This is a genomic window from Vibrio sp. JCM 18905 (assembly GCF_055393305.1).
In genome coordinates, this window is record NZ_AP043880.1 from 1324737 (window position 1) to 1382407 (window position 57671).

At 43.3% G+C, this 57671-nt stretch carries 49 protein-coding genes, 4 tRNA genes, 2 pseudogenes and 1 other annotated feature (2 of these 56 cut by a window edge); of the genes and pseudogenes, 24 read left to right on the top strand and 31 right to left on the bottom strand.

What is annotated here, in order from left to right; all coding sequences use genetic code 11:
* The 5 genes from ACZ5ZC_RS22800 to ACZ5ZC_RS22820 form a co-directional block, all read right to left on the bottom strand.
* Positions 1 to 518: the 5' portion of a septation protein A gene (locus ACZ5ZC_RS22800; protein ID WP_005392849.1), read on the bottom strand. Its footprint begins 46 nt before the window's first position; the window shows 518 of its 564 coding nt (coding positions 1-518); the start codon lies at positions 516 to 518; its stop codon lies off the left edge, out of view.
* Between the two features lie 203 nt (positions 519 to 721).
* Entirely contained in the window at positions 722 to 964 is a 243-nt protein-coding gene (locus tag ACZ5ZC_RS22805) for a hypothetical protein (RefSeq protein ID WP_005392851.1), read from the bottom strand.
* 111 nt (positions 965 to 1075) lie between these two features.
* Positions 1076 to 3616 (bottom strand): quorum-sensing autoinducer 1 sensor kinase/phosphatase LuxN, encoded by a 2541-nt coding sequence (luxN, locus tag ACZ5ZC_RS22810; protein WP_464932318.1) that lies wholly within the window; start codon positions 3614 to 3616, stop codon positions 1076 to 1078.
* Positions 3609 to 4793: an acyl-homoserine-lactone synthase gene (locus ACZ5ZC_RS22815; RefSeq protein WP_464932319.1), complete on the bottom strand. Its 1185-nt coding sequence runs from the start codon at positions 4791 to 4793 to the stop codon at positions 3609 to 3611. Before ACZ5ZC_RS22815 ends, luxN begins: the two co-directional genes overlap by 8 nt.
* A 155-nt stretch (positions 4794 to 4948) precedes the next feature.
* Positions 4949 to 6208 (bottom strand): dicarboxylate/amino acid:cation symporter, encoded by a 1260-nt coding sequence (locus tag ACZ5ZC_RS22820; protein WP_012841620.1) that lies wholly within the window; start codon positions 6206 to 6208, stop codon positions 4949 to 4951.
* A 545-nt stretch (positions 6209 to 6753) separates the two neighbouring features.
* Here ACZ5ZC_RS22820 and ACZ5ZC_RS22825 point away from each other — a divergent pair.
* Positions 6754 to 8295, top strand: a complete 1542-nt coding sequence (locus ACZ5ZC_RS22825; protein ID WP_464932320.1) for a long-chain-fatty-acid--CoA ligase — start codon at positions 6754 to 6756, stop codon at positions 8293 to 8295.
* Between the two features lie 125 nt (positions 8296 to 8420).
* Here the strand turns inward: ACZ5ZC_RS22825 and ACZ5ZC_RS22830 are convergent, their stop codons facing one another.
* The 8 genes from ACZ5ZC_RS22830 to trpL2 form a co-directional block, all read right to left on the bottom strand.
* A complete protein-coding gene (locus tag ACZ5ZC_RS22830) occupies positions 8421 to 9116 on the bottom strand; it encodes a Crp/Fnr family transcriptional regulator (protein ID WP_006743300.1) in 696 nt (231 codons plus the stop codon).
* A 201-nt stretch (positions 9117 to 9317) separates the two neighbouring features.
* The gene (gene trpA, locus ACZ5ZC_RS22835) at positions 9318 to 10124 is read right to left on the bottom strand and encodes a tryptophan synthase subunit alpha (protein WP_134647450.1); all 807 of its coding nucleotides are present in this window, start codon (positions 10122 to 10124) and stop codon (positions 9318 to 9320) included.
* Positions 10124 to 11314 carry a tryptophan synthase subunit beta gene (gene trpB / locus ACZ5ZC_RS22840; RefSeq protein WP_464932321.1) on the bottom strand — a complete coding sequence of 397 codons (1191 nt, stop codon included), beginning with the start codon at positions 11312 to 11314 and terminating at the stop codon, positions 10124 to 10126. The genes trpA and trpB overlap by 1 nt, the downstream gene beginning before the upstream one ends.
* 64 nt (positions 11315 to 11378) lie before the next feature.
* Complete coding sequence (trpCF, locus tag ACZ5ZC_RS22845) at positions 11379 to 12818, bottom strand: bifunctional indole-3-glycerol-phosphate synthase TrpC/phosphoribosylanthranilate isomerase TrpF (RefSeq protein WP_054867693.1); 1440 nt, start codon at positions 12816 to 12818, stop codon at positions 11379 to 11381.
* Positions 12819 to 12831: 13 nt separating this feature from the next.
* Positions 12832 to 13842 carry an anthranilate phosphoribosyltransferase gene (gene trpD, locus ACZ5ZC_RS22850; protein WP_054867694.1) on the bottom strand — a complete coding sequence of 337 codons (1011 nt, stop codon included), beginning with the start codon at positions 13840 to 13842 and terminating at the stop codon, positions 12832 to 12834.
* A gap of 37 nt (positions 13843 to 13879) precedes the next feature.
* The gene (locus ACZ5ZC_RS22855; protein ID WP_054867695.1) at positions 13880 to 14488 is read right to left on the bottom strand and encodes an aminodeoxychorismate/anthranilate synthase component II; all 609 of its coding nucleotides are present in this window, start codon (positions 14486 to 14488) and stop codon (positions 13880 to 13882) included.
* Between the two features lie 5 nt (positions 14489 to 14493).
* Positions 14494 to 16071 (bottom strand): anthranilate synthase component 1, encoded by a 1578-nt coding sequence (locus tag ACZ5ZC_RS22860; RefSeq protein WP_464932322.1) that lies wholly within the window; start codon positions 16069 to 16071, stop codon positions 14494 to 14496.
* Positions 16072 to 16197: 126 nt separating this feature from the next.
* Positions 16198 to 16301: a sequence feature (Trp leader region), on the bottom strand.
* Positions 16248 to 16373 carry a tryptophan operon leader peptide gene (gene trpL2 / locus ACZ5ZC_RS22865; RefSeq protein ID WP_005376787.1) on the bottom strand — a complete coding sequence of 42 codons (126 nt, stop codon included), beginning with the start codon at positions 16371 to 16373 and terminating at the stop codon, positions 16248 to 16250. (Overlaps the previous feature by 54 nt.)
* A 95-nt stretch (positions 16374 to 16468) precedes the next feature.
* On the opposite strand from trpL2, the gene rnm reads away from it, so the two are divergent.
* Positions 16469 to 17326 (top strand): RNase RNM, encoded by an 858-nt coding sequence (rnm, locus tag ACZ5ZC_RS22870; protein WP_464932323.1) that lies wholly within the window; start codon positions 16469 to 16471, stop codon positions 17324 to 17326.
* A gap of 78 nt (positions 17327 to 17404) precedes the next feature.
* Positions 17405 to 18025 (top strand): L-threonylcarbamoyladenylate synthase, encoded by a 621-nt coding sequence (locus tag ACZ5ZC_RS22875; protein WP_005376791.1) that lies wholly within the window; start codon positions 17405 to 17407, stop codon positions 18023 to 18025.
* A gap of 93 nt (positions 18026 to 18118) precedes the next feature.
* On the opposite strand, the gene ACZ5ZC_RS22880 is transcribed toward ACZ5ZC_RS22875, so the two are convergent.
* Positions 18119 to 18829, bottom strand: coding sequence for a calcium-binding protein (locus ACZ5ZC_RS22880; protein ID WP_464932324.1), 711 nt, complete (start codon positions 18827 to 18829; stop codon positions 18119 to 18121).
* Positions 18830 to 19394: 565 nt separating this feature from the next.
* Between ACZ5ZC_RS22880 and rluB the strand changes: the two genes are divergently transcribed.
* Positions 19395 to 20333, top strand: a complete 939-nt coding sequence (rluB, locus tag ACZ5ZC_RS22885) for a 23S rRNA pseudouridine(2605) synthase RluB (protein WP_054867698.1) — start codon at positions 19395 to 19397, stop codon at positions 20331 to 20333.
* A 186-nt stretch (positions 20334 to 20519) separates the two neighbouring features.
* On the opposite strand, the gene ACZ5ZC_RS22890 is transcribed toward rluB, so the two are convergent.
* Positions 20520 to 20840 (bottom strand): HI1450 family dsDNA-mimic protein, encoded by a 321-nt coding sequence (locus ACZ5ZC_RS22890; RefSeq protein ID WP_005376800.1) that lies wholly within the window; start codon positions 20838 to 20840, stop codon positions 20520 to 20522.
* A gap of 2 nt (positions 20841 to 20842) precedes the next feature.
* Positions 20843 to 21409: an elongation factor P-like protein EfpL gene (efpL, locus tag ACZ5ZC_RS22895; RefSeq protein WP_005376801.1), complete on the bottom strand. Its 567-nt coding sequence runs from the start codon at positions 21407 to 21409 to the stop codon at positions 20843 to 20845.
* 194 nt (positions 21410 to 21603) lie between these two features.
* On the opposite strand from efpL, the gene ACZ5ZC_RS22900 reads away from it, so the two are divergent.
* Positions 21604 to 22371: a nucleotidyltransferase family protein gene (locus ACZ5ZC_RS22900; protein WP_114323234.1), complete on the top strand. Its 768-nt coding sequence runs from the start codon at positions 21604 to 21606 to the stop codon at positions 22369 to 22371.
* Here the strand turns inward: ACZ5ZC_RS22900 and ACZ5ZC_RS22905 are convergent.
* Positions 22368 to 24731 carry a DNA polymerase II gene (locus ACZ5ZC_RS22905; RefSeq protein WP_464932325.1) on the bottom strand — a complete coding sequence of 788 codons (2364 nt, stop codon included), beginning with the start codon at positions 24729 to 24731 and terminating at the stop codon, positions 22368 to 22370. The two genes, ACZ5ZC_RS22900 and ACZ5ZC_RS22905, sit on opposite strands and share 4 nt — an antisense overlap.
* Positions 24732 to 25158: 427 nt before the next feature.
* On the opposite strand from ACZ5ZC_RS22905, the gene uvrY reads away from it, so the two are divergent.
* The 10 genes from uvrY to nspC all read left to right on the top strand — a co-directional run bounded on the left by uvrY (position 25159) and on the right by nspC (position 35433).
* Positions 25159 to 25803 carry a UvrY/SirA/GacA family response regulator transcription factor gene (gene uvrY / locus ACZ5ZC_RS22910; protein WP_005386783.1) on the top strand — a complete coding sequence of 215 codons (645 nt, stop codon included), beginning with the start codon at positions 25159 to 25161 and terminating at the stop codon, positions 25801 to 25803.
* Position 25804: 1 nt separating this feature from the next.
* A complete protein-coding gene (gene uvrC, locus ACZ5ZC_RS22915) occupies positions 25805 to 27637 on the top strand; it encodes an excinuclease ABC subunit UvrC (protein WP_258430997.1) in 1833 nt (610 codons plus the stop codon).
* A 46-nt stretch (positions 27638 to 27683) separates the two neighbouring features.
* Positions 27684 to 28241 (top strand): CDP-diacylglycerol--glycerol-3-phosphate 3-phosphatidyltransferase, encoded by a 558-nt coding sequence (pgsA, locus tag ACZ5ZC_RS22920; protein ID WP_005394805.1) that lies wholly within the window; start codon positions 27684 to 27686, stop codon positions 28239 to 28241.
* 464 nt (positions 28242 to 28705) lie between these two features.
* A tRNA-Cys gene (locus tag ACZ5ZC_RS22925) sits at positions 28706 to 28779 on the top strand.
* Between the two features lie 37 nt (positions 28780 to 28816).
* Positions 28817 to 28892, top strand: a tRNA-Gly gene (locus ACZ5ZC_RS22930).
* A gap of 77 nt (positions 28893 to 28969) precedes the next feature.
* Positions 28970 to 29056 (top strand) — tRNA-Leu (locus tag ACZ5ZC_RS22935).
* A gap of 13 nt (positions 29057 to 29069) precedes the next feature.
* Positions 29070 to 29145: transfer RNA gene (locus ACZ5ZC_RS22940), tRNA-Gly, on the top strand.
* A gap of 911 nt (positions 29146 to 30056) precedes the next feature.
* The gene (locus tag ACZ5ZC_RS22945) at positions 30057 to 32933 is read left to right on the top strand and encodes a diaminobutyrate--2-oxoglutarate transaminase family protein (protein WP_464932326.1); all 2877 of its coding nucleotides are present in this window, start codon (positions 30057 to 30059) and stop codon (positions 32931 to 32933) included.
* Positions 32934 to 32951: 18 nt separating this feature from the next.
* Positions 32952 to 34196 carry a carboxynorspermidine synthase gene (locus tag ACZ5ZC_RS22950; protein WP_012841628.1) on the top strand — a complete coding sequence of 415 codons (1245 nt, stop codon included), beginning with the start codon at positions 32952 to 32954 and terminating at the stop codon, positions 34194 to 34196.
* 103 nt (positions 34197 to 34299) lie between these two features.
* On the top strand, positions 34300 to 35433 hold the full coding sequence (nspC, locus tag ACZ5ZC_RS22955; protein WP_464932327.1) for a carboxynorspermidine decarboxylase: 1134 nt from the start codon (positions 34300 to 34302) through the stop codon (positions 35431 to 35433).
* 78 nt (positions 35434 to 35511) lie between these two features.
* Here nspC and ACZ5ZC_RS22960 read toward each other — a convergent pair whose 3' ends face one another.
* Positions 35512 to 36024 (bottom strand): glycine cleavage system transcriptional repressor, encoded by a 513-nt coding sequence (locus ACZ5ZC_RS22960; protein ID WP_005394795.1) that lies wholly within the window; start codon positions 36022 to 36024, stop codon positions 35512 to 35514.
* Positions 36025 to 36249: 225 nt separating this feature from the next.
* Positions 36250 to 37152, bottom strand: a complete 903-nt coding sequence (locus ACZ5ZC_RS22965; protein ID WP_054867701.1) for a DUF3943 domain-containing protein — start codon at positions 37150 to 37152, stop codon at positions 36250 to 36252.
* A 193-nt stretch (positions 37153 to 37345) separates the two neighbouring features.
* Here ACZ5ZC_RS22965 and ACZ5ZC_RS22970 point away from each other — a divergent pair, with 193 nt between their 5' ends.
* On the top strand, positions 37346 to 38578 hold the full coding sequence (locus tag ACZ5ZC_RS22970) for a CinA family nicotinamide mononucleotide deamidase-related protein (protein ID WP_053808905.1): 1233 nt from the start codon (positions 37346 to 37348) through the stop codon (positions 38576 to 38578).
* Positions 38579 to 38673: 95 nt separating this feature from the next.
* On the opposite strand, the gene yfaE is transcribed toward ACZ5ZC_RS22970, so the two are convergent.
* The 7 genes and pseudogenes from yfaE to ACZ5ZC_RS23005 all read right to left on the bottom strand — a co-directional run bounded on the left by yfaE (position 38674) and on the right by ACZ5ZC_RS23005 (position 44403).
* Entirely contained in the window at positions 38674 to 38955 is a 282-nt protein-coding gene (yfaE, locus tag ACZ5ZC_RS22975; protein ID WP_005376817.1) for a class I ribonucleotide reductase maintenance protein YfaE, read from the bottom strand.
* A complete protein-coding gene (nrdB, locus tag ACZ5ZC_RS22980; RefSeq protein ID WP_005376818.1) occupies positions 38955 to 40088 on the bottom strand; it encodes a class Ia ribonucleoside-diphosphate reductase subunit beta in 1134 nt (377 codons plus the stop codon). The genes yfaE and nrdB overlap by 1 nt, the downstream gene beginning before the upstream one ends.
* A gap of 553 nt (positions 40089 to 40641) precedes the next feature.
* A pseudogene (locus tag ACZ5ZC_RS22985) lies at positions 40642 to 41010 on the bottom strand (transposase); the annotation flags it as partial.
* Between the two features lie 47 nt (positions 41011 to 41057).
* A pseudogene (locus ACZ5ZC_RS22990) lies at positions 41058 to 41758 on the bottom strand (IS3 family transposase); the annotation flags it as partial.
* A gap of 524 nt (positions 41759 to 42282) precedes the next feature.
* Positions 42283 to 42687, bottom strand: a complete 405-nt coding sequence (locus tag ACZ5ZC_RS22995) for a hypothetical protein (RefSeq protein WP_039453131.1) — start codon at positions 42685 to 42687, stop codon at positions 42283 to 42285.
* Positions 42665 to 43507 (bottom strand): hypothetical protein, encoded by an 843-nt coding sequence (locus ACZ5ZC_RS23000; protein ID WP_039453133.1) that lies wholly within the window; start codon positions 43505 to 43507, stop codon positions 42665 to 42667. The genes ACZ5ZC_RS22995 and ACZ5ZC_RS23000 overlap by 23 nt, the downstream gene beginning before the upstream one ends.
* 686 nt (positions 43508 to 44193) lie before the next feature.
* On the bottom strand, positions 44194 to 44403 hold the full coding sequence (locus tag ACZ5ZC_RS23005; RefSeq protein WP_039453138.1) for a helix-turn-helix domain-containing protein: 210 nt from the start codon (positions 44401 to 44403) through the stop codon (positions 44194 to 44196).
* Between the two features lie 99 nt (positions 44404 to 44502).
* On the opposite strand from ACZ5ZC_RS23005, the gene ACZ5ZC_RS23010 reads away from it, so the two are divergent.
* Genes ACZ5ZC_RS23010 through ACZ5ZC_RS23030 form a run of 5 tightly spaced genes read left to right on the top strand, consistent with a single transcriptional unit; the run spans position 44503 to position 47190 of the window.
* Positions 44503 to 45048, top strand: coding sequence for a hypothetical protein (locus tag ACZ5ZC_RS23010; RefSeq protein ID WP_039453146.1), 546 nt, complete (start codon positions 44503 to 44505; stop codon positions 45046 to 45048).
* Position 45049: 1 nt separating this feature from the next.
* Positions 45050 to 46357: a HipA domain-containing protein gene (locus ACZ5ZC_RS23015; protein ID WP_464932328.1), complete on the top strand. Its 1308-nt coding sequence runs from the start codon at positions 45050 to 45052 to the stop codon at positions 46355 to 46357.
* 60 nt (positions 46358 to 46417) lie between these two features.
* A complete protein-coding gene (locus ACZ5ZC_RS23020) occupies positions 46418 to 46627 on the top strand; it encodes a hypothetical protein (protein ID WP_047725754.1) in 210 nt (69 codons plus the stop codon).
* Positions 46617 to 46814 (top strand): hypothetical protein, encoded by a 198-nt coding sequence (locus tag ACZ5ZC_RS23025; protein ID WP_054867704.1) that lies wholly within the window; start codon positions 46617 to 46619, stop codon positions 46812 to 46814. The genes ACZ5ZC_RS23020 and ACZ5ZC_RS23025 overlap by 11 nt, the downstream gene beginning before the upstream one ends.
* 13 nt (positions 46815 to 46827) lie before the next feature.
* A complete protein-coding gene (locus tag ACZ5ZC_RS23030) occupies positions 46828 to 47190 on the top strand; it encodes an HVO_A0114 family putative DNA-binding protein (RefSeq protein ID WP_054867705.1) in 363 nt (120 codons plus the stop codon).
* A gap of 128 nt (positions 47191 to 47318) precedes the next feature.
* On the opposite strand, the gene ltrA (ACZ5ZC_RS23035) is transcribed toward ACZ5ZC_RS23030, so the two are convergent.
* From ltrA (ACZ5ZC_RS23035) to ACZ5ZC_RS23050, 4 genes are all read right to left on the bottom strand, one after another.
* Positions 47319 to 48791: a group II intron reverse transcriptase/maturase gene (gene ltrA / locus ACZ5ZC_RS23035; protein ID WP_031820039.1), complete on the bottom strand. Its 1473-nt coding sequence runs from the start codon at positions 48789 to 48791 to the stop codon at positions 47319 to 47321.
* A 686-nt stretch (positions 48792 to 49477) separates the two neighbouring features.
* Positions 49478 to 51214 carry an LA2681 family HEPN domain-containing protein gene (locus ACZ5ZC_RS23040; RefSeq protein ID WP_054868497.1) on the bottom strand — a complete coding sequence of 579 codons (1737 nt, stop codon included), beginning with the start codon at positions 51212 to 51214 and terminating at the stop codon, positions 49478 to 49480.
* A gap of 276 nt (positions 51215 to 51490) precedes the next feature.
* Positions 51491 to 52963: a group II intron reverse transcriptase/maturase gene (ltrA, locus tag ACZ5ZC_RS23045; protein ID WP_031848075.1), complete on the bottom strand. Its 1473-nt coding sequence runs from the start codon at positions 52961 to 52963 to the stop codon at positions 51491 to 51493.
* Positions 52964 to 53683: 720 nt separating this feature from the next.
* On the bottom strand, positions 53684 to 54358 hold the full coding sequence (locus ACZ5ZC_RS23050) for a cold-shock protein (RefSeq protein ID WP_054868465.1): 675 nt from the start codon (positions 54356 to 54358) through the stop codon (positions 53684 to 53686).
* 266 nt (positions 54359 to 54624) lie between these two features.
* On the opposite strand from ACZ5ZC_RS23050, the gene ACZ5ZC_RS23055 reads away from it, so the two are divergent.
* From ACZ5ZC_RS23055 to ACZ5ZC_RS23065, 3 genes are read left to right on the top strand one after another with little or no spacing between them, the layout of a single operon-like run.
* Entirely contained in the window at positions 54625 to 54978 is a 354-nt protein-coding gene (locus tag ACZ5ZC_RS23055; RefSeq protein WP_024701203.1) for a hypothetical protein, read from the top strand.
* Entirely contained in the window at positions 54975 to 55928 is a 954-nt protein-coding gene (locus tag ACZ5ZC_RS23060; protein ID WP_464932329.1) for a hypothetical protein, read from the top strand. Before ACZ5ZC_RS23055 ends, ACZ5ZC_RS23060 begins: the two co-directional genes overlap by 4 nt.
* Positions 55918 to 56613 carry a hypothetical protein gene (locus ACZ5ZC_RS23065; RefSeq protein WP_024701201.1) on the top strand — a complete coding sequence of 232 codons (696 nt, stop codon included), beginning with the start codon at positions 55918 to 55920 and terminating at the stop codon, positions 56611 to 56613. The genes ACZ5ZC_RS23060 and ACZ5ZC_RS23065 overlap by 11 nt, the downstream gene beginning before the upstream one ends.
* Before the next feature lie 387 nt (positions 56614 to 57000).
* On the opposite strand, the gene ltrA (ACZ5ZC_RS23070) is transcribed toward ACZ5ZC_RS23065, so the two are convergent.
* Positions 57001 to 57671: the 3' end of a group II intron reverse transcriptase/maturase gene (gene ltrA / locus ACZ5ZC_RS23070; RefSeq protein ID WP_005398564.1), read on the bottom strand. 802 nt of this gene lie beyond the right edge of the window; the window shows 671 of its 1473 coding nt (coding positions 803-1473); its start codon lies beyond the right edge, outside the window; the stop codon is at positions 57001 to 57003.

The following is a 57671-nucleotide window of genomic DNA, read 5'->3' on the forward strand; positions in this document are numbered from 1 at the left end:
GGCATGTGTTTGTAAATGTAGAAGCCAGTCGCAATCATGTAGGCAAATGTCGCAATCAACATTCCGAATACTTTGAAGTTGACCCAAACATCCAGTGGTAGCTCGTAAGCGATATAAATGTTCAGACCAGCAAAGAATGAGAAGAAGCCGACCCAAGCCCAGTTGATCTTCGCCCAAATAGCATCAGGCAGCGAAATTTCTTTGCCCAACATGCCTTTAATGGCCGATTTCCCCATTGCGTGACTCGCTGCTAAACCGATAGCTAGAATCACATAAATGATGGTGACTTTCCATTTTATGAAATTGTCGTCGTGGAAGAAAAGGGTCATGCTGCCAAATATCGTCACGATAACGAACGTAATTAGCTGCATTTTCTCGACTTTTTTATACAGAGCATAGGTGACGACAAGCTGAATTGCCGTTGCGACGATCAGCGCTCCTGTTGCTGCGTAGATGTCGTACATCTTGTACAAAGCGAAGAAGACGATGAGTGGGATAAAATCTAGGATTTGCTTCATGGTGGCAAAATCTACCTAATTAGTGAATTGAAGACAGTCTAACGGAATCTGACAAGATGTGAATACCGTAAAGGTTAGAGGTAAGAGAAGTAATCCCCTGACTGAATGATACAACAAGCAACATTTCGCAAAGATGAAGTAGTAAATCGAAGGCATAAAAATTGCCGCGATAGAGCGGCAATTGAGTTGATAGAATTTAAGATTTAAGCAACACGTTGATATTGAGAAATAAGCGTTTTGACATCTTCTAAATAGCCTTCACGTAACAGATTATCAACGGTTGCTTCAAGCTCTTCGAGAGACATCGTAAAGCAAGTGGATTTGCCGGTCATTAGGCTCAGATACTGATGGTATTCTTCTTCCGTATAGTGGCCTAAGCGATCGAGTAGTAGTGCTTTGATTCCATGATGAATCAAGCCGTAGTATGTGTGTCGATGAAGTAACATGGCGATCTCCTTATCAAGCTCATCCGCTAACCATTTGCAGCTTGCTTGACCCTCTGGATAATTCGATTTACTTCAGTAATGCACATCTAGTGCCAGTTTTATCTTCGCAAATTAGAAAGTGTTGGAAGTAGCAAAACTCTCATGTTGCAACCAGCGCTTGATGACGGTTTGGAGCGCATTTAACGTGGTTGGCTTTTCAAGTCTGTCATCCATGAGTTTCGCAATTAGCTCCAGCTCTTTAGCTCCAGACTCTCCAGATAGTGCGATGATAGGAACGGAAGACGCAATTTGCTTAATTCGTTGGCTTGCGTCAAATCCATTCATCACTGGCATCTGTACATCCATAAGCACCAAATCAATCTTGTGCGACTGAAATAGCTCCACCGCGGAAGCGCCATTATTTGCTTGTAAGCTGTTGACTCCCAGCCTTTTTAAGTACATTTGAACCAAAGTACGCTGCACCTCTTTGTCATCAACAATGAGCACTGTTGGTGCATCGTTACTTACTTGTACGTGTTGGTCTGTGCGAGGTTCAGAATGTGGTGCATTTACTTTCCAGCCATTGAAGTCCGGTGTTCTCAAAGTCTCTGGTTTGGGTGCGTTTGGGACGACCGGGAAATACAAGTAGAACTCAGTAAATTCGCCCAATTCAGACTGGCACTCAATTCGTCCACCAAAAGAGCGCATAACGCGTTGACAGTAGCCCAAGCCAAGGCCGCTGCCGCCACTTTTTTGATACGAGAAGAAGTCGTCAAATATCTTGTGTAAGATACTGCTATCTATGCCAGGGCCACTATCTCTGAAGACCAGAATGTTTTCGTAGGCCCCCGTTTGGCTACGAATCTCAATTTGACTATCGGGATAAGAATCAAAATAGTAGATAGCATTGCGAATCAAATTGAAAATGACAAAGTTAAACAGAGTTTCGTTTAATTTCGCGACAAAATCGTGCTCTTGAGGCAGATTGATCCTTTCAATTATTTGATCGTTTTCAAAGCCATAACGGCTGACCGCTTGATCGACAGCTTTATGTATAGAAGTAATAGTTAAGGGTTCGTGCTCAGGTGAGCTGTCGCTGACTTCTCGTAAAATAATGTCGATAAGTTGGCGACCACGCTGAATCGCTGCTTCTCCTTTATCAATCTCACTCTTTAACGTCTCAAGTGAAGCGTTTGATTCGATATGCTGTTTTAAAGCTTCAAATCGTAATTGCACTTGAGCGAGAGGGTTACGCATTTCATGTGCAATAGAGTTAGCGAGCGCACGGCTTCGGCGTACTTTTCTATCGGCCTCGATGGTGCTCTGGATGCGAACTAATAAGGTTTGCAATGCTGAAATTTCTTCATTAGAAAACAACTTATTATCCATTTTATGTGAAGAAATCAGTAAGTGCGTAACGGACTTTCCACGACCAAAAAGAGGCATTACGAGCGCCGTATTGCTGGATCGCATACGTTCGTAGAGCTTGCGCATTGAGCCTTTAGACGAGGAGGCATAATCAATTTCTTCAGACAGTTCATCAAGCACGAGAACAGACTTGCTTGACGGCAGATAATCTTCATAAAACGTTTCGGTGTAACTGCTGGTAACGAGCTGCAATTTATTATTTGGTATATTCAGTAACACTGCTAACTGGCGCATTGCATCATCTATTGAGCGTTTAAATTCCTCTTCTAATCCAAGAATTTGTTGAACGGGTGTATGTCGTTTCCCATAAATAAAATAGGACGCGAAACGACTGACGCGTTTGTAAAGCAAGTGCCAAGTGATACCGATGAGTGCGCATAAAGGCACCGCTACAAGCCATTGGTTATCTTCCGAGATAGGAATAAATATTGCGCCCAGCGGGAGGACGAAAATGGCACAGACAAACAGCGCGCTAACGGTTAAGTATGTGAGGTATTTAGCGCTATAAAAGCGAGAGGTAAGCAGGGCATAGCCTACAAACAACATTTCACTAATTGAAAGTGCTGGTGGTAACCAGGTTAAGGAAAAGTCACCAAGGAAGTAAGTCATTCCAAGGTGTATCACTGCAGTTGATAACATGAAGACCAAAATGCCGGCGATCATATAGTTACTTTTTGCCAGCGTGAGTTTGCTGCTGTTCGCTCGCATGGTAATCAAGTTCAGCAGGGTTAATACCACAAATGTCAGCAAACTAATAAAGAAATATGAGGTGTGGGGACCAAACTCGATCACGAACTGGCTTGGACCGCTAATGGTGACATTTTCGACAGTAAGGTTTGGCACTAAGTTGATGTAAAGTGAGTACGTTGCTAGTGCCACAAAGATGATTTTTTGCCAGGCTTTGACCGCAGTTTTTTTGATATCAGCTGCTAGCTGGCAAGAAAAATAGAACGCGAATGCAAAGGCAAAGAATGACGCCAAGTTCGCCAACTTAGCCATAAAAATACCGCCAGCGGAGCCCAACTCCGGCAATAAGTCGGTATGGAAGTATGCGTTGCTGCTGATCCAAACGATGATGCAACTAGAATAAGCAATGTACGGCGCATGATGCGAGCCTAAAATCGTTTCACTCTTCTGTTTTAGGCGATAGCAGTAATATAACAACCAAGCGAACACCACCAGTACAGTGGCGTATAGCGTCATTGCTTTTGGATAAAAAAGGCCGTGAAGATGAATATCAAGCATGTTCATTCACCTTTTCATCAATTCTTTTTGTTCGTACGCGGTGTTTGTAGTCGCGAAACTGTATGTCTTGAAATGCTTCAACCATCATACCTAAATTCCAGAAACCGCGGTATGTCTTGGTACCGTCACCGTTAATGTCGCGGTATCCTGAGTGAAAGTAGGCCTCTAAATCAATAGATTGATAGAAATTTAACATAAATATTTGTTCAATAATGGTAAAGCTGAGCTTATAGCCTGCTTTATATAGCTCACTCATCAATGCTTTTTGTGCCAAATACAAAAAGTACAGTTTTTGTTGGATGTTGCCACCCACTGTCAGACGCAGCACTTCGCAAACCGCTTCAGTGTTTTTCAAGTGAGATTGGAACTGCGCATCAAATTCAATCAGAGTCCGTTGGCGAGTTAGATCGTTACCTCCAAAAAGGCCTAATTGATTAAGAGTAATGTAGCCATAATCAGGAAGGCAAAACTGCCATTGCTCACTACTAAATGGTGATGAATAGCTGAGCCAGGTATTTCTTTGGTGCCAGTTTTGCACCAAAGCGGAGGAGACCATGATTGGTGTAGATGACTGCTTGAACAATAGCACAAAGTGTTGACCTTTCTGCGAGAGTGATAATAGAGGCAATATCTCAAACCATTGTTCAGTTTGGACGAAGAGCTCAAGATTGCTCAGTGTGATTGCTTCGGAAATCGGCATTAATGCAGCGTGATTTGGCAGTGTTACCTTTAGGTCGCATTCGGCAATATCTTCGATCAATATGCTTGAATAGTCGCGGTCGTCAAACGAGAGCTGAGTTGGTCTTGTCGCTTCATTTAAAGGGTGCTTTTGCTTGATCGCAGCAATCTCACATTCACACCAGAAAACCATCCAATGCGGGTAACAATCTGCGGCAATTTGTTCAATTAAGAGCGCCTCTTCGGAGAAAGGCGTTGGATACTGCTGTACTAAATCTCGATAATCTATTAATTCAAACAGTACGGACAGACTCTTAGATGCGTATTTAGGAAAGAGGGATTTAAGAAGCTTTATTCTATACAAAGCAACTTGTTGAAAAAGAGAAGATCTTTCTTGCGGTGTAAGAGTAAGAAGAACCGTGTCAACCAGCGTCTGTTGTTTTGACTCGATCGGCAAATCTGTACTGGCGAGGGGCTCCAAAGACAGCTTAAGACTCATGATATAACCTAGTTCTGACGTTTTTTATATTTTGTAATGGTTTATATCATTTTGATAAATTTATGCTATTGGTTTCTATTTATATAGTTACGTAATGCAAGAAAAGACAAAAAAACCGCTCATAGTGAGCGGTTTTTAGTTCATTCGAGAAAGGACTAAGCTTCTTGCTTTTTAAGCTCAGCTTCTGCCGCTTCCTCTTCAATTAGCGCATCAACGATAACTGCACATGCTGCATCACCTGTGATGTTTAGTGCTGTACGAATCATATCGAAAATACGGTCAAGAGCGAATAGCAGTGGTAAACCTTCGATTGGAATGCCAGCGGCAAGAAGCACGGCAACCACTAGGAAAGAAGGACCAGGAACACCCGCTTGACCAACCGCACCCAATGTAGACGTTACGATAATTGCAATGTAAGCGCCCATACCTAGATCGATATTGAACAGTTGAGCAAAGAAGATAGCAACCAAGCCATAGTAAATCGCATTACCTGACATGTTGATCGTTGCGCCTAGAGGCAGAACAAATGACGCGGTTGAATTTTTTACGCCCAGTTCTTTTTCACAGGTGTCCATTGTGACAGGCAGTGTTGCCATAGAAGAGGCCGTTGAAAGCGCAACAGCTTGTGGTTTTTTCATTGAAGACAGGAACTTCTTCGCTGATGTCTTGGTGAAAATATGCACCATTGCTGGGTAAACAACGAAACCGAAGATTAGGATTGCGGCAACGTAAACAACGAACAGTTTGAATACCACCATTAGTGCGCCAAAACCGAATGTACCGACTGCTTCTGCCATCAGACCGAACACGCCGATAGGGGCAATGATCATCACTTTGTTGATCATCCAAACCATTGCGTCAACGATGCAGTTAACACCATTAATGATTGGCTCACGACGCTCTTTTGCTTGCTTAGAAATTGCAATACCAAAGAACATACAGAAAACGAGGATCTGTAGGATGTTTGCTTCATTTAGTGATTGGAAAACGTTAGTTGGGATCATACCAGTGATGGTTGCCCAGAAAGTAGGTAGTTCACCTTTTGAAGCGTATTCTGCTGAGAACATGCCTTCAACGCCAGAGACGTCGATCCCCATGCCTGGTTGGAATACTTCACCCATAAATAGTGCAAGCGCAACGGCTAGGGCGGATGTTAAACCGAAATAACCTAGAGTGACGATGCCAACTTTGCCTGCTGACTGGCTGTTCCCAAGACCAGCTGCGCCAGAAATCAAGGCTACAGCGACCAAAGGAATAACCAACATTTTGATTAAGTTGATAAAGATAGCACCTAAAGGAGCGAACACTGTCGCATCATGACCCATCATGGCACCAACGGCTGTGCCCACGATCATGGCGATTACGACTTGTACGCCAATGTTGTTTAGCAAACTCTTTTCTTTTAACACTTCCATAACCTCTGTGCTAATAAAATGTAAAATCCTAAAATTACCCACTAACCATAAATGGTTTTATGGATAATTATCTCGCCTTGCTTTTTACACTTATCGTTTACAATTGGCAATATGCAGCAAGGTATTATTGATGGATTAATCGATATTTTATTGACGAACGATAAAGTTTTGTTCAATAGCAAACGTTTGCTATTGATTTTTGTTATGCCTTTTAGCTGTGTAATTGTTTTTGTTTATTTCTTTTTCTTGTTTGTTTTTTGTTAACTGAGATGAGTTTTGTGTTTGCGAGCGTAGTCTGCGTCTTGCGTGACTTGGATTGATATTTATAACAATTAATTTCTTTCAAGCTCACACTTTTACCAATTAGCTTTGTGAAATGTTAATTGTTTTACATTCTTAGTTTTGATTGCATTGTAAACATAATGTTAATCAGAAATGGGCGAGACAAATATTAAGTGCCAACATTTTAGTGTAGGGGAGTGCTCTCTCTGCTAATGCTCCCGAGCCGATAAAACGAAAATCAACAAGTAAGAGGTGAAGCGATTATGATGAATCTTGCTGCTGCATTACAAAGAAATGCTGCGAGTAAACCAGATAAGACGGCGTTGATATGTGGTGATGTCGAGATAACTTATGCGCAGTTTGATGCGATTACCGGAAAGATCGCGGCATCTTTAATCAACAAAGGGGTCGTTCCGGGCGATCGTATTGCGCTCTCATGCCCAAACATTCCTTTTTTCGCGTTTGTTTATTATGCGATACAAAAAGCTGGCGCGGTTGCTGTCCCATTAAATGTGCTTTTGAAAGCGCGAGAAATTAAGTATCACTTAGAAGATTCAAAAGCGAAGTTTTACTTCTGTTTTGAAGGGACAGCTGAACTGCCAATGGCAAAAGAGGGGGTTAAAGCGTTTGAGCAGGCTGATATATGTGAAAATATGGTCGTGATGACTCAATCTCAAAGTGAAAACGAATGGAATGGTGTGCCAACTCTCAATGCTTTTATGGTGAATGCAGAACCATTGTCAGATTATGTACCGCGTAATGCAGATGATACTTGTGTTATTTTGTATACATCAGGGACGACAGGCTTACCAAAAGGAGCTGAACTGACGCAGCAGAACATCATAATGAATGCTCTGGTGGCACAAAACATTATGGGCAGCCAGGCCGATGATATTCACTTAGTAACTTTGCCTTTATTTCATACCTTTGGTCAAACCGTCCACTTAAATGCCAGTGTTTTGGGTGGGGCAACCTTGGTATTAGTGCCTAGGTTTGAGCCTAAACATGTTCTTGAGCTGATGGAAAAACACAAAGTGACGTTGTTTGCTGGGGTGCCAACGATGTATATCGGTTTGCTTCATGTCCAACATCAATTTGATACATCCTCACTACGTGTTGCTATCAGCGGTGGAGCCCCGTTGCCAACCGAAATCTTTAGAGCCTTTGAGGAACAATTTAATGTCCCAATTCTTGAAGGATACGGGTTATCAGAAACAAGTCCTATTGCATGTTTTAATCATTTAGATCAGGAACGTATACCAGGATCGGTAGGTCAACCGATTCAAGGCGTTGAAGTAAAAGTTGTCGACATTGAAGGCAATGCGCTACCTATCGGTGAAGAAGGTGAGATTGTTGTGCGTGGGCATAATGTTATGAAGGGATACCTTGACCGCCCGGAAGTCACTGAATCCGCGCTACAAAATGGCTGGTTCCATACTGGTGATGTTGGCCGTTTTGACTGCTCAGGTAATCTATTTATCGTCGATAGAATGAAAGATCTGATCATTCGAGGTGGATTTAACGTTTACCCTAGAGAAATTGAAGAAGTGTTTATGACTCACCCTGCAATCTCAATGGTAGCGGTGATAGGGATTCCAAATGAAGAGTATGGCGAAGAGATAAAGGCTTACGTTGTGCTTAAACCGGGAGAGTACATTGACGCGGAAACATTACAAAATTGGGGCAAAGAGCAGTTAGCCTCTTTTAAATATCCTCGTTATGTTGAAATTCGTGAGCATCTCCCGATGAGTGCGACAGGAAAAATTTTAAAGCGTGAATTGAAATCTGAATTGAATGTGGCTTAGTCAATTCAATGAACTTCTCGTCACAGCGCCACTTGCCTAGAGCGAGTGGTGTTGTGCGCCTGGTTACTAAGGAACAGAAGATGGCAATCTCTCGCTAGCGTGTACATATGAACTATCTGTTTACTCTATTGTTCGAGTTGTTTTATGTGCGCTTCTAAGCGTTTTGGATTGGTAATGGTCACTGAACCATATTTCAGTTCTAGCATCCCAATACTCTCCAAATTTTTTAGTACTTTATGAACACTTTGACGAGTTAGCCCCATCATGTTGGCGATATGCTCTCTAGTCACTCTCACGACACACGGCTGAGTATTGATAGCTTGGTTGTGTTGGTATTCAGCAAGCAACAGCAATCTTCTTGCAATCCGCTCTTCGATTCCTCTAATCGCATCATCTTCGATAACAGAAATGGCAGACCATAAGCGGCGGCTAAGTAAGTCGAGAATCGTAGGGTAACTTTGAGGATATTTGGCGAGTAATTGGCGAAATTTATCACCAGGTAGTTCCAGTAAGGTCACGCCCGAATGCGCGGTTGCGCCAAAAATACGGGGCATGCCGGGAGAAAAAACATTGTCTCCAAACCAGCCTCCTGCCTCGAAAATCATTAATGTGACTTCTTTGCCTTTTGAACTCATCGAATTAATTCGTACGGCACCCTGTGCAATGACCATAAGAGAAGATTGAGGTTCCCCTTTATTGCAAATCAGTGCTTTTTCGTCGAAACAGCGAACTTTAGCTATTTGTGCTGCTTCACTAAGTCCTTTCTCGGGCAGCCCTGATAATACAGGACATTTAGCTAATAATGCTTTGACTTCTTCCATGTGCAACCTTACTGCATCCTGCTCTAGCTATTATTTGTGCTGGTTAAGTGGCAAAGTTTATCACTCTTTGATTGCTATGCTTTAGATTGGTTTGGAAAGTGCGGGCGTTGAATAAAAAATGATATGGTATAAACGCCATACAAGAAAACGCCCGCTAAACAGAATGTTAAGCGGGCGCTATAGCGTTCCATCAAATGGAAATTATTTCTGAGTGGCGGCTTTCATCGCTGACACAAAATCACCAAGTTTATCGAGCATAATTTGTGGCTGCTCGACATTCGCTTCAATGATTTTCACCACAGCTGAACCGGAGATGGCCCCTGCTGCGCCAGACTCTATTGCTTGTTTCACCTGTGCTGGTTCAGAAATACCGAAGCCAAGCAGCGCTGGTGGTGCATCGAACTGGTTTAATCTATCTAACATGTGACCAACTGGCATGTTTGCTTTGGTTTCTGCACCAGTGACGCCAGCACGAGAGAGTAGATAAGTATATCCACCGCCAAGCTCTGATACTTGTTTAAGCGTTTCATCACTGGCTGTAGGTGGCGCGATAAAGATTGGGTGAATACCAAACTTCTCTGCTGCTGCAACAAACTCTGCACTTTCATTGGTTGGTACGTCTGCAATCAGAACAGAATCGATGCCTGCTTTTGCACAACGCTCGTAGAAGTTTTCGACACCGCGTGAGTAAACTAGGTTCGCGTACATCAGAAGGCCAATAGGCAGATCTGGGTATTTAGCACGAATCTTACCAATTTGTTCAAAGCAGATATCTGGTGTAGCGCCTGAATCTAGCGCACGAATGTTAGCGCCTTGGATGGTTGGGCCATCTGCAAGCGGATCTGAAAATGGAATACCAAGTTCAAGGGCGTCTGCGCCAGACTCAACGAGGGTTTCCATGATCTTGTAAGATTGTTCTGCGTTTGGATCGCAAACCGTTACGAACGGTACAAATGCGCCTTGGTTTTTTTCGTTTAGACGCGCAAACATCTTCTCATAACGGCTCATTAAATCACTCCTTTTTCTTCTAGGATGGCGTGTACGGTGAAGATGTCTTTGTCACCACGACCAGATAGGTTTACGACCAATAGTTGTTCTTTCTTAGGATTCTCACGAGCCATGCGCAATGCATGAGCTAGAGCGTGAGAAGACTCTAGAGCTGGGATGATCCCTTCGCTGCGAGCCAATTCTTGGAATGCCTCGAGCGCTTCGTCGTCAGTTACGTTGTCGTATTCTGCACGGCCAATTGCGTTTAGGTGTGCGTGCTGTGGACCAACTGAAGGGAAATCAAGACCTGCGGATACCGAGTAAGACTCTTCTACTTGGCCGTTTGGATCTTGCATCAATGGCGCCTTCATACCAAAGAAGATGCCCGTTTTGCCATGTTTAAGTGGTGCACCGTGTTGGTCTGTATCGATACCTTTACCTGCTGGCTCAACCCCAATTAGGCGAACGCTTTCTTCTTCGATGAAGTCAGCAAACATACCGATAGCGTTTGAACCACCGCCCACACACGCGATAACTGCATCAGGAAGACGACCTTCACGTGCCAAAATCTGATTCTTAGTTTCTTCACCGATCATTCGTTGGAAATCACGCACTATGGTTGGGAATGGGTGAGGACCAGCCGCTGTACCTAGTAGGTAGTGCGCGTCTTCATAAGTTGCAGACCAGTCGCGCAGCGCTTCGTTACATGCGTCTTTAAGTGTTGCTGAACCTGAGTGAACCGGAATGACTTCTGCACCCATGAGTTTCATACGGAATACGTTCGGGCTTTGACGTTCAACGTCTTTTGCACCCATGTAAACACGACATTTCAGACCAAGTAGCGCACACGCTAGTGCAGTTGCTACGCCGTGTTGACCTGCGCCGGTTTCTGCGATGATTTCGTTTTTACCCATGCGTTTCGCAAGCAGAGCTTGACCTAACACTTGGTTGGTCTTGTGCGCGCCACCGTGAAGCAGATCTTCACGTTTTAGGTACAGTTTGGTTTTCGTACCTTTGGTTAGGTTACGAGTTAGAGTCAAAGCCGTTGGACGGCCCGCATACTCTTGAAGAAGCGTCATGAATTCGCTGCGGAATTCTGGATCTTCTTGCGCGTCGATAAACGCTTGCTCTAGTTGCTCCAGTGCTGGAACTAGAATTTGCGGAACGTACTGACCGCCGTATTCGCCAAAGTAGGCATTCAGTTTTGCCATCGTTATATTCCTTCTCGTATTTTTCGCTACGAATAGCTTTAAATTTTTTAGCTGAAATACAGCTTTAGTAGTTGCGAATGGCGGTGAATGCCGAGAGCAACTTCTGTGAATCTTTTTTGCCTGGTGCACTTTCTACACCAGAGTTTAAATCTAATCCCAAGCAACCTAGTGTCGCTGCTTGTTGAGCATTTTCTGGCGACAGTCCGCCCGCTAGCATAATTTGACTTGGGTCACCGATCAGTGACCAGTCGAACACTTGACCAGTTCCGCCAGTTTGAGTGCCAACTTGAGCATCTAATAGATGGCGGTCAATGTGGTCTACAAGCAGTTCTGGCTTGGCATCAGTCACGCCATAAGCTTTCCAAATTTCTACTGTTGTTGGCAGTTCGGCTTTGAGTTGGTTTACGTAAGCTTGGTCTTCTTGACCGTGCAGCTGAACTGCTTTTAAACCCAAAGAGGTTGCGACTGAAGCAACAAAATCGATATCGTGATTTTGGAAAACGCCAACGTAATTCAGTGGAGCACCGCTCATGGTTAAGCGCGCACCTTCAAGGTCAACCGCACGCTTCGACTTCTCGACAAAAATCAGGCCACCAAATACCGCGCCAGCTTGATATGCTTTTGCTGCGTCATCTGGGTGCGTTAAGCCACACACTTTGTTTTCACCCAACGTCACTTTACGTACAGCAAGTTCTAAGTTGTCTTCCGCCATCAGTGAACTACCAATCAAGAAGCCGTCTGCGTATTTCGCTAAATCACGAACTTGTTGATGCGTATAAATGCCAGATTCTGAGATTACTGTTGCGTTAGGAGCCAGTTCGCGAATTGTCGGTGCCAGTTCTTTAGTACGATTCAAATCGGTACTTAGGTCGCGCAAGTTACGGTTATTGATGCCGATAACGCGTGCTCCTAGATTAACGGCACGATGAAGCTCGTCTTCGTTGCTGACTTCGGTCAGAATGCCCATGTTCAGGCTGTGTGCTGCTTCTTCTAGGGCTTTGTACTCTTCATCATTGAGGACAGACAGCATTAGCAAGACAGCATCAGCACTGTAATGACGCGCTAGGTAAACTTGGTAGGTATCTACCATGAAGTCTTTGCACAGAACTGGCTGTTTGACTTGACCACGCACTTGAGGAAGAAAGTCGAAGTTACCTTGGAAGTATTTCTCGTCTGTTAATACTGAAATTGCATCAGCATGGTTGTTGTAAACCGATGCAATGTAATCCAAGTCGAAGTGATCACGAATCAAACCTTTGGAAGGAGACGCCTTCTTACATTCGGTGATGAATGCTGTCTTTTCGCCACTCAGTGCATCGTAGAAGCTGCGGTCCGATGGCAGCAAATCAGACTGAAAGGTGCTTAGCGGTTGAGACACCTTACGGTCTGCTACCCACTGATATTTGTCGCGGACAATTTTTGCCAGTACTTCTGCCATTTCTGCTTCTTTCTTAGAAACGTGTTCAGACAGGTTGTCAGCTTGCTGAGTGTTGAAGTCAGTCATCTTCTTCAATTCCTTAAGCGTGTGCGGCAAGTTGTTGTACCAATTGGTACGCCTTGCCTGAATTCATTGCCTCAATCGCTTGTTGCGTGTTGGCTTTTAAATCTTCGTTACCGAATAGACGCATTAGCAGAGCAACGTTCACCGCTACTGCACCCAATTGTGCGTCTGTACCTTTACCCGTCAGGATATTGGTAATGATCGCCTTGTTTTCTTCAGGATCGCCACCTTTGATTGCTTCTAACGGGTGCGCTTCTAGACCGAAGTCTGCTGGTGTTAGCGTGTACTCAGTGATCTTGCCGTCTTTGATTTCTGCAACCGTTGTTTCGCCATGAATCGCGACTTCGTCCAAACCACTTCCGTGTACCACTGCGGCGCGCTTCATACCCATTTGTAGCATGGTTTCTGCGATAGGACGAACCAGTTCTTCACTGTAAACGCCCATCAATTCGATGTTAGGACGAGCAGGGTTAATCAGTGGGCCAAGAATGTTAAAGATAGTGCGTGTTTTCATGGTTTGACGCACTGGCATCGCATGGCGCACACCACCGTGGTATTGAGGTGCAAATAGGAAAGCAACACCGATCTCGTCGACCGCTTTGCGCGTATCTTCTGCGCTCATTGCTAGGTTAATACCAAATGAATCAAGAAGGTCAGAAGAACCAGACTTGCTTGAAACGCTGCGGTTACCGTGTTTCGCTACTTTTAGCCCACATGCTGCAGCAACAAACGCCGCAGTGGTTGAAATGTTGATGGTGTTGTGACCATCGCCGCCCGTACCTACGATATCTGCGAAGTCATAATCTGGACGAGGGAATGGGTTTGCGTTTGCCAGCAGTGCTTTCGCCGCACCCGCAATTTCATCTGGTGTTTCGCCTTTGATTTTTAGTGCAGTCAGTGCTGATGCCATCAAAATTGGGTCTAGTTCACCACGGATAATGATGTCGAATAGCTGTTGGCTCTCTTCCTGAGTAAGCGATTCTTGCTCGTACAGTTTGGTAATAATAGGGTTGATGATTGCTTCCATATTTCCTCTCCTAAATTTCTTATGTGCCAAGTGCTTTTTAAGCAGTGAGTGGGTTTGTTGAAGTTTGTTCTTCAAGTGCCCATTCAATGGCATTGGCCAACAGTGTTGCTCCGTAGGTCGTCATAATAGATTCCGGGTGGAACTGGAACCCGCAAACTTTATCTTCTTCATGTACAACAGACATCACCAAGTCATCCACTTCTGCCGTGATGGTTAGACTCTCAGGAACTTTGGTCGCAACCAGCGAGTGGTAACGTGCAATCGCAAGTGGTGATGGTAGGTTTTGGTAAATCGCATGGTTTTGGTGCTCCATCATAGACACCTTACCGTGAATGATTTCACCCGCGCCAGCGACGGTGCCGCCGTATGCTTCAACAATCGCTTGGTGACCAAGACAAATACCGATCATCGGAACTTTACCTTTCATGCGTAGGATAAGTTCTGGCATTGAGCCTGCCTCTGACGGTGCACCAGGGCCCGGCGATAGCAGAACCACTGGGTTTTCAAGCTCGTTTACCGCTTGTTCGATGGTTTCTGCTGGGATGTTGTTTCGGTAAATCTTGACTGAGTGGCCTAGCGAGCGGAACTGATCCACAAGGTTGTAGGTGAACGAGTCAAAGTTATCGATGAATACGATGTTCGCCATGTCTGCTACTCCTTGTTCGTAGGTTGAGAATGCGCTGCTTGAATAGAAGAGATTACCGCTTGTGCTTTGCCGCGCGTTTCGTCTGCTTCCGCTTGTGGATCAGAGTCGAACACCACGCCTGCGCCTGCTTGAACTTGAGCAATACCGTTCTCAACGTAAGCTGAGCGAATTACGATACATGTGTCGAGTGTACCTTCACCAGTTAGGTAGCCCACAGCACCGCCGTAGCTGCCGCGTCGTGCGCCTTCTACATCGCGAATCAACTGCATCGCACGAATCTTTGGTGCGCCAGTGAGCGTGCCCATGTTCATACAAGCTTGGTATGCGTGCAGGGCGTCTAGGTCTTCACGCAGTTGACCAACCACACGAGATACTAAGTGCATTACGTGGCTGTAGCGGTCGACTTTTAGTAGGTCTGCTACGTGGCGTGTGCCAGCTTGAGCAATACGAGCAACGTCGTTACGTGCTAAGTCAACCAGCATCATGTGCTCTGCGTTTTCTTTCATGTCGGTACGCAGTTCAAGTTCGATTCGGCTATCTAGGTCGAAATCGATCTCGCCGTTAGGGCGCTTACCGCGGCGACGTGTGCCTGCAATTGGATAGATTTCAATTTGGTTGGTGTCGGTTTCGTACTTAAGCGCGCTTTCTGGTGATGCGCCAAACAAAGTGAACAGCTCATCTTGCATGTAGAACATGTAAGGACTTGGGTTACTTTGTTTCAGCTCTTTATAGGCAGCCAATGGGGAAGGGCAAGGTAGAGTGAATCGGCGAGATGGTACGACTTGGAATACATCGCCTTTCACTACGAACTCTTTCAAGTCGCGAACGATTTGGCAGAAGTCATCATCAGATACGCTTGGTTCAACCGTCACGTCAGCTATTTGCTCAGCGCTTGGCAACAGTTTTGGTGCTGCACATTGAGTGCTGATTTCTGCAATGCGAGTCTCTAGCGCTAGTTTTTCTGAATCATCCACAAACAATGTAGCTTGAAGCTGGCAAGATTCCGTTTGATGGTCGACAACAAGTAGTGTTTCCGCGACGTAGAAAACGTAATCTGGACACTGATTTGTTGCTTCTGCATTACCAAGCGGCTCGAAGTTTGCGACTAAGTCGTAGGCAAACAGACCACCAAGGAAAATAGCGTGTTTGTCTTGCTGTGAAATCTCAAAACTATGCTGAACCAAACGTAGCGCATCGAAAGAAGAGGCTTCACGTAGGCGAGAATCTTCATCTAACGTGTCGCATGGCTGGCTAAACTCCAAAGTCAGCGTTTCGCCATCGAACTTACTTTCAACGTCACCACGGATGTTCTGGTTTAGGTGAGACAGTAGGTTTTTACCGTTGTTGGTTAACGCCTGCATGTTTACAGTGTGGCCGTAACAAACGATGCGCACCGCTGAATCGACGATTAAAAGTGATTTTAGATTCTGTTTCGAATCAATTTCAGCGGATTCGAGAAGCAAGCTATCTCTTTTGTTCTCACAAATGGTATGGAACAAACGTGTTGGGTCTTGAGTGTAAGGAACCGAAGTCTTTAATACTTCTAGGCATCCAAGTTTCTTGATTTCTATGGCCTTATTCACAAGACCTCCTTGTAGCTGTCTAAATCTTCCTGCCGTACATAGTCGCATAAAGCAAACGTTCTCCCAATCTAGAGTTAGCCATATTCGATTAATGTTTAGGCAGTTGAGTGTGAAATGAGCAACAAAACAAAAAAGCCCGCTTGAGTAGCGGGCTTTACAACGTTTGGTTCTATAAACTAGAAGTATACGTTTGCCCACCAAGAACTAGTCCAAGTGCGCCACCAAGCAAGATCTGATGAGTTTGCCTTATTAAGACAAACCGCAACTTTCGCTTTTTGGTTTTGGTTAAACTCTTGTAACATGGTGAACCTTAAATTACGTACTTTGTATTTGTGTACTAGTTAACTAGTGCGAGAGTAAAAAGTCAACCCCAAAACGGCATTAAAACGATAAAAATATGAGAATTGATTTACATAGTCACACCACTGCATCGGACGGTCGGTTAGAACCTAAAGATTTAGTGGAAAGGGCGCTGAGTTTTGATATCGAGGTTTTGGCGATCACTGATCACGATACGGTTGACGGTTTGGCGTTAGCTAAGCAATACGTTCAAGATAATAATTTGCCGATAAAAATCATCAATGGCATTGAGATATCGACCGTCTGGCAAAACAAAGATATTCATATTGTCGGCCTGAATATCGATCCGGAAAATGAACAATTATCTGCCCTTATAGAACAGCAGAAGCAGCATCGCATAACACGATCTGAGTTAATGGCAGAGCGACTACAAAAAGCAACTCGAGTAGGTGTGCTTGAAGAGGTAAGGCAAATCGCCGGTGATGCTCCAGTGACAAGAGCGCATTTCGCGAAATGGTTGGTAGATAATGGTTACGCAAAAACCATGCAAATGGTGTTTAAAAAATACCTAACGCGTAATAACCCAGGTTATGTACCACCGAATTGGTGTTCGATGAAGGATGCGGTTGATGCTATCCATGCGGCTGGTGGAATGGCGGTATTAGCGCATCCTGGTAGATATAAGTTGACAGCGAAGTGGATTAAGCGTCTTCTAGCAGCGTTTGTCGAAGCGGGTGGTGATGCGATGGAAGTTGCGCAGCCACAGCAAGCGCAACAAGAAAGGCGCAACTTGGCTGATTATGCTATACAATACAAACTATTAGCCTCTCAAGGCAGTGATTTTCACTACCCATCACCGTGGATGGAGCTAGGAAGGAACCTATGGTTGCCTGCTGGCGTCGAACCAGTTTGGAAAGATTGGGGAATAGATCCTTCGTTGAATAATACTCAGTAATACTCAGTAATACTCAGTAATACGAAGTCGAGAACCCATAAAATATAGAGCCGAGAGGCTCGATAATGAGGAATTACAATGAGCCAGTTTTTTTACGTTCACCCAGAAAACCCACAGGCTCGCTTGATTAATCAAGCAGTAGCAATCATTCGTAACGGCGGCGTTGTGGTTTACCCTACTGATTCAGGGTACGCACTTGGCTGTCAGTTGGAGAACAAACAGGCACTGGAACGAATCTGTCAGATTCGTCGTCTGGATGATAAGCATAACTTTACTTTACTGTGTCGTGATTTGTCGGAGCTTTCTCTCTATGCGCGAGTGGATAACTCTGCATTCCGACTGCTGAAAAATAACACACCAGGTCCTTACACCTTCATCTTCAAAGGTACTAAAGAAGTACCGCGTCGTTTGATGAATGCAAAACGTAAGACCATCGGTATCCGTGTCCCAGACAATCAAATTGCCTTGGACTTGTTGGAAGCATTAGGTGAGCCGATGATGTCTACGTCGTTGATTCTACCTGGCAGTGACGTAACAGAATCTGATCCAGAGGATATTCGCGATAAACTAGAACATGCGGTTGATGTGATTCTTAATGGCGGTTACCTAGGTGAACAACCTACGACTGTAATTGACTTTAGCGAAGGTGAACCTGTTGTAGTTCGTTTGGGATCAGGTGACCCTGCACCATTCGAATAGTAGACGCACACCACCGCCAAACAAAATAGGAGGCATAGCGCCTCCTATTTTAGTTGTCATATCGAATATCTCATTGAACTTAACTGATTGAGGTTAAGCAAAATCGAAAATGTCGATACCATTTTGTTCTGCATAGTTGATGTATACAGAGCTCACACCGTTTAGTGTCACTTCAACATTGTATTCATCACTTGAGAATACTGCCCAGCCACATTCATTGTAAGATAAAGTCAGATCATCCGCTGAATCCAAGAACGTATCTCGAATGCCATCGTTATCAGTGTCTCGGCCCATATCAAAGACAAGTTTGTCATGGAAAATATTAAAATCGACAATGTTGGCTTTGACATCAATATCGTTGGAGGATACAGGTTGATCCGGTACACCAATAGCCAGGCGGTTTGTAAGCACGAAGGTGTCGTCTCCACAGCCACCGCTCAGTACTGATTCACCATCACCAACAACGAGTGTGTCGTTACCCCAGCCACCACTCAAGTAGTTGTTGCCTGAATAATCAAAAATTGTGTCGTCGCCACAGCCACCAAAGAGTTTGTCGTTTCCTAATCCGCCGGATAGGAAATCGTTTCCAAAGCCGCCAGAAACAAAGTCGTTACCTCGGCCACCAAGCAAGGTATCATCTCCCCAGCCACCGAAGACAATATCATTACCTCCGTATCCTACAAACTTATCATCACCACAGAAGCCGAAGAAAATATCGGTTGTTTCAGAGCCTTTTGTGCCTGTCATATCGTCATCTTGAGATGTCCCAAAAATCCAATTTAGGTCGAGATTTAGCATAGACATTGTTCTATTCCTTTTTGTCTGATTTATGCCAATCGCCGAGAGTGCAGAGCGAACCGAGTGAGTCAGAGTACACGATAGCATTAGTGTTATTTTTGATGTGAACTAATGACTTAAAGACAATTTTTGTCTTGTTACCCACGACCTTGCTTTGCTATGAGCGCTCATTGTCTGCGGTGATTGGTATTACTTAGCAGCAAACAGGGACGGCTTATTCTTCGTTGCTTTCTAGCAATACGAACAGTAAACACACCCCAAGTGGTTATTGTTGTAACCCTGACAATTTTATCAGGTACTGCGTGGTTAAAGTGGTTCAGGAAGACCGATATTAGTGGGATTCTCGTTGAGCAATGCCTGCTTTAAGTAGTAAAAAAGTTGCAGAATAGGACAAATATTTCGGTCATTTTTGAAGTGAATTTTGGTGTGGAGAATGGCGCCGATTTAGCTTACATTAACTAAGAAAGTTACGTATAATGTCCGACCGAAAAATCCCACTGAAATGGGTAAATAGCAAAATACAGACCAATCCTGGTCTAGACGTCTGTGAAGACGACACATAGGTAGATAAATGAGCGAAAAGTTACAAAAAGTATTAGCACGTGCTGGTCACGGTTCTCGTCGTGAGATTGAATCGTTAATTAAATCTGGTCGCGTTAGCGTGAACGGTGTAGTCGCTAAGCTTGGTGAAAGACTTGAAGACGAGAGCAGCGTAGTTCGTATCGATGGTCACATTGTCTCTGTAAAGATTCAAGAAGAAGTGATTTGTCGTGTACTTGCGTACTACAAACCTGAGGGTGAACTGTGTACTCGTCACGATCCAGAAGGTCGTCGTACTGTTTTTGATCGTCTGCCAAAAATTCGTGGCTCTCGTTGGATTTCAGTTGGTCGTCTGGATGCGAACACTTCTGGTCTTCTGCTTTTCACAACGGATGGTGAACTGGCGAACCGCTTAATGCACCCAAGCCGCCAAGTTGAACGTGAATACCTAGTACGTGTGTTCGGTGAAGTAACTGAACAGAAAGTTCGTAATCTAGTAAAAGGTGTTGAACTGGAAGACGGTTTAGCTCGCTTCGAAGATGTTGTTTACGCGGGTGGTGAAGGCATGAACCACACGTTTTACGTTGTTATCAACGAAGGTCGTAACCGCGAAGTTCGTCGACTATGGGAATCGCAAGAGTGTACCGTTAGTCGTCTGAAACGTGTTCGTTACGGCGACATCTTCTTAGACAAGAAACTGCCTCGTGGTGGTTGGATGGAGCTTGACCTGAAAGAAGTAAACTACTTGCGTGAGCTTGTAGAGCTTCGTCCAGAAAAAGAAACCATGCTTGATCTGAACAAAGACAACACGTCACGCAAACGTGAGCGTGCACGCAGCCAAAAAATTCGTCGCGCAGTTAAGCGCCATGAAGAGCGTGTTAACACGCCAAAAGGCCGCAGCAACAACCCTTCTCGTCGTAAGCCGAAGAAGACTGCTGGTGACCAAGGCGCACGTAACAAGCATCGTTAATCGATAGCAAAACATCAGAAAGGCTTGCCAATTCGGCAAGCCTTTTTCTTATCTGTTACATAGCGAAAGGATCTAAAGCCGATATAGAGAAGGGGACTTTGGGTAAAAAAATATCGCAGCTAAACAAAAACCGCAGATAAAAAATACCAGCACTAGGCTGGTATTTTTTATCATGATGAAGAAACGTTAATCGCGTTTCCAAAGCATATGGCAGAACTTATGTTCAGGGTCTCGGCTGATTAGCATACGAGCAAATACGTCATCAAGAACGTCATTTTCCTCATTTACTAGGCCGATACGAACCTCTGCATATACTTCTTTGTCGATCTCGAAGCCAACATGTTCAACCCAGTCATCACCAGTTTCAACAAGTTCTGCGGCACCACGATCTTCAAATTGCGCAGTAAACAGAATCACGTCAGCAGGCTCTAGATTATCTGGAGCCATCTCAAGGAAAATGTCGTACGCTGCGTCGATGACGTCGTCGTAAGAAATCAAATCAGACATGCTTATGCTCGGCTCATGTATTTACGTTCAGCTGTGTTAATGATAACACGGTCACCAGTTGCAATGTACTCAGGAACCTGGATGACAAGACCTGAAGCGAAGCGTGCTGGTTTAGTACGAGCAGATGCAGAAGCACCTTTGATTGACGGGTCAGTTTCTTCAATCACTAGCTCAACAGAAGATGGCAGTTCAATACCCACAGCAGCACCGTTAACAAGGATAATGTGGATACCTTGTGTATCTTCGTTGATGAACAGCATGTCGTCTTCAACTTCATTGTGCTTGAATGTGTATTGTGAGTAGTCTTCGTTATCCATGAAGATGTGCTCATCGCCGTCAGCATATGAGTACACAACTGCACGTTTGTTCATTTCTACCGTTTCAACAACGTCATCAGACTTGTAACGCTCATCTACACGTGCGCCCGTGTTTAGATCTGTACAACGCATTTTGTAGATTTTAGCGCCGCCACGACCGCCAGGAGTCGTTACTTCGATGTCTTTAACTAGAAGAGTTTTACCATTAGACTCGATTGCGAAGCCTTTTTTGATTTCACTTGCCTTTGGCATTGTATATTCCTATTCATACTTATTAAGCAAAACTCGGTCATTATAGCGCTAAGTTAGCCGCCTAGCATTAAAATTCATTGCAGAAATTTGTTGTTACTCCCATGACTAAACACCTGAATGGACTTGATTCAGTGAGTCGGCTAAGAGAACATATAGTCCAACTTCTTGAACCATCTGAGAACACGTTTTAAGTCATGTCTCTGCCTGTTATCGATCCTAAACAACCATTTCAACCAGAGTTTGCGCCTTTAATTAGGGAAGTCACCGCTTGTCTCAAAGGTGGACTGGGGCAAAATTTACACAGCGTTTATGTATACGGTAGTGTTGCTCGCAAAACAGCGATCGTTGGGAGGTCGAACTTAGACCTGGTTGTCGTTACTCAATCATCCTTTGAGCACAATCGCGCGACTTTGCTCAACACAATTAAGTGGCGTGCGCAGCAGAGTTACCCTCAAGTTAATGGTGTATCGGTCCGTACAGCCTTAGTGAGCGAAGTAGCTAATTTAGACAGTATTTTCACTTGGGGCTTTATGCTTAAGCATTGTTGTGTCTGTGTTTATGGTGATGATCTGGCAGACTGTTTTGGTGATTACGTTCCAAGTTGGGAAATTGCTAAGCACTGGAATATGGATGTGGAAGATTGGATTACGGTGTATCGCAAAAAAATCGTCCAAGCGAAGACGATAGAAGAGCAGGTGGCCGCCCAGCGCGTGATTGCTAAAAAGTTACTAAGAGCGTCATACTCTTTGGTGATGTATCGAGATAAACGTTGGTTTGATGACCCTATACAATGTGGCAAGGTATTCTTAACTTATCATCCTGAAAAGCAGCTTGAGATCGAGCGGCTAGAAATTTTACTTTCTGGCCGGGGTATTCCCAAGCGTTCTGTTATCGGGCTAATTGATGCGTTTGGTGATTGGTTAGTCAAACAGTACCAGAAAACAGAGTTTCGTATCGGTTAAAACAACCCCATTTGTGGTGCTGAAAGCCTGTCAAAATCCGTCCCAATGAAAGGGAGAATCGCATCTGCAACGGGTTTGAGTTGTTTATCAATGTAATGTTGATAATCAATCGGGCTATTGAGGTACTCATAAGGTTCAGGACCGTTCACGGTTATAATGTATTCAATTCGTCCTTTGTTTTGATACTGTAATGGACGTCCAAGCTTGGCATTTATCTCATCCGCTAAACGAGCTGCACGCACTTGTGGCGGGACGTTCTTCTGATACTCATGCAGCTTTCTGCGCAGTCGCTTTTGATACACTAACTGTTCATCAAATTCACCGTTGTTGGTTTTCTCAACCATCTTTCGGACATAGTCGCTTGGGTCTTCACCATGAAAAATCATTCTATAGAGCGTATTTTGAAATTTCTGTGCTAACGAGGTCCAGTCAGTACGGGCACTTTCTAACCCTTTAAATACAATCCGCTCTTGCTCTCCTTCACCGATTAACCCCGCATAGCGCTTTTTCGAGCCAGTTTCTGCGCCACGAATTGTTGGCATAAGGAATCTGCGATAGTGGGTTTCATATTCAATTTCCAACATAGATGTTAGGTTGTACTCAGAGCGTAGATGTTCTTGCCACCAAGAGTTGATGTAATCAACTAATTGATTTCCAACAGCGTCGGCTTCTACTTGACTGTATGGTCGATTCAACGACACAAATGTGGAATCCGTATCGCCGTAAATCACTTGATAGCCTTGTTCCTCAATCAGCACTTTAGTTTGCTTCATGATCTCATGTCCGCGCATGGTAATACTAGAAGCTAATCGAGTATCAAAGAAACGACATCCCGATGAGCCCAGTACGCCATAAAAGGAGTTCATGATGATTTTGATTGCCTGAGAAAAAGCTTTTTCATTGTTCTTTTTCGCGACATCACGTGCCGCCCAAAGCTTTTCAATCATTTCTGGCAAAAAGTGTTTCGTACGATGGAACTGACCACCGCGAAAGCCAGGTACTGCCTGATCATCTTCTTTACCAATATCGAGTAATAACCCCTCAACCAAACCCATAGGATCAATCAAGAAAGAGCGAATAATCGATGGATATAGACTCTTAAAGTCCAATACTAAAACGGAGTCATATAGGTTAGGGATGGAGTCCATCACGTAACCGCCGGGGCTCGCAATCCAATTTTCAGGGTGTAGGTTTGGGGCAACGTAGCCTGCTCGGTGTATCTGAGGCATGTATAGGTTTGTGAATGCTGCAACCGAACCGCCTACACGATCCAGTTCTACACCAGTGAGCCGAGAACGCTCTATTGCAAAGTCGAGCAGGTGAGTGTGATTGAAAATCTTGTTCACCAACACGCAGTCTTGTAAGTTATATTTAGCCAGCGATGGTTTGTCGGAGCGGTACATACGATTGATTTCATCCATACGGTCGTGAACGTTGTGGATTTCTTTACCTTCCCCCAAGAGTTCTTGAGATACAGACTCTAATGACCAAGACCGAAAGTGATAAGTCGCCGTTTTTAACGTATCGATACCATCCATCACAACTCGCCCGGGAATGGAGATAAACCCTTGTTGGCTTTGAGATGAACTTCTAAAAAAGCTGGCTTGCTCTGCTCTGCCAAGCATTAGCTTCATGTTGTGCCATTCTGCTCGTTTGTGTAGCAGGCGAAAGTCAAAATCAATGACGTTCCAACCGACAATGACATCGGGGTCGAATTGTTTAAACCAATCGATGAGTGCTTCTAGAAGCGCCTTTTCATCCTGGACCCATTGTATCGGTGTATCCGAAGGTTCTGGTTCTCCGATCATGATAACGCGGGAATCCATGACGCTGTCTAACCCGATGGAGTAAAGAATGCCTTTCTCAGAGCATTCTAGATCTAACGAGACAACGTTTAACTTCGGCTCATATTGCCCCGCACGGCATTTTGCGTTCTGGACGCGTTGGTAGCCATTGGTACGAGTCACATTGCCTGTAAACTCAATACTGCCTTTAATAAAACGCTCCATGAGGTAGCGATCGGCGAGGCGAATATCACTTTCGTAAGTGGTGATATCATTTTGAGCGAACGTGTCTTTAAGTGTGAGAGCGTCTCTGGTTACGTTGGTATAGCATGCAGAAAGAGGCTTATGTTCAAACGTTTTGAGATCCAAAAGGCGGATGTCGACGGGTATGTTTTTTTCTCGCGCGAGTGTTTTTGCTTGCTCTGAATGTTTCTGAGCGATGAAAAATACTGGCTTCTCACCATTAATAATTAACTGAGTAGGACCTGCTTCTGTCGAAAGCCACAGCTCGATTTGAGTTTTACCTTTGATGTCTCGTGCCTGTCGAGTAAGCAGAAAGCCTTGTTGGATATTCAAATGTGAGAAACCTTAGAAAACTTGAAGAACGCTAGTTTAACATTAAGAACTGTAAAAATAACCAGTAAAGAAAACGGTTCAAATTTTTGCTGGAATTAGTGATTACAAGTTAGCCTCTGGTGCAAGAGGGGCAGTGTCATTTTAAGTTATAGCGTGTTTCTCTGGGCAATATGAAACCTAGTTACTTGATTTATTGTACTTAATGTTGTTAATTGTCTTTTCTTAGATTTCGGTTCTGCTCATCACGCTCTAAAATAATAGAGTGGTTTATGAATAAGTTCTTGCTAAAGTTTGCGTTTCAGCACATATTCATAGAAAGCAATTTTTTGTCGATTACGTTAGTATATAGGCAGTCATACTGATATCCACATTTAACAAATAATGGTTATGTGGGTGCAGAACCAATACAAAGTGTGGAGATACAAGTTTGATAAATGTTTTCCTTGTAGATGATCACGAGCTGGTTCGCACAGGGATACGACGTATTATTGAAGACGTCCGTGGAATGAACGTAGCAGGAGAAGCTGACAGCGGTGAAGATGCAGTAAAATGGTGTCGCAGTAATCATGCTGACGTCGTTTTAATGGACATGAACATGCCAGGAATTGGTGGCTTGGAAGCCACTAAAAAAATTCTTCGCGTGAATCCTGATGTGAAAATCATCGTACTTACCGTTCATACAGAAAACCCGTTTCCAACCAAGGTGATGCAGGCAGGTGCGTCTGGTTATTTAACCAAAGGTGCTGGCCCTGATGAAATGGTGAATGCGATTCGTGTAGTTAATAGTGGGCAGCGTTACATCTCACCAGAGATTGCGCAGCAGATGGCATTGAGTCAATTTTCTCCAGCCTCTGAGAACCCTTTTAAAGACTTATCCGAACGTGAATTGCAGATCATGCTTATGATCACCAAAGGCCAAAAGGTAACGGATATTTCTGAGCAACTTAATTTAAGTCCAAAGACAGTCAACAGCTATCGCTACCGACTCTTTAGTAAATTGGACATTAATGGTGACGTTGAGTTAACTCACTTAGCGATTCGCCACGGAATGCTGGACACCGAGACCCTTTAGCGTGAATCCTCCCTTCGATTCGGCTTCCTTTCTCAAGACAGTAACTCATCAGCCCGGCGTTTACAGAATGTACAACGCCGAAGCTGTTGTCATCTATGTAGGTAAAGCCAAAGACCTAAGAAAGCGCCTTTCAAGCTACTTTCGAAAAAAAGTAGACAGTGAGAAAACTCGCGCGCTTGTCAGTAATATCGCCAAAATTGACGTCACAGTGACTCACACTGAGACAGAAGCGCTCATCTTAGAGCATAACTACATCAAGCAGTATTTACCAAAATACAATGTTTTGCTGCGAGATGATAAGTCTTACCCTTATATCTTTATTAGCGGTCATAAGCACCCACGGCTTTCTATCCACCGTGGCGCCAAGAAGCGCAAAGGTGAATATTTTGGCCCCTACCCAGATTCTGGTGCAGTAAGAGAAACATTGCATTTGCTGCAAAAGATATTTCCTGTGCGCCAGTGTGAAGACACTGTCTATTCCAACCGAACGCGCCCATGTTTGATGTACCAAATTGGCCGTTGTGCAGGGCCATGCGTTGATACCATCATTTCTGATGAAGAATACGCAGAGTTGGTTGGCTTTGTGCGCATGTTTTTGCAAGGCAAAGACCAGCAAGTACTCAAACAACTGATCGAGAAAATGGAAGTTGCCAGTCAGCAATTGCGCTTTGAAGATGCCGCTAAATTTCGCGATCAAATCCAAGCGATTAGACGTGTTCAAGAGCAGCAGTACGTCTCAGAAGACAGCATGGATGATATGGATGTACTCGGGTTTGCTCAGGAGAATGGTATCGCGTGTATTCATATCCTAATGATACGCCAAGGTAAAGTGCTTGGTAGCCGTAGCCATTTTCCGAAAATCCCACAAAATACAAGCCAGCAGGAAGTGTTCGATAGTTTTTTGACTCAATACTATTTGAGCCATAACGAAGCACGTACAATTCCTTCTCGTATTATTTTGAATCAAGAGTTGGCAGAAGATATTGCGCCAATACAGAAAGCGTTAAGTGAAGTGGCAGGCCGTAAGGTTCATTTCCATACCTCGCCAACTGGCTCTCGAGCAAGGTATCTCAAGCTTTCGAACACGAATGCACTAACAGCGATTACCACCAAAATCAATCACAAGATGACGATTAATCAGCGTTTTCATGCGCTTCGCGAAACATTGAAGTTGGAGTCTATTGCTCGAATGGAGTGTTTTGATATCTCCCATACCATGGGGGAAAGTACGATTGCATCGTGTGTGGTGTTCAACAACGAAGGCCCCGTTAAGCAGGAGTATCGTCGCTATAACATCACTGGGATTACCGGTGGTGACGATTACGCTGCAATGGGACAAGCGTTGGAGCGCCGTTATTCGAAGCAATTGGACGTAGAGAAAATTCCCGACATCATCTTTATCGATGGTGGTAAAGGCCAGTTAAATCGTGCGCATGACATCATTTCGCAATATTGGGGTGATTGGCCAAAGCGTCCCATCATGATTGGTATTGCGAAAGGGGTCACTCGCAAACCAGGCTTAGAAACGCTGATTACAGTCGATGGGGACGAGTTTCATTTACCAAGCGATGCTCCAGCGCTGCACCTTATTCAACATATTCGTGATGAAAGCCATAACCATGCTATAGCGGGGCATCGTGCTAAGCGAGGTAAAACCAGACGTACTAGTGCACTTGAAGGGATTGAGGGAATCGGCCCTAAACGACGTCAGGCGTTACTCAAGTACATGGGTGGGTTACAAGAACTTAAACGTGCAAGTGTCGAAGAAATCGCCAAAGTACCGGGAATAAGTCACTCTTTAGCAGAAATTATTTTCCAAGCATTGAAACAATAAGGAAAATCGCGCAACATTAAGCCGCAATGTGTAAGAGAATAATAAAATGCGTTTGAATATCCCGAACATTCTGTCTCTTCTTAGACTGTTCCTAATCCCTGTTTTTGTGGTTGTCTTTTATCTACCTTATTCATGGGCACCGTTTGCAGCAGCAATGGTGTTTTGGGTAGCGGGTTTTACTGACTGGCTTGACGGCATGTTGGCCCGTAAACTTGGCCAAACTTCTCGTTTTGGTGCGTTTATTGATCCTGTTGCTGATAAAGTGCTAGTGGCAACGGCATTGATTTTAATCACGGAACATTATCATTCAATTTGGGTGACCATTCCTGCGGTAACGATGATTGCGCGAGAAATCATTATCTCAGCATTGCGAGAATGGATGGCTGAAATCGGTAAGCGAGCGAGTGTTGCGGTATCTTGGGTTGGCAAAGTAAAAACTGTTTCGCAAATGTTCGCCTTATGGGTGTTGATATGGCGTTACGATGAATGGATGGTTTGGCTAGGCTTTGCAGCCTTGTATGTGGCAACTTTCTTGACGTACTGGTCAATGATTCAATATTTAGCAGCTGCGAAAGACGATCTGTTGAATGAAGAGCATCATTAAATTCTGATATTAGAAAGCAGGCTTAATAGCCTGCTTTTTTGTATCTAAGATAATCTACAGCATTTCTTTGCTTCTCACGTTTTTCAATGCTTGCTAACGGTCATGCTTGAAATTTGTATCTGGGGCTTTTGCTTCGATAGAGTTCCATATGTGATCTAAGTCTTGTTTTTGCCCTTGGAGAGTCTCAGAGAAGCGAGTCTCCTGATTGTTAACGCTTCAATACACGTAACGCACGGCCAGCAGTGTAAGGCGTAGCCAAAGTTTTATGATAAACAAGTGTATTTAAGCGATTTTTAGTATTAAAACTAAGCAATCTACCGTCTTTCGCACAAATTCTAGTCAAACGATTTAAAAAAATAAAAATAGTGTTGACTCGATCGCTCGAATCCGTAGAATGCATTCCGTACCCAAGAGAGCAGAGCTCAACAGGGTGGTGAAAAAAGCTTAGCTTTATTCACAGATGAGGCGCCTTGGCAGAGTGGCTATGCAGCGGATTGCAAATCCGTGGACCTCGGTTCGACTCCGGGAGGCGCCTCCATTATTCTTTTGAGAGTGAATAGCTTTCGAGAATAAATGCGACACTAGCTCAGTTGGTAGAGCGCAACCTTGCCAAGGTTGAGGTCACGAGTTCGAACCTCGTGTGTCGCTCCAAATTTTATTGATATGGCGTTAGCGGTATCAGATGGTGTTTTACTTTTCTGTAAAGGCATCACAAAGAATATTTGTGTGCCCTGGTGGTGGAATTGGTAGACACAAGGGATTTAAAATCCCTCGACGTTCGCGTTGTGCCGGTTCAAGTCCGGCCCGGGGCACCATCTCATATTAAATGCGACACTAGCTCAGTTGGTAGAGCGCAACCTTGCCAAGGTTGAGGTCACGAGTTCGAACCTCGTGTGTCGCTCCAGATTTAAGGCCCAGCATGAAAATGTTGGGCCTTTTTTGTATTTCTTCAAATCTTAAATTTCTTCTCTGTGATGGATTTCGTTAAGCACTGAGCTCCTTCAGCTTACTAACTTAACTTCTTGTTAATTTTAGCCATAGCAACGTCACTTCATGGCCATACCCATCCGGCTAGTTTAAGTTTAGTCAATCAAAGTTCTGTGAATAAAGACTCATCGATTTAGGCTGAGCAGTAACGTAAATACTAGCTCTGTTAAATACCTTGGATACTGAAAATAATGTTCTACGATTAAAGAGTGGTATGTTCATAAACCGTTTTGGTTCATGGCGCTGATATTGTAAGGATATTTGTTTAAATAACAGGTATTTGAGAAAAGAAGAAAAGCGTTGTAGATGAGTATGAATGTACAAATATCACTAGGGGGAACTTTGTTGTGATTTGCGTCACTGTTACTAATATGAAAAATCGTTGCCAGAAGATTTTATTTTGTGATAAATTCGCGCGCAATCTCGGAGCGTAATTAACAACGTTTGATCTCTGGGGGATACGCGTAGTGACCATTCAAGCTGATTGTGACACTGCGTAGGGTAGGTATCGGCAAAGCCTTTTGTCGATAGACGGGATACTAATGCTGTAAAAGCGGCATATTAATGGGAAACCCAACATTGAAACCTTTGAATAAACACACACTAATCAGCTTCATACTGCCGAAATGTCCTGTTTTACAAAACGGGTGCATTACGGAACCTTGATTAATCCCTTTTACATATAAAGTCACGAATATCGTGGCAGATGATCTGTATTTGTCATTTTGCACTGACAAATGCGGAGGGGTATACACACCTCCTGTAACTTCATTCCAATGATTATTAATACAGGATATAGAATTATTATAATTCAAGGGATTATGTATTATGAGCACTGCCTTTGAAGTCGATAGCAATATCGCAAACATTTTTTCGTCTCAGGTTCCTATCGTTGAGGGAACGTATGACTTAACGCCAGATCAAGTATTGATTGAACAGGCTGAGCATGAATCTGAAGTGCGTTCTTATCCACGTCGCTTGCCAATCGCAATCAAACAAGCTTTTGGTTGCTTGGTTGAAGATACACGTGGACAGATCTTTTTAGACTGCCTTGCGGGGGCGGGCACTCTAGCTTTGGGGTATAACCATCCTGAAATAAACCAAGCTCTGAAAGAGCAATTAGATTCGGGTCTGCCATATCAGACGCTAGATATTGCAACATCAGCAAAAACGACGTTTATTCAATCTGTTAAATCTTTTCTTCCTCAAGAGTTAAGTGAGAACAGCGTTATCCAATTTTGTGGTCCGTCTGGAGCCGATGCAGTTGAAGCCGCGATCAAGCTCGCGAAGCAGACTACTGGTCGCAACACCATGTTTGCTTTTCGTGGCGCATATCATGGTATGACTAACGGCACAATGGGCATGATGGGCAACCTAGGTACGAAAGCGCGTCGAACTGGTTTAATGTCAGACGTGCACTTTATGCCTTTCCCATACAATCTGCGTTGTCCATTTGGGCTTGGCGGTGATGAAGGTGCGAAAGCAAGCATTCGCTATATCGATCGTCTTTTAAACGATGATGAATCGGGCATTATGAAGCCTGCTGCGATCATCGTTGAGCCAGTGCAAGGTGAGGGTGGTGTTGTTCCTGCGCCAGCATTCTGGCTGCGAGAGTTACGTCGTATTTGTGATGAACACGGTATCTTACTGATCTTCGATGAGATCCAGTGTGGTGTTGGTAAAACTGGCTACAATTTCGCATTTGAAGAGTCGGGAATTGTTCCAGATATCCTGTGTTTATCAAAAGCTATTGGCGGTGGCTTACCAATGTCGCTATTGGTTATCAACAAGCAGCATGATACTTGGAAGCCGGGCGAACACACAGGTACGTTTCGTGGCAATCAGTTAGCCATGGTCTCTGGTGCGAAAGCATTAGAAATCATCCAGCGTGACAATCTGGTTGAGCATGCCAATATTGCGGGCCAGTATTTGCACTATGGTCTTGAAAGCATTCAAAAGCGCGTGAACTGTATCGCAGAAGTACGTGGCAAAGGCTTGATGCTTGGTGTGGAGATTAAAAATCCAAACGGTGAGCTCAATAAATTTGGCGAACCTCAAGCGGATAGTGAACTCACTCTTTCCATTCAACGCGCAGCACTTGAGCGTGGCTTGATCGTTGAGAAAGGCGGACGTGAAGGTGCAGTAATTCGCTTCCTTCCTCCTCTTATCATCTCGTTTGAGCAAATCGACTTTGCTTTACGTGTATTTGAAGACGCGATTTTAGCAGCAGGCGGTAGTCACATCGAAACTCAGCCACAAGATGAATGGAAGAAGCATTTCATCCACACTGGAGAGTTGGGCAGCAATGAGTTTGCTTCGGTGATGAATCACACTACGACAGCAATGAAATCAGTGTTTGAACAGGTTGCTGCACCATACTCAGGTATGGATCCAAAAGCATTGGAAGCAGCGATCCATGCTGTTGATCTTGACAATAAAAATGCGCCTCTCAAAACGGTTATTGATGATGCAGCCGAGTTGGTCGCGAAAAACGCGATTTTTACTCAACATCCAGATTGTATCGCTCACCTTCATACTCCACCGTTGATGCCTGCTATTGCCGCAGAGGCAATGATTGCGGCTTTGAACCAATCAATGGACTCATGGGATCAAGCTTCATCAGCTACTTATGTTGAACAGAAAGTTGTGAACTGGCTATGCGATAAATACGAGTTAGGTGAAAAAGCGGACGGTATCTTCACGAGCGGCGGCACGCAAAGTAATCAAATGGGTTTGATGCTTGCGCGTGATTGGATTGCTGACAAACTCAGTGCGCACTCAATTCAAAAGCTTGGCCTTCCTGAATACGCAGACAAGCTGCGTATTGTATGTTCGAAAAAATCCCACTTCACGGTTCAAAAATCAGCGTCTTGGATGGGATTGGGTGAAAAAGCGGTCATGGCCGTCGATGCGAATGCCGATGGAACGATGGATGTCACTAAGTTAGACGAAGTTCTAAATCAGGCAAAAGCAGAAGGTTTGATCCCATTTGCAATTGTCGGCACAGCGGGCACAACGGATCACGGTGCTATTGATGACCTAGACTTTATCGCCGATATGGCAGCGAAACATGACATGTGGATGCACGTCGACGGTGCATACGGTGGAGCTCTGATTCTAAGTAGCCAAAAAGCCCGTCTGAAAGGTTGTGAGCGTGCACACTCCATCAGCGTAGACTTCCACAAGTTGTTTTACCAAACCATCAGTTGTGGCGCGCTGTTGGTGAATGACAAGTCTAACTTTAAATTCCTGCTTCATCACGCAGACTATTTGAACCGCGAACACGACGAACTGCCGAACTTGGTGGATAAGTCTATTGCTACAACTAAGCGTTTTGATGCGCTAAAAGTGTTTATGACGATGCAAAGCGTGGGGCCAAAAGCCCTAGGCGATATGTACGATCATTTGCTTGATCAGGCGCTTGAAGTTGCGGACATGATTCGAGATAACAAACACTTTGAGTTGTTGGCTGAACCATCACTATCTACGGTTCTGTTCCGCGCGACACATGAATCAGCGGATCTTGACGAACTGAACAAAACGTTGCGCTTAGAAGCGTTAACACGCGGTATCGCGGTATTGGGTGAAACCATTGTTGACGATAAAACTGCATTGAAATTTACGATTTTGAACCCGTGTCTGACGACGGCGGACTTTGAATCTTTGCTCTCAAAAATCAATACGCTAGCGGCAGAGCTAGTTTAACAAAGGTAACGGAAAACTATGGCAATTCTACAGATTGGTGCAGGCGGCGTTGGCTGGGTAGTTGCACATAAAGCGGCACAAAACAACGACGTTCTGGGTGATATCACAATCGCATCACGTACCGTAGGTAAGTGTGAGAAAATCATCGAATCGATTCAGAAGAAAAACAATCTGAAAGATTCAACTAAGAAACTAGAAGCTCGTGCGGTAAACGCGGACGACGTAGATTCTTTAGTTGCTTTAATTAAAGAAGTGCAGCCTGACTTAGTGATCAACGCGGGTCCTCCTTGGGTGAACATGTCTATTATGGAAGCATGTTACCAAGCTAAAGTGTCATACCTTGATACATCTGTTGCGGTTGATTTGTGCTCTGAAGGCCAACAAGTACCTCAAGCTTACGATTGGCAGTGGGGCTACCGTGAGAAGTTTGAAGAGGCGGGTATCACAGGTATTCTTGGTGCCGGTTTCGATCCGGGCGTAGTATCGGTGTTTGCTGCATACGCGGTGAAACATCTGTTCGATGAAATCGATACTATCGACGTAATGGATGTAAACGCAGGTGACCACGGTAAGAAGTTCGCAACTAACTTTGACCCAGAAACGAACATGCTTGAGATTCAAGGTGATTCCTTCTACTGGGAAAACGGCGAGTGGAAACAAGTACCTTGTCACTCACGTATGCTTGAGTTTGAATTCCCGAACTGTGGTTCACATAAAGTGTACTCAATGGCGCACGACGAAGTTCGATCTATGCAAGAGTTCATCCCGGCGAAACGTATCGAATTCTGGATGGGCTTTGGTGATCGTTACCTAAATTACTTCAATGTAATGCGTGACATCGGTCTACTCAGCCCAGATCCACTAACACTGCACGACGGTACGGTTGTTCAACCTTTGCACGTGCTAAAAGCACTACTACCAGATCCAACATCTCTCGCGCCAGGCTACACTGGCCTAACGTGTATCGGTACTTGGGTTCAAGGTAAGAAAGACGGTAAAGAGCGCAGTGTGTTCATCTACAACAACGCAGATCACGAAGTCGCATACGAAGATGTTGAACACCAAGCTATCTCATACACCACTGGCGTACCTGCGATCACTGCGGCTTTGCAGTTCTTCCGTGGCAAGTGGGCAGACAAAGGCGTGTTCAACATGGAGCAGCTAGATCCTGACCCATTCCTAGAAACCATGCCATCTATTGGTCTAGATTGGCATGTTCAAGAACTGGAGCCAGGACAACCTGTTATCCATAAATTGAAGTAAGAATTTAGCGACTCTTATTTGTACGTTTGAGCCGATGCACTTGCGTCGGCTTTGTTCGATTTTATAGTGCCTTTGCTAAGGCGAAGGGACGTAAGGTATCAAAATGCAACAAAACGAACTAAAAACGCCATACTTCATGATTAATGAAGACAAGCTGATTGAGAACCTAGAGAAAGCAAAACAGCTAAAAGACATCTCTGGTGTGAAGCTTGTATTAGCACTGAAGTGCTTCTCAACATGGGGTGTATTCGACATCATCAAGCCTTACCTAGACGGAACAACCAGCTCTGGCCCGTTTGAAGTGAAGCTTGGCTACGAAACGTTCGGTGGTGAGACACACGCATACAGTGTGGGTTACAGCGAAGATGACGTTCGCGATGTGGCGAACATCTGTGACAAGATGATCTTTAACTCTCAGTCACAGTTAGCGGCTTATCGTCATATTGTCGAAGGTAAAGCATCGATTGGCTTGCGCCTAAACCCTGGTGTGAGCTACGCAGGGCAAGACTTAGCAAACCCAGCTCGTCAATTCTCTCGTCTTGGTGTTCAGGCTGATCACATCAAACCGGAAATTTTTGATGGTATTGATGGCGTAATGTTCCACATGAACTGTGAGAACAAAGACGTGGATGCGTTTATCGGCTTACTCGATGCTATTTCAGAGCAGTTTGGCGAGTACCTAGATAAGCTGGACTGGGTAAGCATGGGTGGCGGCGTGTTCTTCACATGGCCGGGATACGACATCGAGAAGTTGGGTTTAGCGCTTAAAACATTCTCAGAGAAACACGGCGTACAAATGTATCTAGAGCCGGGTGAAGCGATCATCACTAAGACAACCGATCTTGTTGTAACAGTGGTTGATATCGTGGAGAACGTGAAGAAGACGGCGATTGTCGATTCAGCAACAGAAGCTCACCGTTTGGATACGCTTATCTACAACGAGCCAGCGTCCATTCTTGAAGCATCTGAAAACGGTGAACATGAATACGTGATTGGATCGTGCTCTTGTTTAGCTGGTGACCAGTTTTGCGTGGCGAACTTCGAACAGCCTCTCGAGATCGGACAGCGTCTGCACATTCTAGATAGTGCAGGTTACACCATGGTGAAACTGAACTGGTTCAACGGTCTACGTATGCCTTCGGTTTACTGTGAACGCTCGAATGGTGACATTCAAAAACTGAATGAGTTTGACTACTCTGATTTCAAACGTTCACTATCTCAGTGGTCAGTGAAATAAAACGTATTGAGTATTAGAACGACAAAGAGCAGCTGAATTGCTGCTCTTTTTTATTGGGGAAGCGTTAAAGGTGTGCAGTTAGCTTTCTACGATTACACGAGTGTCTTCACTCAGAGATTCTAACTCATTAGCCACGTCCTCTATCTCTAGCTCGCTAGGCAATTTAATCGCCATTTTTGCGCTGAATAAGCTGGAGCTTACCCCACCGCCGCCTGCAATGAATACGCGTTGGCAATCCATATCTAGAATTGAAATGCCTTGATTATCGAGAACGTGAGTAATTTCATTCACAATACCTGCTCTATCGTTGGCATCTAAGCGAAGCTGAAAGATAGTGTCTTCACGATGCGAGTGAGGATCCGAGTCAACGAACCTAACCACAAGAGTTTGACATGAAGAGAACGCCTCTTTAACGATGTCGGCATTTTCTCTTGGAAGCTCTACTTTGATGACACCTGCAACTTGATCTTCGATAAAGTTTACTTTGCTTATCAGCCATTTACCGCCATTTTCATGAGTGATTGCTGCGAGTTCTTTGATAGTTGCGGGTGACGCTTGTCCGACAAAATTAACAATAAATACGGTGTTCATAATGTCCCCTCCTGGAATAAGGTTTGGACGCAGTACGAATAAACGTGCTACTTAAGTTATTGGAATAAATCCTTTTATTTAGTGTAGGTGCTAGGAGAGGGTTATGTTTGATGAAAGTCAATTTTTGACACTAATTCGTGAAGCAAATAATTAAAACGATGTTTAGGGCACAAAAAAGCAGCCATCATAAGGCTGCTTTCTACTGAGTATCAACTCAAGTCAAGGCTAAAATGTTACTTTTAGTTCGACACCGTAAAATTGGCTATCGTAGTTGGCGCCTGCGTCCATTGCGAATTTTGCGACGTCTTGATTACCAAACCAAGGTGATGAATTAAATTGTAATTCTGCACTACCGCCCCATGCATCGGTTACCCAATAATGGATATGCCCAACAGGGTTTAGGAAGAAGAGTGATACATCACCGACGGTTTCAGAGCCCATGACTTCGCCGCCGTTTGCTACAATATCTTGCTCAGCAGTGAGCATCATTTCGCCAACCACAGCACCAAAGAATGGTGTGATAAAAATATCCTGCCAAGATGGCACTTCTGCAAATGCCTCTACTCCGTACTCCCAAAAGAACGTTGACATGGTTGCGGAGTACAAGAATGACTGAAACTCGTTATAGCCAGCGTGGCGTGCGGCTGTGTAGTAAACGCCGCCAAAATAAGGGTGCATGATGTAGTTGAGGACATGTTCATCACTATCCCAAACAGGCCCGTCAGAGACATTATCTTTCCATTTTTGACCCAGCTTACTCATGTCTCGGTCTTCTTCGTCCCATTTAGTGATACTTTCTGGAAGGAAAGTCATCATACCAACGGTTGCGATACTCAGGCCAAGAATGGTGTAGGTTTGACCCATGAGGTAATCCCAGTCTTTATCTTGAGGGATAATGAGATGTTTAGGCTGAAGCCCTGCATCAAGATTTAATGAATCATCATTATTCTGTTCAAACATAAGACCGCGATTTTGAGACTCGAAGGTGTACAGAGTCGTCGTTTCGCAGTAACCTGACAAGCAATCAGGTGTGTAAGAAAACTCCGTATGACTGGTCATATCGTACTGACTTGCGTGCGCAAGCGCTGACGAAGTCAAGCAAAGGCCAGTTAGAGTTTTCTTGAACATGGATGATTTTGACACAAAGGTCTCCGAGTTGATGGTGTGATGATCGGGCTCGCAATTATCCCTCAAAACATCAACCATTTAAATACTTGATCCTTATTTAGTCCCAATATATCTCGTCGAGATTCGTCCAAATAAAAAGAAAAATAAGCACTATAACGAATAATAGGATTGTGCTTATGTTCAGGAGTCAGTTGTGAAAATAGCAATGCTTAGTACCGGTGAGGAAGTGCTCCACGGTGATATTGTTGATACTAATGCGGCATGGTTGTCTAGCCTGTTTTATCAACATGGATTTGGCTTAACAAAGCGTTCAACGGTTGGTGATAGCCTGTCGAGCTTGGTTGAAGAGTTTTTAATGTTGAGCTTCAACAATGACGTGGTGATCGTGAATGGTGGTTTAGGGCCAACAACCGATGATATGAGTGCGGCTGCTGCCGCGAGAGCTGCTGAGTGTAAACTCGTGCTTTTCAAAGAGTGGTTGCAGCATCTAGAAAGTTTGTATGCTCGACGTGGCATCCCAATGCCAGACAGTAATTTAAAACAAGCCATGCTACCAGAAACGGCTGAGATTCTGGACAACCCGATAGGCACGGCCTGTGGTTTCAAGATGCTGATTAATGATGCCATTTTTTATTTTACGCCGGGTGTGCCAAGTGAATTTAAGCTTATGGCAGAGACGCAAATTTTGCCTGATCTGAGAAGAGCTTTTCCAGAGGTGCAAGGTTCATGTTGTAGTCGAATCTATACGTTTGGCCTTTCCGAATCCGGCATCTCGGACAAGCTTGATCAGCTAAAACTTCCTCAAGGGTATGAGCTTGGTTATCGCTCTTACTTACCTTTTATTGAAGTGAAACTCTTTGGCCCTTCTGACCAGCTTGAACAGCGTTTGAAGTTGGTACAGATGATCAATAAGCATCTTGAAAGCAATACCGTTAGTATTGACTTACCTATGGTTGAAAATGTCGGCCAGCTGTTGGTGGATAAAGAGTTAACCGTGTCGGTTTCCGAAAAAAGCAGTGGTGGATACTTAACTTATTGGTTAAATAGTGATGAAAACGCTGAAAGGCAACTTGGACATGGTTGGGTACTACCAAGCCAGACTCAAGCGATGAGCAACAGCGGAGACCCATTAGCAGAAACGTTTGCTCTGGCAGGAGCGACGCGAGAGAAGTGTGGGACGGATTTATCACTCGTCACTGGCGATATTGAAGAGGGTGTTTTTTCCGTCGCTTTATCGACACCGTCAGGCGAGTGGGGAGCGTTATATAAACTCTCGAAAAAGTATCCGCGCAATGATCAAGTTAAAGTGATCAGCACGGCAGCACTAGACTTGTTGCGTCGTTACCTAGAACGTAAACCGATGTTTGCACATTATGCATTTTTAGAGAAAGTTAAAGAGATGCATCTCCCAGGTAGTGCTTTATAACCAGAGACCTATAACAGCCTGAGAGATAAAACACGTAGATACAAAAAAGCCAAGGTAATCACCTTGGCTTTTGCGTTTTATACCGTCGAGTCACGTTATGCGCGCTGCTTTTCTTTCATCGCGTAGTTAACGCCACTGAGTGACAAATCCGATTTTGCTTTACAGATACAAGGTAATATCTCATCACTTTGCGTGTAAGCCATGGCAAAACCAACATACTCCACTTCACCAGATTCCAACTTGCAGCGACAAGCGCCACAGTGCCCATCACGACAGTTGTATTCTGGTAATAAGCCAGCTTGCTCCATTGTTTCCAAAATTGTATTGGAAGGGTTGGATTCAATACTGATGAGTTTGTTGATTTTGAGTGTTGCCATTACAGCTCGAATCCTTCGAAGTCGTCTGCGCGAACTTCATTGTCAATTTGACCCACAAGGTAAGAAGAAATTTCCGCTTCTTGAGGCGCAACTTGAACATTATCTGAAGACAACCAAGCGTTAATCCATGGGATTGGGTTGGTTGTTGCCTCTGGATAAGCTGCAGGTAGACCTACTGCTTGCATACGGATGTTGGTGATGTATTCAACATATTGGCTTAGGATGTCTTTGTTTAGACCGATCATAGAGCCATCTTTGAATAGATACTCTGCCCACTCTTTTTCTTGCTCAGCCGCTTCTTTGAATAGGTCAAAACAGTCTTGTTTTGCTTCTTCTGCGATTTGCATGAAAGTGAAATCATCCTGACCGTTACGTAGCAAGTTGATCATGTGTTGCGTACCGTTCAGGTGAAGCGCTTCATCGCGTGCAATCAGTTTGATGATTTTCGCGTTACCTTCCATTAGTTCGCGTTCTGCGAAAGCGAAAGAACATGCGAAACTTACGTAAAAACGAATCGCTTCTAGAGCGTTCACAGACATCAGACAGATGTACAGTTTCTTCTTAAGGTCGTACAGACTAACCTTAACTGTTTCACCGTTAAGGACATGCTCACCTTCACCGTAGCGATGGTAATCATTCGTCGCTTGAATCAAATCGTCGTAGTAGTGCGCGATGTCTTTTGCACGCTTCAGGATGTGCTCGTTCTCAACGATATCATCAAATACCACAGCAGGGTCGTTCACGATGTTACGAATAATGTGCGTGTAAGAACGAGAGTGAATCGTTTCAGAGAAAGACCAAGTCTCAATCCAAGTCTCTAGTTCCGGCAGAGATACAAGCGGCAGCAGTGCCACGTTAGGGCTACGACCTTGGATAGAGTCTAGAAGCGTTTGGTACTTCAAGTTAGAGATGAAGATGTGCTTCTCGTGATCTGGCAGTTTGTTGTAATCGATACGGTCACTAGATACGTCTACTTCTTCTGGACGCCAGAAGAAAGAAAGTTGTTTCTCGATAAGCTTTTCGAAAATCTCAAACTTTTGTTGGTCGTAGCGTGCAACGTTTACTGATTGACCTAGGAACATTGGTTCCTTCAACTGGTCATTCTTTTTTTGGTTAAAAGTACTGTAAGCCATAATGCCTCAATTCCTTTTAAACCTCCCCATAAGGGGAGGTTATCGATAGTCTGTCTTTACGGAGTGTTGGGTGCGGGTAGATTAAATCTTGTTATGCCGCGAGTTTTGAATGTAACATCGAGTGGGTGGGTCGGTATCATATCATTCAGCCCATGTGCGGTACATAATTAAACCTATCTAGCCCACCTCTTACAACCCTATAGCAGCAAGGTAATGTATAATGTTGTTATTGTAACATGAACCTTACCCATAATATAAACATAAATTGACTAAAATCAGATGTTATCTCTCCCAAGTATGTTACTCGAATGTCGGTAAGAACAAACTTGCATATTTGCCAGTTCTCAGGAAAAAATGTTACATATTTGAAGATAAAAAGTGTTGTGCGTAAAAGGAGTGTATCTCCTCGTAACATGGAGCTATCCCGTTAAAAGTGTTGGAGTGACTCAATGTTTGAAACATTTGTGCTATTCGATGCTTTATTTACTAATTCGAGTTCAGTTAAAAACGAGCCTAATATGACGAATTCTTAGGCAATAACTATCGCTTCAGGAATACCTAGCGTCGTAGCATCAATGACTAGATGCAGGACTGTTCCTTTAGTCTTTGTTTTGAATGCGACGTTAACTGTTTTGGCTCGCTTACTAATACATGAGTAATGAGGGCATGACAACGGCAGTTGTGCGAGCTTGAAAATAGACTTTATGAACCCTTGCAGACCTCTCGACTGCATTGAAAATACTCATTTAATCATAAGAGCAGTCGTAATCACTAAACAAACGAGGCCTCCCACGCTACCTTGTCTGATTTGCTTCCATAACTGGATAGCTTCTTCATCAATCTAAAATGTCAGTGAACTGCAATTGATTAAAGCCTGGTGATAGTGTTTCCAATTGGTTGTTTTGTAGTGAGGCTTGGCCATTGGTCTAAGTATTTGAATGAACTTAGCTGATCAGATCGTAGGTTGATGATATAGGTGATGTCTCCAGCCCATTTTTCATTCGGAGCCGATGCGCTAAAGTTCTGAGCCAACAAGTTTGGAGCAACAGGCATTTGATGCTTGCTGTCCGTAGTGCACTTAAACTTGCGTGTAGCTTTCGGCGTTAAATCTTGACGTTTCATACTGGCAGCAATGGTTTTAACATTGTAGTTATCACCGCTCTCAGACAGTTCTTATTGGATACGCCTTGAGCCATCTCGGCCTTTGCTGTTGTCGAAAGCTTCTTTGACCTTTGTATCAAGCTTTTGGCGAATTGCCTCGTGTTGGATGGCCTTATGGCGATGCTTAACCCAGTAATAAAACCCACTTCGGGATACCCCGAACACCTTAGCCATACGTACAATACTTAAGCTCAGCAGGTGTTCGAGCATAAATTCATAGCAATTTACTTTAGATTTTTCGCGAAGTAGGTGGCGGCCTTTTTTACAATTTCTAGCTCTTCTGCTTGCTCAGCCAATTGCCTTTTTAGCTTGGCAACCTCTGCGGCTAGCTCTTGCTCTCGCTGACTAGTATTGGTGTCTTTCTTCGAGTTCTTCCGCCACCCGTAGATTTGAGATTCATGTAAAGAAAGCTGTCTTGCTGTCGCAGCTACTCCCACTTTCTCTGCTAGCTTCAGGGCTTCTGCCTTAAATTCAGGGGAATGTTTAATTCTAGTTTTCTTAGTTGTCATTGTTCACCTCGTTAGTGATTGTACTCACTTAACTCGGTGTCCAAAACTGCTGGGACGGATCATTCGTAAGGACATTCGTTTGAACTTAATAACGATACTACTTTTCTCTTTATAAAGTCCGATACTTCATTAGTCGTTTTAGAAGAAGTGAAGGTGTAACCTATTTCGTTAGCTACCGCTATAAAATCCTTCTTTGTTTTAAAATCTATACTCCAATCGTAACTCGATGTAGTCAGAGTAGAGAACAATTGATTCATCGCCACACCTTATATTTACAATAATATCAAAAACTTGCCAAATTATATGGTACTAAGTCAGAATACACCTTTTAAACTCACAGAGCGAGATAGATAGTGCCAGTGAACCAAATAAGGAAGCCCTGATAGGCCTTTTATCTATTCATTACTTTATGTACGTCAAAACTCAGTATCGTGAGCTGCACTGAGTATTAACATTAACTTGGAATGGGGCTGCCACTTTTCTGCATTGGCAAACCATTAATTAACTCAGGAATGGAAAGTCTCTTAACTCTCACCTCTAAGGCGATAAGCTAACCTCCCGTATTTCATGTGGGCAAATGAAGCAGCAACGAATAGAGTTATCTGCAACACGCCGACCCATTTACTAGGTTGCATTAAAGCAACAACATAAATCGTAACGCTAATTGCTGACATCACACTGGTAACCGTCATAAACCAATCAAGACCAACTTCGTTTAGCTCGCCATGATACTTTCTAGTAGCACTTCGAACATTGATAATTGAACTTGAATAAATCATCGCACTAGCAATAGACCAATCGCCTGTAAGCAACAAGTCATCATACTTCCCCGTCAAGACCTTAACCAAGACAAGCAAGATGAATGGGGTGATAATGAACAGATAAGATGTAGCTACCGCCTTAAACTCATTCTGATGTTGGTATTTCATTCTGAGTTCCACGATAAGTAATGACTTCTTTGATCTCTTTTATCTTTGCATTTTTGATACGTTCTTCACCTTTCTCAACGACAACGTCATACTCTGCGTGAACTCGCAGATAGTCACTTCCCCCCAGACGAACCTCAGAATTCAGATATTCATCCAACCACTCTTTGTGTGTAATTTCTGCGCTGTATCTCTTATGAGTCCTAGTGCTAATTACTTCCCACTTAGAAGTAGCCTTTTTACAAGGTTTAAAAACTTCAACGATTTCTTCACCGTCAAAGTGACCTCGGTCACTAGAGAACATCTTTTTGACATTACCAGTGAATCTAAAGTTAGGATCAAAAGGGATTACCTCAGCTAACTTAGCACCTTCATTGCAAACTTTAAGATACTCATCAGGTAACAGCTTTTTATTGCCCTCAGACCACTTCTCAGCAACTAAAGCAACATCTAAATCACTAATGTAAGGATCAAGGCGACTTGAACGACCTCTTATAGCCATCTCATTCTTCAGTCTATCTCTTTCATTATTAGTGACGTGTTGAACCTGCTCTTTTTGAGACATCTCACCAGTCAACTCCCTGAAAAGGGAGTCAGGCCTTGTCCACTCCTCAACCTTTAATAACAACTTAGCGAGAATGCAACCATGAGTAACCTCTTGCAACTCAACATCAAAAATCATCTCTGAATCAACAGCCTGAGCAATAATTTGCCCCATCTCCTGATACGCTGAAATGAAATCCCCCATAGCGTGAAATACTTCCGCAGGATTCTTCCTGTTAGAGTTGTATTCAAGGTGAAACTCTAAAACCGTTGCTTCCATTGCCTAGTCCGTTAATCATTATTGTTCATATGGTTATGAATTTTACATCATATTTAAGTGCCAACAAATGTTTGACCTCACCATTAGCTAGACTAAACATGTTGGCTTCTTAACTTGCCTACCAGAATCGACCTCGATTTTTTAAAGTCATATGTGATCAAACTTCATTGTTATCCGACTTACCTCACGCTTATTGGATAACATTTAGTAGGGCAAATTAGCACTAACGATTAACAGGACATAAAAGTGCGATATGACTAAAACGGTTTGGGGCGTGCGATGTGAGGTCGTATGAAGCGCTGTTCACCGCTCAATGTGTGAACCATCAGTATCACCAGATGAACCTAAGAGCCTGAATAAAGTAGCGGATCCGACAATGTAACGAAGGTTGGCATTCGCCAATCGGGATCTAAATCGTGAGAGGACGATCCTCCTGATAACCACAAAATTGGGTGAGTGCTAGGTAATCAGCATGATGAACATACGTGAATTCGCATAAGGTGCGTTATACGTTGAAACAGCGGAAGTGGTTAATACGCTGTAGCCAAAAGGCAAGAGAATCGAAAGAGATTACCCCATGATCTTTCGTTGTCATTGAACTCTCCGCAACATAGCTGTGAAAAACAGCCCTATCCCTAAAATAAACTCCAATCGATTCAGTCCGAACTGCATACAAACCTAACTCATTAAGGCAGAAGTTCCTTCACATCACAGCCCAAAGTGTCTGCAATCTGATACAACTTTTCAAGCGTGATATTGATTTTACCGCGTTCTATGCGGCTCATATAGCTTCTATCTATCTCAGCGAGAAGGGCTAGTTTCTCTTGAGGTAAACCTTTGGATCTTCTCATTTGTACAATACGTTGGCCTACAGCTTCGGCAAGTTTCGTGTTCATGTTTTTTATTTATGAAATTAATTTCCTGAACAATGCACACTTGCGGACTATATGACCACGGATTATAATCCTCAAAATCAACGCAATTGGTCATTTTTTATGCAAACGAAGGTAAGAATCAGAAAAGAGCTATTTCTCGCCATTTATTACAATGAACACTTCTCTGCCAACGACCTAAAATCCTTTCCATTAGACAGTGATGAAAAAGAATACTTATCGGATGAATACGTCGAAAAAAAATTGAAGGAAATGTCGTTGATCGGCGCAGTCCTTTCATGCGGTTTCGACAAGCATGGTGATGAAGAATTTTCCAAAGGTTTTATGTTTAACCATATCGACTGGGAGGTCGTGGATTGCGACAATTACAGTGAGGACTCCAACTGCCTTTCTTTCAAAAGAGAAAGTCTTTTGACGATTTTGCAAGATAAACAGTCAGAGCTGTCAGAGTCCTATTCTCTTCATAAAAGGACATGGAAGCATTTCAATCAGTTGTGTGCTCAACACTCAGAACTTCGGCTGTGTTTAGACGAGTATATATCCGAGTATGACAATCGTAGATTGGATCTCAAAGCCGAAATGCTTGCAGTAGAAAACGCAATTACCTTCTACAAAAATACAGCCCACCCAGTAGAAAGTGGGAGCTAATTTGCACAATTCTATACTTTACGCACATGCCACAAACAACAACATGCTCGTGGGGCAGTTTGTCCAACAGTCGAAGACCTACTGGTCATTTTCATACTCTGATGAGTGGTTAGCATATGATTCAGCTTTCCCTATCTCGTTGAGCCTGCCGCTCGTAAAGGGACAATGCTCATCATTTAATACACTGAATTTTATTCACAACCTGCTTCCTGACTTGAAAGAAGAACGATTAAGCCTTGCTCACTCGGTAGGTGTGAAATCCAACGATGCATTCAATTTACTCTCCAAGATAGGTCATGATTGCACGGGCGGCATTTCATTTAGTCAGAGTAGGGAGCCGCCAAAGATAGGATGGAAATATCGAGAGATCTCGGCAAGTGAATTAAATGAACTCGTTACCCAGCGTAAGTCATTTCTTCCATTTTTTGGGGATTATCGACCTTGTATTTCGGGAACACAGCGAAAAACAACTCTAACTAGGTTGAACGGTAAATGGTATGTACCTCAAGAGAAATCACTAAGTAGCCACATTATCAAATACCCAATGGATGCAATTGCGCAAAGCAACTCAGTACTAGATATGAGCAGCAGTGTTGAGAATGAATTCATCTGTACTCAAATAGCGAAGGAACTTGGTTTTAAAGTGCCCGATATGGAGATAATAACGACTGAATCAGGAGCTAAAGCCCTTGCAGTAAAACGGTTCGACCGATGTTTTGGTGACGGAGTTGTGACTCGTAGACACCAAGAAGATTTCTGCCAGGTTTTTGGTGTACCTGAACATCAAAAATATCAATCGGAGAACAACCTAAGTGTCTCCAAAATTGTTGATGCTTTAAGTCTCTCTGCGGAAAGTAAGGCGAACAATCATGACTTTTTTAAGTTTATGGTTTTTCAGTATTTTATTGGTGCAACTGACGGTCATCTCAAGAACTTTTCCGTACATATTGCTCCTAGCGGACACTATCAACTTACACCGTTCTACGATTTGCTATCAGCTTACCCCGCTATCGGTAATAGAGGCTTAAATAAGCGTAAGCTAAAGCTAGCAATGGGACTGAAAGCATCACGAGGATACAAATATCATATCAGCAAAATTTGCTTACGGCATATAGAGCAGACAGCTAATCAGTTCGGTATCAGCAATACGAACTGTCATGAAATCGTCTCTGCCTTTCTCGCTCAATTTAGTAGCGCACTTAGCTCTGTAGACAATCGATTTCCTGAAAAGGAATTTTCGCTAGTAAAGGACGCAATATTTCAACATGCCACTAAGATCGTCGAAAAGTTAAACAGATCAATTAAGTAAACATCTCGGGTAACAATTATTGCCCATTTTGTAAACATACTCGTTAGCAGTGAGGGAAAGATGGCTGAAACCACGACCAATGGAAGTAACACGACTCTTGATTTGAAGCAGTCTTTCGCTCTGTTAAGTGTCGATAAGAATGGAATCGTAACGATGAAATTTGGTGATGAAGTAACGGTTTTTATGAACGACAAATGCCCAGCAATCGCAACAGATTTGTTAAAAGTGATCGCGTCAATAAAAACGGAAGCAGCTAACAATGGAACGTGAGGAAGATAAGAGTAATGAGCTAACAGAACCTTCTTGTGAGAACCTGGGCGTAGCTCGCTTTTTAGCCTTGCTCGAAAAAGACATCGAGCAGCATACAGATAAATTAGTCGTTCCTTCTCATGAAATGAAAGAAGAATTAGATGAGAGCGTCGGTGATTATTCAGTCGATTTAGATGGCGACTATTAGGAGTGAGGATAGTATGAAAGCAAAAATCGGCATTCTATCAGAAGAGCTTGCTCGTAAGCGCATGATTCGGATTGCAGAAGGAAAAGTGACGTCTAAAGAACCTTACCCTCAATTTTTGTTTGAGTCACTGGCTGTGCTTTCACAACTGTTGTCTAACGAAAATGTTGAGCTGCTGAATTTGATTGCTCGCGAAAAGCCAAACAGTCTTGATGAGCTTGCTGAAAAGAGTGGGCGCAGTATCAAGGATGTTACTGATACTTTCGAAGCTCTTTCATCTAAAGGTTTTGCTTGTATAGATACGAAGAGAGGTCAATCTCGACCAATTGCGTTGTTTACAACGTTCGAGATCGTTATGGGCAGGTCTCTTTTACTTTGAATTGCTAACATACAATTGTCGGATAGGCGACACCTGTTACCAGATGCCGCCCTCCTAAGAACCGTACGTGCAACTTTCACTGCATACGGCTCAAGCCTCCGCTAAGGCGTATTACGTTACCCAGCAACCTAGATAGCAGTTAAGGCAGGGTCAAACCAAGAGTGACGACTTTCCTTTTTCGGCTTCCTCTTTGCCAAGTAATCTTGGTAAAGCGGATCGAATGGGGTTGCTGCACTTCTAATTTTCACATGCCTTTTGATCGGCGTTTTCGCTATTTGAATTAGGTTGTAGTGACAGTCCATATTGGCGATTTTCTGCCAACCGTGAAATTGCCATCCACCACTTCTGTTCATGTAGTATTTTCGCCTTACCCAGTCTTTTGGTTTAGTGGGATGACGTCTAACCGCCCATCGCCACAGTAACCAGAAAATTTGATGACCGAGGTAACCGAAAGTGCGCTTTGCAACGCAGTGGCGATAATAGTTCGCCCAACCTTTCAGCTTAGGGTTCAGTAATCTAATGAGATCATTGACTGGCATTGTTGCGTGCTTCTTGATGAGTTCACGCAAGTTACCCAAGAAAGAGAGAACGTTGCTCTTACTCGGTTTGATGAGTAGTTTGCCTTTGTACTTCCTGAGGTTAAAGCCCAGAAAATCAAAGCCATCATCTATATGAGTAATGTGTGTTTTCTCTTCAGAGAGTGTCAACCCTCTTTCTTTTAGAAAATCAATCACCCTTGGTTTGACTTCGTTAACAAGAACATCTTTTGACGAGCCTGTTATCACAAAATCATCCGCATAACCGATAAAGTTAACTCGTTCTCCCGATTTCTTAGCGACTTCTTTCACGAGCTTTTCTAGGCCCGCAAGCGTCAGTAACATAAGCGTTGGAGAGATAATTCCTCCTTGCGGAGTTCCCTCCGACGTTCGGTAGAACAAGCCCTTATCGATATAGCCAGAGCCTAACCACTGCTTCAGCATCCTTTTGTCTATTTGAACATGTTCAAGTAGCCATTCATGCCCAATCTTGTCAAAGCAAGCTTTAATATCCCCCTCCAAAACCCAGCGACCTGAGCGCTTAAGACACAAGCATTTGAAGCATTGTGCTATTGCGTCAGCCGTACTGCGATTAGGGCGAAAACCGTAGCTATTTGGATCTGCTATCGTTTCCGATATCGGTTCCAAAGCGAGCAGATAAAGCGCTTGTTGCGCTCGGTCTATCATGCATGGAATGCCGAGGGGTCTAAGTTTGCCATTCTTTTTCGGGATGTAGATACGTCTGAGCGGTTTAGCTCGGTAGCCTTTGCGATTCAATTGGTCCACTGCGGTCATTCGACGGGCATCCGTATTCCAAATGACACCATCGATTCCTGGAGTGTTACTGCCTTTGTTTTGGGACACCCGCTTCACAGCAAGTAATTTCGCTGATCTGGAGTGGGTTAAGATCCACTGCAAAGCCTTCGCTTTACTGTGTTTTCCCTCTCGAGTTGCTTTTGCAATGCGCATTTGAAGCTTTAACACGTGCGACTCGACAGCTTTCCAATCGATGGATTGCCATTGAGTGCCATTAGGAGAGGCACTAACTTCTGATGAAGCCACCATTTGCGTTTCTCCTTGAATAAAGTTCTTCAAATCATCTTGCAACGGGAGACCAGTTAGAAGTCAGCTCGCTTTCGCGCCAGATATAAACCTGTATCCACTTCATTACAAAGCGGCCTTTGCTTTTTCTAACCTCCTTTACCTGCACACCTATCGGCAATCTTCGCAGACTGCTTTCCCAATGGGAGATATACAGGCTTACCCTGTTCCGTATGTCGCGCAAAATATCAGCTTAGATGCCCACTATAGTGCGGAGAGTACATCGATCACGAAAGAGTACTGTCCAACTTCTTTCCGACTCTCATTGCCATTTTGGCCACAGCGTATTAACCACTTCCGCTGCTTCATCATATAACGCGCCTTGCGTGGATTCACTTACGTTCATCATACTGACACCCTAGCACTTACCCGATTTGTGGTTATCAGGAAGAACGTCCTCTCACGATTCAGTTCCCACTCGGTCTAACAACCGAGTTTCGTTACATTGTCGGATCCGCTGCTTTATTCAGGATCCTAGGGTCATCTGGTGATACAGATGGTTCACTCTTATCGTGGTGAACAACGCTTCATACGACTTCAGGTCGCACGGACAGAAGTGAGTTAAATTTTTTGCGCTAACTAGGGATTCACATTAGAAATACTATTTTAAAGGCTTTAATGGATAAGAATCAGGAATTTCCTCTTAGTGTTTACTTCAACGGAACATCCATTGGCATCATTAAAGATCCGTCATCAGGCTTTTGCAGCTGATCTAGATGGATTGCAAATGACAGATACATTATAGAATTTCTAACTAGTTTTATTAGTGTGAATAGGCGAGATTCAAACTCTGTGTCAGTGATGAGTAGGGAGTAACTAGAACGTTTTTGTTTATCATGAATCATCTCTTTAACACGTTCCAGCTTGCTGTCTAGCTGCTTCTTTTGTTGTTCCAGCTCAGTTTTTAAAACGGTATCATCCGCTTTCTTAGCTTTAGCTATATCGATATAAAGGTCTTTTAGTTTAGATTTGAGGAGTTCAGCTTCATCTTTAAGCTCTTCTGCTAGATGTTTGTGAAACTCAATGTCATGCTTTGTGAGAGAATGACCAAACTCATCAACAATCTTGAGAGAACGATGCTCCATTGCGTTTCTAATCTCAGAAAATGCCTCAGCATCAGGATCTAGCCACTTTGAAGCTGTATCGAGGTTTACACCTTTTTGATTTGAATCTCGAATGTCTTTAAGAATATAGAATAGAGCGTGCACAAAGTAGTTTTGACTATCAACAAGCTTCTTGTGTGGTTTCAGTTTACCATTTTTCAATTCGCCAAAGATATTATGAAAGTACACTCTTGCATCTACATCATTCAGGTCGAAAAATGAATTTAGGAAATAAGCAATTTTATCAAAAATTGAATATAACGTTCTGAAAGCACTTTTATAATGATGTGCTTTTAAATTGGTTATTGTATGAGCTAAGTCATCAACGTGTGGATATGTTGTATTGAAAAAATGCTCTTGATTACTTGGTATGTTTTGAGCTGAAAAAATCAAATAACGTGCATAGCAATAGTCATTTTTTATTTCATCAAAGTTGCCGTGATAGATCAGATCTTCATGCATAGCCAATGATGTATTAATCGTTTGTGAGAAGCTAGGCATTGCGAATACGTCTTGATAAACAATTTCGTCTGTACTCACGTCATTTAAGTCATTCAGGAATAGACGATTATCACCGCACCATGTTAAATAATCGCGTTGTTTACGTGTTTCAGCTTCATCCTTAAAAGTCTCATAATCATCAAAATCAGATAACTTAAACTTCGATTCAAACCAAGCTTTAAAATCCAAGAACTTACCATCTTCTGCATAAGCAATTTTTTGTTCATCATGTAGTAAGTCAACATACTCTAAACCTAAACAGATCAGTTGATACGCTTTGAAATAGTGATAACAAACATGAGATTCATCATAGATGTGTCGAGCAATAAAAAGCTGGTTTTCAGCTTTGTTGATAATTGCAACAGGGTTAGCATCAAGTTCAATTGCGGTGTCCCAATGAGGAATACAGCATAGACTACGCCCTTGAGAACTAAGCCAGTTTGCTAGGTTAGTCTCGATACGGCTACGCAAGTTTATGTGATTAGCGTTTGGGTATGCGTTAGATTTTATGATGTATAAAGCTTTTCGGTAGTTAATTACAGCTTTGCTTAAATCTTCGGAATACCATTCAGTATTATAGTATCCGTGAACTGTTGAATAGCAGTTAGCTAACGTGTAGAAATACCTTGCTTCAATAAAGTCATCATCAAAAAAAAAGAAAGGCTTATCGATAGCTGAAACAAAGCCGATAAGTTCATCGCGGTTATTTGAAAGAATCAACTCATCAGCTCTGTATTCAAACAAACCGATAGCTGCATCATCAATTAGTACGTTTTCTTCCATAACTTCTCCAATACTGGATAGAGAGCAGCTTAATATACACTTAAACACATGCTATAGATATTAGGTCAATTCGGTCAAATTAAGTTGATAGTAAATGTTAAGAGCAAACAGTCTAACGAGTTTTGGGGCATAGGCGTGCTAGCGCGATCGCAGCCAGCATGCCATTGTCGAGTAGACGACACTTGTTACCAAGTGCCGCCCCTCTAAGAACCGTACGTGCAACTTTCACTGCATACGGCTCAAGCCTCCACTAAGGCATCATTGATACCCAGCAACTTATAACGCAGTCGGGACAGGCTCTTTCCAAGAGTTACGAGCTAGCCTTTTAGATTTTCTCTTCACCAGATATTCTTGGTATTGAGGGTCAAAAGGGGTCGCAGCACTCCTAATTTTTACGTGTCTTTCGATAGGCACTTTCGCTATTTGGAACAGATTGAAGTGACAGTCCATGTTCATGATTTTCTGCCAACCGTGAAATTGCCACTGGCCTTTACGATTGAGAAAATACTTGTGCACAACCCAGTCTTTGGACTTGGTTGGATGACGTCTAACTGCCCAGTGCCATAACGCTTGGAATAGTTTATGGCCGACATACCCGAATACTTGTTTAGCAACACAGTGGCGATAGTAATTCGCCCATCCCCTAAGTTTCGGATTTATCAACTTGATAAGATCGTTAACAGGGATGGTTGCGTGCTTTTTAATAACTTCACGTAGATTTCTAAGGAATAACAGCGTATTGGATTTGCTCGGTTTAATGAGCAATTTCCCTTTGTACTTCCTGTGATTGAAACCCAGAAAGTCAAAGCCATCATCAATATGAGTGACCTTCGTTTTTTCTTCGGAGAGGGTTAACCCTCTTTCTGCCAAAAAGCCAGCAATCAACGGTTTGATATCGTTCACTAGCACTTCCTTTGAAGAGCAGGTGACCACAAAATCATCCGCATAACCGATAAAGTTGGCCCTAGCACCCATTTTCAGAGCTGTAGATTTTATTTGTTGCTCTATTCCCGCGAGAGTCATTAGCATCAAGGTTGGAGATATTATTCCACCTTGAGGTGTACCTTCTTCGGTATCGTAGAACAGCCCCTTATCTACATAGCCAGATTTTAACCATTGCTCTAACATTCGTTTATCTACAATGATATTGTCCATCAGCCATTTATGCCCGATTTTGTCGAAGCAAGCCTTAATATCTCCCTCAAGAACCCATTTCGCGGATTGCTTTAGAGCTAAACATTTGAAGCACTGACTGACAGCGTCAGCCGTGCTGCGATTTGGTCTAAAACCATAGCTATTGAGGTCGGCAAACGTTTCGGACACAGGCTCTAATGCAAGAAGGTGGAGGGCTTGTTGCGCTCTATCAATCATGCATGGAATACCCAGTGGCCTGAGCTTACCGTTCTTTTTGGGAATATAGATACGTTTGAGTGGTTTTGCGGAGTAAGCCTTGCGACTCAGTTGATCGACTGCTTTCATACGGCGTGCATCTGTGTTCCAGATGACACCGTCTATTCCAGGCGTTTTACTGCCTTTATTCTGAGAGACTCGCTTAACCGCGAGAAGCTTGGCTGAGCGAGAATGAGTCAAGAGCCACTGTAAAGACTTCACCTTACCGTATTTCTTTTCTCTAGTTGCTTTTGCGATACGCATTTGAAGCTTCAATACGTGTACTTCAACGGATTTCCAGTCGATGGACTGCCATTGATCGCCGTCAGAAGATGCACTAATCTCTTTCGAGATCACCATTTGCTTTTCTCCTTGAATAAAGTTCTTCAAATTCTCTCGCAATGGAAGACCAGTCGGAAGTGGGCTCACTTTCGTGATCAGACATAAGTCTGTATCTGCATCATTACAATGTAGCTTTCGCTTTTTCCGACCTCCTATACCTGCACCACTATCGGCCACAAAGGCTTTCCCAAAGGGAGTGATACAGGCTTACCCTGTTCCGTATGTTGCGTAAAATGTCGGGTTAGATGCCCACTATAGTGCGGAGAGTGCAGTGACCACGAAAAAGTACTGTCCAACCTCTTTCCAACTCTCATTGCCTTTTGGCTACAGCGTAATAACCACTTCCGCTGCTTCATCATATAACGCACCTTGAATGGATTCACATATGTTCATCATACTGACTACCTAGCACTTACCCGAATTGTGGTTTTCAGGAGGAACGTCCTCTCACGATTCTTTTCCCACTCAGCCCAACGGCCAAGTTTCGTTACATTGTCCGAGCCGCTGCTTTATTCAGGCTCGTAGGTTCATCTGGTGATACAGACGGTTCACTCATAAAGCGGTGAACAACGCTTCATACGACTTCAGGTCGCACGGACATAAATGAGTTGGGGCACTAGGCTCAAAGAGGTTGCGCTGGCCTGTTCAGTTCAACTGCTTTAACCACGCGATTAACATCACAATAACAACTGTCTTATTTGTTTGTGCTATTACTATCGTCTAGCGTTCTTCCTTACATTAACTTTTCATACTTGCATAGGAACGGAAAGCTCCAGCTCTCGCGTTAGAACCTGCGTTATGTAGACCTAAAGCTTGGCAAACCTGCTTGTAGTACTGAGGGTCAATGGCTGCCCCAAAGTTCCATGAATCCTTGCCATCGTGCATCGTCAAATCGCCTGTTAGTGTCGGATATTTAGTCCACAGCTTATTAGTGCGAATCCATGCTGACAACTCTCCGCTAGTTGAGAACCCTTGACTACGAGCAGCTACAATCAGAGCGTTCAGTTCAGAATCACGAGTCTCCCGAGCTTTACGAAGAGCCTCTTGCTGAACAGCCTCACGAGCACGTTTCTCTGCTCTGGCGGTTTCATAGGTCTTGATGTTCTCCGTTATTTGATTAATGAACTTGGCGTTATCTTCGCGAATATCTTGAGGGACCTCGGATAGCTTGCTCCACATCTGCTTAGCAGCCTCGCCTTTACGAGTAGTCTCTGTAGTGAACCAGAAGCATAGGTCTTCTTTAGGCGTAGTCGTCCTCAGTACGGACTCAAACTGCTTAGCCTGCTTGATGTGAAAGAACACTTCTTTAGATCCCATGATTGCATCGTGAGTGAATTTGCACTCGGAGAAGATGAAGCCGAAGCCACGATCGTCTTTGTAGTTTTTGATCTTACCGAATTTAAGTTGTTGCATAATAATTACCCTTTAAATTGACAATGAATTTACTGTCGATATTAAAATAGATAAATGGATAGAAGTGAGTTAGTTATATTACTAAATTAGGTTCTGGCAGACTCGGAAAATGTCTAACAGTAAGTCCTCAAGTCAAAGCTCCATCAAGCGCATTACTAAAGTGATTTAGAAATAGCCTGAGCACCATCTTTCATGCTAACTTACCAATAAGAACCTAGTGGTACTGCCATAGATATACTATTCGAAAATACTCTAAAGGAATGCATATGCTCAACGACCCTAAGCCGTTTATTCTTAATTACGCTACAGAAAGAGTTCATTCCAATATACCAGCCTTAGGTGGGCACTACTGCGATGACGAACATATGTGGGTTGATGACGAATCCAAGACACCAATTATCAATCTAGTCGATAGAAATTGCCCTGAATTAATCACCAAAACAAACGTTCAAGTTGAAAGTGATGATCAATCCTATGCTCTTGAAATGCAAACCAAAACAAAAGTCGAAGTTGAACGTGATGATAATGATATTAGTTTATGTCATCTAAATGAATTACTCACTAAGACTGAAGTAATGCAAGAAAGCGACGATAACTCTTACAGTTTTGGTATGTCATGATTCTTTTGGTAACCAATAAACGAGACCTAACTACTGACTATATTGTCAGAGAGCTAAAATTCAGAAACGTTCCATACACTAGGCTTAATACGGAAACACTAAATGAGTTCAAGTGCTCCATTGGCTATAGTTCCATAGATGATTGGAGAATTGGGGATATCAAAGGTAACCAGATCACGTCCGCTTACTTTCGAAGACCCAGTCCTACAACAGTTATCCATCCCACATTATCTGAAGCAGAATTAGAATACTTGAATATGGAATGGTTATCTTTTCTAAAGAGTATTTATTATAGGCTTGATAACAAGTGGCTAAGCTCTCCTACTAACATAGCCTTAGCTGAAGATAAACCAAGACAGCTTGTTGCTGCTAATGCTCTTGGGTTTCAGATACCACAAGGTATCATTACCAATGATGTTTTTACTGTCATGGAAAGAACGACGAATGAAAGCCTCATAGCCAAGCCATTGAGACAAGCACTTCTAAAGGGAAAGAATGAAAGTGTTATTTTTACTAGCCAGATACCATCTCTTACACCTGAGTATGAAGAGTCAATAGCCTTTGCTCCCTCTATATACCAACAAGAAATCTCTAAAAAATATGATGTTCGGGTAACTGTAGTTGGCAACAAAGTGTTTCCTGTTGCTATTTGGTCACAAACATCAGAAGCAACCAAGGTTGATTGGCGTCAAGGAGGGCGAATTGATCTGCTGCACGAACATATAGATATACCAGATGAACTCAAAATGAAATGTATCAATTTAGTCAAAGACTTAAACCTGAGATTCGGTGCTATTGATTTGGTGTGTGACTTAGATGGGGACTATTGGTTTCTTGAGATCAATCCTAATGGTCAGTGGGCTTGGATTGAGAATCAAACTAAGTTACCAATAGCTTCATCTATCGTTGATGAACTACTGAAGATTAGTGAGAACAATTATGAATCTTGACTTATTTTGGCCAACGCTTTCGCAAGATTCTCAAAGTATAAAAAGAGAACTACTTGAAAAAGATTTAGACCTAATAACTGGTTTATCAACTAATGACGCAACAGGTATTCTCTTAGATGAGTCTAGACGATTGTATGATCAGGAACAGGCAAGACGATCCACCATAGATAGTAAAGCTGGTGTATATATCGCTGTTTCAATCGCACTAATAACAATACTCCTCTCATTGGCTCCAGTAGTCATCAAACTAAAAATACCAGTGAAATTTAATCTTTTAAGTGTATTAGATTTACTCACAATTGCAGTATTCATGTTGGCATTAACTATATTGGTTAGGTGCGTCATGTGGTCTCACAAAGCACTTAAAGTTTCACCTTTCCACTTATTAAACTGGAAAGAGTTAATAACGCATAACAACACCAAAACATTACAACTGCAATTAGTGAAAAAATTGTTGAGTACTTTGCGGAAAAACTATGATTTAACCAATGACACTGTTACTTGTGTAAAGATGGCTCATGCATTATTAACTAGCGCAATGTTTTGGTTGATTGCTGGAATACTAATACAAACAATTTCATATTTTTTCTATGGATATGGATTTGGCGATGTTGGAGATGTACCAAACAAAGATTCACTTAGTCCCATTATTAATATTTTCAATATCAAATCAGAGTTAGTTTGAATTCCGAATTTGAGCTACGCCCCGATTACCGTATTTTAAAGCCTTAGACAACCGCGAGAACCGTTGTTTTTCATTAACGTAAGGGGGGGGCTTATATCAATACTATTGGTCGTTATGGCAGTTGTTATCACAGTAAACTTCAAGCTCTCTATGAGGTTGCCGTTGCTCGCTTTTGGGAGTTTTCTGTCACTGTCTTTCCGTTGGTAGACATGAACAAAAGTACGGTGATTTCAATGCCGCTGATTTGCCACTGAGTAATTACGTTAACACCGAATGGTCGGGTGGACGACACTTGTTACCAAGTGCCGTCTCCCTAAGAACCCAGCGTGCAACTTTCACTGCACTGGGCTCAAGCCTCCACTAAGGCATCGTTTGATACCCAGCAACTCACAAAGCAGTTGGAACAGGTTCAATCCAAGAGTTACGTGCTTGTCTTTTTGACTTCCGCTTAGCCAAGTATTCTTGATAGTCGGGGTCATAAGGGATTGCGGCACTTCGGATTTTCACGTGTCGTTCTATTGGCACTTTCGCAATTTGGAACAGATTGAACTGACAATCCATGTTCATGATTTTCTGCCAACCATGAAATTGCCATTGGCCTTTTCGATTGAGAAAATACTTATGAACAACCCAGTCTTTAGACTTGGTTGGATGACGTCTAACTGCCCAGTGCCATAGTGCTTGGAATAGTTTGTGGTCTACATACCCGAATACTTGTTTAGCAACGCAGTGGCGGTAGTAATTCGCCCACCCTCTGAGTTTTGGATTTATCAGTTTGATAAGATCATTAACGGGGATAGTTGCGTGCTTTTTGATAAGCTCACGTAAATTTCTCAAAAATAACAGTGTGTTGAACTTGCTCGGTTTAATGAGCAATTTCCCTTTGTACTTCCTATGGTTGAAGCCCAGAAAGTCAAAACCATCATCAATATGAGTAATCTTCGTTTTCTCTTCGGATAGGGTTAACCCTCTTTCAGCCAGAAAGTCAGCAATCAACGGTTTGATATCGCTCACTAGCACTTCCTTTGAAGAGCAAGTGACCACGAAATCATCAGCGT

Coding starts and splice junctions, on each gene's coding strand:
- ACZ5ZC_RS23060 (WP_464932329.1), top strand. CDS start 54,975: ATGATTCTTTTGGTAACCAATAAACGAGACCTAACTACTGACTATATT.
- rnm (WP_464932323.1), top strand. CDS start 16,469: ATGAGAATTGATTTACATAGTCACACCACTGCATCGGACGGTCGGTTA.
- ACZ5ZC_RS23005 (WP_039453138.1), bottom strand. CDS start 44,403: ATGAACACGAAACTTGCCGAAGCTGTAGGCCAACGTATTGTACAAATG.
- ACZ5ZC_RS22965 (WP_054867701.1), bottom strand. CDS start 37,152: ATGTTCAAGAAAACTCTAACTGGCCTTTGCTTGACTTCGTCAGCGCTT.
- ACZ5ZC_RS23050 (WP_054868465.1), bottom strand. CDS start 54,358: ATGCAACAACTTAAATTCGGTAAGATCAAAAACTACAAAGACGATCGT.
- ACZ5ZC_RS22945 (WP_464932326.1), top strand. CDS start 30,057: ATGAGCACTGCCTTTGAAGTCGATAGCAATATCGCAAACATTTTTTCG.
- ACZ5ZC_RS23055 (WP_024701203.1), top strand. CDS start 54,625: ATGCTCAACGACCCTAAGCCGTTTATTCTTAATTACGCTACAGAAAGA.
- ACZ5ZC_RS22855 (WP_054867695.1), bottom strand. CDS start 14,488: ATGGCGAACATCGTATTCATCGATAACTTTGACTCGTTCACCTACAAC.
- trpD (WP_054867694.1), bottom strand. CDS start 13,842: ATGGAAGCAATCATCAACCCTATTATTACCAAACTGTACGAGCAAGAA.
- ltrA (WP_031848075.1), bottom strand. CDS start 52,963: ATGGTGATCTCGAAAGAGATTAGTGCATCTTCTGACGGCGATCAATGG.
- efpL (WP_005376801.1), bottom strand. CDS start 21,409: ATGCCAAAGGCAAGTGAAATCAAAAAAGGCTTCGCAATCGAGTCTAAT.
- ACZ5ZC_RS23040 (WP_054868497.1), bottom strand. CDS start 51,214: ATGGAAGAAAACGTACTAATTGATGATGCAGCTATCGGTTTGTTTGAA.
- trpCF (WP_054867693.1), bottom strand. CDS start 12,818: ATGACTGACTTCAACACTCAGCAAGCTGACAACCTGTCTGAACACGTT.
- luxN (WP_464932318.1), bottom strand. CDS start 3,616: ATGCTTGATATTCATCTTCACGGCCTTTTTTATCCAAAAGCAATGACG.
- ACZ5ZC_RS22805 (WP_005392851.1), bottom strand. CDS start 964: ATGTTACTTCATCGACACACATACTACGGCTTGATTCATCATGGAATC.
- rluB (WP_054867698.1), top strand. CDS start 19,395: ATGAGCGAAAAGTTACAAAAAGTATTAGCACGTGCTGGTCACGGTTCT.
- trpL2 (WP_005376787.1), bottom strand. CDS start 16,373: ATGTTACAAGAGTTTAACCAAAACCAAAAAGCGAAAGTTGCGGTTTGT.
- ACZ5ZC_RS22815 (WP_464932319.1), bottom strand. CDS start 4,793: ATGAGTCTTAAGCTGTCTTTGGAGCCCCTCGCCAGTACAGATTTGCCG.
- yfaE (WP_005376817.1), bottom strand. CDS start 38,955: ATGGCAACACTCAAAATCAACAAACTCATCAGTATTGAATCCAACCCT.
- ACZ5ZC_RS23025 (WP_054867704.1), top strand. CDS start 46,617: ATGGAACGTGAGGAAGATAAGAGTAATGAGCTAACAGAACCTTCTTGT.
- ACZ5ZC_RS22820 (WP_012841620.1), bottom strand. CDS start 6,208: ATGGAAGTGTTAAAAGAAAAGAGTTTGCTAAACAACATTGGCGTACAA.
- ACZ5ZC_RS22875 (WP_005376791.1), top strand. CDS start 17,405: ATGAGCCAGTTTTTTTACGTTCACCCAGAAAACCCACAGGCTCGCTTG.
- trpB (WP_464932321.1), bottom strand. CDS start 11,314: ATGGCAAAACTGAATGCCTACTTTGGCGAATACGGCGGTCAGTACGTT.
- ACZ5ZC_RS22900 (WP_114323234.1), top strand. CDS start 21,604: ATGTCTCTGCCTGTTATCGATCCTAAACAACCATTTCAACCAGAGTTT.
- ACZ5ZC_RS23065 (WP_024701201.1), top strand. CDS start 55,918: ATGAATCTTGACTTATTTTGGCCAACGCTTTCGCAAGATTCTCAAAGT.
- ACZ5ZC_RS22950 (WP_012841628.1), top strand. CDS start 32,952: ATGGCAATTCTACAGATTGGTGCAGGCGGCGTTGGCTGGGTAGTTGCA.
- pgsA (WP_005394805.1), top strand. CDS start 27,684: ATGCGTTTGAATATCCCGAACATTCTGTCTCTTCTTAGACTGTTCCTA.
- ACZ5ZC_RS22880 (WP_464932324.1), bottom strand. CDS start 18,829: ATGTCTATGCTAAATCTCGACCTAAATTGGATTTTTGGGACATCTCAA.
- nrdB (WP_005376818.1), bottom strand. CDS start 40,088: ATGGCTTACAGTACTTTTAACCAAAAAAAGAATGACCAGTTGAAGGAA.
- ACZ5ZC_RS22890 (WP_005376800.1), bottom strand. CDS start 20,840: ATGTCTGATTTGATTTCTTACGACGACGTCATCGACGCAGCGTACGAC.
- ACZ5ZC_RS22825 (WP_464932320.1), top strand. CDS start 6,754: ATGATGAATCTTGCTGCTGCATTACAAAGAAATGCTGCGAGTAAACCA.
- ltrA (WP_031820039.1), bottom strand. CDS start 48,791: ATGGTGGCTTCATCAGAAGTTAGTGCCTCTCCTAATGGCACTCAATGG.
- ACZ5ZC_RS23030 (WP_054867705.1), top strand. CDS start 46,828: ATGAAAGCAAAAATCGGCATTCTATCAGAAGAGCTTGCTCGTAAGCGC.
- ACZ5ZC_RS23000 (WP_039453133.1), bottom strand. CDS start 43,507: ATGGAAGCAACGGTTTTAGAGTTTCACCTTGAATACAACTCTAACAGG.
- nspC (WP_464932327.1), top strand. CDS start 34,300: ATGCAACAAAACGAACTAAAAACGCCATACTTCATGATTAATGAAGAC.
- ACZ5ZC_RS23020 (WP_047725754.1), top strand. CDS start 46,418: ATGGCTGAAACCACGACCAATGGAAGTAACACGACTCTTGATTTGAAG.
- ACZ5ZC_RS22830 (WP_006743300.1), bottom strand. CDS start 9,116: ATGGAAGAAGTCAAAGCATTATTAGCTAAATGTCCTGTATTATCAGGG.
- ACZ5ZC_RS23010 (WP_039453146.1), top strand. CDS start 44,503: ATGCAAACGAAGGTAAGAATCAGAAAAGAGCTATTTCTCGCCATTTAT.
- trpA (WP_134647450.1), bottom strand. CDS start 10,124: ATGAGCCGTTATGAGAAGATGTTTGCGCGTCTAAACGAAAAAAACCAA.
- ACZ5ZC_RS22960 (WP_005394795.1), bottom strand. CDS start 36,024: ATGAACACCGTATTTATTGTTAATTTTGTCGGACAAGCGTCACCCGCA.
- ACZ5ZC_RS22995 (WP_039453131.1), bottom strand. CDS start 42,687: ATGAAATACCAACATCAGAATGAGTTTAAGGCGGTAGCTACATCTTAT.